The sequence below is a fragment of the Leifsonia shinshuensis genome, assembly GCF_013410375.1.
GTDB classification, from domain to species: Bacteria; Actinomycetota; Actinomycetes; order Actinomycetales; family Microbacteriaceae; genus Leifsonia; species Leifsonia shinshuensis.
The window spans coordinates 3827554-3884469 of sequence record NZ_JACCFL010000001.1 but is presented as its reverse complement, the minus strand read 5'-3'; the positions used below and the strand labels follow the sequence as shown (position 1 = coordinate 3884469).

Sequence of the window (56916 nt, the reverse complement as noted above, 5' to 3'; positions counted from 1 at the left end):
AGTCGAACAGGGAGTCGGCGTAGGCGATGTAGTTCTTCTCCGCGAACTGGAACGCCTGCGTGCCGGCGCCGCTGCTGACCGCCGGCCCGGTGTTCGAGGCGAGGGCGGACGCGAAGGTCGTCGTGAAGTTGGACCACTGCACGGCCTGGTAGCCGGCCGCCGGGAGACCGCTCGCGGGCTTGTAGGCGAGCGTGATCTTCTTGTCCAGCGGCGAGAAGGCGGTCCCTCCCCACGGCATGTTCCAGAACTTGAGGGTCGAGGTCGCGGTGCCGCCCGGCGAGCTGCAGGCGGCCAGGGCGGCGAGGACGGCGAGTCCTCCGGTGCCGGCGAGTAGTCCCCGCCGGGAGACGGTTCCCGAGAGCAGGCCGTTCGTCATGCGTGTCTTCTCCTCCATCGGCCGGAGCGTTTCCGGCGGCTTTCTTCGTCGAACACCTGGAGAGGTGGACCATCGCCTCCACTGATTTGCGCAATTTCTTGCTGCCGGAGGGATGATTCGGCCATGCTTGCAGCCCGAAAGCGTCATCCGCAAGACGTTCCGTCTACGAAAGTTTGCGCAAGCATCGACGGCTGGATAGGCTGCGGTCATGAGTGACGAGGGTCTCAGGCGGGAACGGCCGACCCTCTCCGACGTCGCGGGAATGGCGGGGACGAGCGTCCCCACCGTGTCGAAGGTCCTGCGGGGAGGGACCGACGTGTCCCCGGCGACCCGCGCCCGGGTCATGGACGCCGTCCACGCCGTCGGCTACGCGCGTAGCCCGCGGGCGACCGCGCCGCGGTCGAGCGCACCCGAGTCCGACGCCCCCGCGATGATCGATCTGGTCGTCGACCACGTGCACGGGACCTGGGCGAACGGCGTCCTCACCGGCGTGGAGAGCGCAGCGACCGCCGCGGGCGTCGATGTCGTCATCACCATCGCCCGGCCGGACGGCAACTGGGTGTCGCGGCTGCTGCGCCGGCCCTCGCGCGGCGCGGTCGTCGTGCTGGTCGACCCGGCTCCCGGCCACTTCGCCGCGCTGGAGGCCGCGCACATCCCCGTCGTCCTCGTCACGCCGATGAGCGAGCCGAGCGCCCCCGCGATGCGCGTCGGGGTCACGAACTGGGACGGCGGCCGCACGGCCGCCGAGCACCTGCTCGCCCTCGGGCACCAGCGCTTCGCCGTCGTCGGGGGGACCCGCGCGCACCTCTACAGCCGCGCCAGGATCGACGGGTTCCGCTCCGCGCTCGAGGTCGCCGGAGGGGCCGGGCCGACGGTCGTGCACGGCGACTGGGACCGGGCGCGCGCGGCCGAGGCCATCGCCCCCGTCCTCGCCGGCCCCGACCGTCCGACCGCGGTGTTCGCCTGCTCCGACCTCATGGCGATGGGGGTCTACGACGCGGCGAAAGCGGCCGGCCTCCGCGTCCCCGACGACCTCAGCGTGGTCGGCTTCGACGACGTGCCCGAGGCGAGCTGGGGCGCGCCTCCGCTCACGACGATCCGCCAGCCCATCGCCGAGATGGGCGAGGTCGCCGTGCGGCTGCTGCTCGCGGCGTCCGATCCGGCCGCGGCGCCGGAGGCGGAACTCGCCCGGGTGGACCTGTCGACCAGCCTGGTCGTCCGTTCCTCCACGGCGCGGCCCGCGGACTGAACCGGAACGGCGAGCCGCGCCCTAGCCGCGCAGCGCCGCCAGCAGCCCCGCGTAGTCGTCCCCGCACGCCGCGCACCGCGACAGGTGGAGGGCGACCCCCGGGTAGCGCGCGGCGGCGTCCCTGCCCGCCAGCACGAGCTCGGCGAAGACATGCATGAGCGACATCGTCTCCGCGCAGCCCGCGTCGCGCCGGTCCGTGTCCAGGAATTCCCCGATCCGGGATCGAGCGCTCATGTCACCTCCTCGTCGCCGTCGTCCAGATAGTGATTAGTGACAAGGTAGCTCCGTAACTTCCTTCTCGCGTCGAAGAGGACCTTGTAGAGCGCTCCGCGCGACGTCCTCCGCGCCACCGCGAGCGCCTCCAGCGGGACCTCCTCGACCACCACCGCCAGCAGGACCTCGCGCTGCCGGCGGGTGAGCACGGTGTCGATGGCGTGCCGGAGGGCGGCGAGCAGCTCGGCCGCGGCCCCGGCCTCCTCCGGCGTGATGCCGAGCCGGTCGGGGAGGCGGTCCCAGCCGGTCGCGTCGAGGGAGAGCGTCCTGCGCTGCCAGAAGTGCCGGCCGATCTTGGTCGAGACCTCGAAGATCGCGAAGGTGTACGCCCAGGTCGCGAACCGGCTCTCCCCGCGGAACTCGTGCAGCCGGCGCAACACGCCGACCACAGCGTCGGCCGCGGCCTGATGGGCGATGTCGTCGAGCTCCGGACCGGCGAACGGCAGCGACGCCGACCGGCGGCGGACCTCGCCGCGGGCCACGCGGAGGAGCAGGTCGTAGAGCCGCGTCTCCGCGGCGCGCTGCGCGGCGCCGCCCGCGGTCAGGGAGCGGCGCCACTCGTCCGTCTCCCGGAGGTCGTCGTCCGACGGGCGCCACCGCTCCGGCTCCGCGTCACCGACTCCCATGGCTCGATCGTAGGACCTCGCGGAAAAGATCCGCGGAGCAGGTAAGCATCCCCCCGCGCGCGACACTCACCCCTCGAGCGCGCCGTGAGCGCCGCTCGGCCCAGGGCGCCCCGGGCGCCGAACGGATGGATCGAAGGAGCATCATGAGAACACCACTTCGTCTCGCCCTCGCGTCGGCGGCCGCCGTCGCCGCGACGGCCCTCTTCGCGGCGCCGGCGCTCGCCGCGCCCTCCGCGGCCGACGCCGCCCCGGACGCGGCACGCACCGGGTCGGCGGTCTTCGTGCAGACCGACGGGCTCGCGGGCAATGCCGTAGTCGCCTACGACCGCGCGCCGGACGGCTCGCTGCACCAGGCCGGGACCTACCCGACCGGCGGCCTCGGCGGTGCGCTCACCGGTGCGGTCGTGGACCACCTCGCGTCGCAGGGCTCGCTGGTGCTCGACCGCGGGCTTCTGTACGCGGTCAACGCCGGCAGCGACACGGTGACGGTCTTCGCCGTGCACGGCGACCAGCTCGTCCGGCGGGAGGTCATCGGTTCCGGCGGGAGCTTCCCGGTCAGCGTGACGGCGCACGGCGGCCTGGTCTACGTGCTGAACGCGCGCGCCGGAGGGACGGTGCAGGGCTTCGTCCGGGTGGGCGGCTTCCTCGTCCGCATCCCGTTCTCGAACCGCCCGCTCGGTCTCGACCCGACGCTCACGCCGGAGTTCACGCACACGCCGGGGCAGGTCGCCTTCACTCCTGACGGGTCGCAGGTCGTCGTCACCACCAAGGGCAACGGCAGCGCGATCGACGTGTTCGGCGTCGACCGGCTGGGCGGCCTGTCGCAGCATCCCGTGACCAACGTGGAGCCGGGCGCGGTGCCGTTCGCGGTGTCCTTCGACGCGGGCGGCCACCTGGTGGTGGCCGAGGCGGGCGCGAACGCCGTCGCGACCTTCGCCCTCGCGCCGAGCGGCGCCGTCACCCCGATCGCGGCCGCGGCGACAGGACAGGCGGCGACCTGCTGGATCGCGCGCGACGGCTCGGCCTTCTACGCGTCGAACGCCGGCAGCGGATCGCTCTCCGGCTACCTCGACGCGGGTGCGGGCGGCCTGACGGCGCTCGGGAACACCGCGACCGGTGCGGGGACGGTGGACGCCTCGGCGACCTCCGACGGCCGGTTCCTCTACGTCCAGACCGGTAAGGACGGGGCCGTCGACGGGTTCCGGGTGGACGCCGGCGGCGGACTGACGAGCGTCGGGTCCGTGCTGGTGCCGGGCGCCGCGGGCGGAGAGGGGATCGCGGCGGAGTGACACGCGGCCGCTGCTGCTCCGGCTACGGCCGCGGCAGCAGCGGCGACAGCATCTCCACCACGAGCTGCGCCGAGGTGTTGAAGCGGTCGGTCGGGTCGTGCTCGAGCTCGCTGAGCTGGAGGCCGATCACGCGCTCGGCGGCGAGCGTGCGGGCCGTGGCCACGACGGTGTCGATGGTCAGGCCGTTCGCCACCTGGTAGTCGGTGAGGACGATGCCGGGCTGCAGGACGTCGGCGGAGAAGTGCACGAACACCTCGCGGCCGGCGATCGTCGCGGCCAGCTCCTCCTGCATCCGCGGGCCGGTCGGGATGTTGCGGATGGGGGAGTTCGCGATGATGTGCTTCTCGGCCTGGTCGAGGTCGCGGGCGCCGACCAGCACCACGTTGGACAGCGCGAACTCGCCGCCGTGCCCGGACTGCCAGAGCCCGGTCGCGGCGCCGAGCGCCATGCCGCTGAGGTCGCCGGTGCGGGTGGTGGTGGGGGTGTGCAGGCAGGGGTGCGCGCCCAGCCACACGACCGCGGCGTCCGGGTGGGCGCGGGCGACGGCGGGGAGGGTGGCGAGGGCGGCCGCGTTCCTGGTCAGGCAGAACGCGCTGAAGGTGGCGGTCCGCAGGGAGTGCTCCGTCGTCTCGGCCAGCGCGTCCAGCTCCTGCCGTGCCTGGTGGAGGGCGGCCCGCCAGCCGAGGCTCCGCCCCTGCGACGCGCCCTCACCAATCACGCCGACCTTCGCCTCGATCCGCCGGCCCAGCGCCTTCGCGAGGTCGATGGTGGCCCGGCGCGCGCGGTCGTTGTGGCCGGACACGCCGTCGACGAACGCGGTGACGGTGGGGCGGCCGGGGTCGGACCCGCCGCACGCCGGCGATGCCTGCGGGAGAGGGCAGGCCGGATCCTGGTCGACCACGGTGCTCATTGTTCAGACGCCCTTCGGGTGAAGCGTGTGAGTGCGGTGAGGACACGATAGCAACAATCACTTGCTGAACAGCAAGCACATTGGACCGAGTCGAGAAATAGCCTGCGCCGAGCGGCGGACGGGTGCTCAGGAAGCGGTGCTGGTGAGGGCGGGGAGGACGGTGTTCGCGGCGTAGCGGCCGGCCCGTTCAACGGACGTTCACTTGCCTTTTGCGCTCCCGGGCGGACAATCGCGGCATGACGAGCGAACACGACAAGCGCCCCCAGGGTGCGGGGCTCCAGGACGAGGCCGTGGCACTCGAGCACGCCGCCGAGCGGCTCAGCGACCGGTTCCCCGAGGTGCCGAAGGAGGAGATCGACCAGCTGGTGGAGGAGCACTACGAGCAGTACGAGGACGCACCCGTGCGCGACTTCGTGCCGGTGCTGGTCGAGCACGAGGTCCGCGCGGAGCTGGACGGCGAGACCGGCGAAGCCGAGTAGCGGTCAGGTCTTGCCGCGCGCGGTGAGGGAGTCTCAGGATGGCGGCGTTCGACTCACTCACTGACACGAAGGAAGAGTCATGGCCGCACAACGCACGATCGTCCTCGTCCACGGCGCGTTCGCCGACGCGTCTGGCTTCGCCGGCCTGATCGGCGATCTGGAGGGATCCGGCCACACGGTGGTCGCACCGCCGAACCCGCTCCGCAGCCTCCTCACCGACTCCGACACGATCGCCAGGGTCGTCGGCGCGATCGACGGACCGGTCGTCCTGGTCGGCCACTCCTACGGCGGCGCCGTGATCACGCAGGCGTCGGCCGGGCTGAGCAACGTGGAGGCCCTCGTCTACCTGGCCGCGTTCGGCCTCGACGTCGGGGAGAGCTGCGTGAGCGCGCAGGAGCCGTTCCCGGCCCCGCTGCTCGCGACCGAGAACCAGCCGACCCCGTACGACGCGGTCGGATCGCCCGGCGGCCCGGAGGTCTACGTGAAGAAGGAGCGCTTCCGCGAGGTCTTCTGCGGCGACTCCTCGGAGGAGGCGGCCGCGGTGATGTACGCCACCCAGCGCCCGCTCGCCGTCGCCTCCCTCACCCAGGAGGCGACCGCCGCGGGCTGGAAGAACATCCCGAGCTGGTTCGTGGTCTCCGACCAGGACAACGCGATCTCGCCGAAGGCCGAGGAGTTCTACGCCCAGCGGATGGGGGCGACGACCTCCCACGTCGACGGCTCGCACACGGCGTTCATCCCGAGGCACGCGGAGATCGCGGAGGTGATCCGGGCGGCGGCGGGGAGCTGAGCGCCGCGCTCAGATCTCGACGTCGCTCCCCATCGTGACCGTCCGCAGCGCCGGCAGCCCGAACCGGGCTGCCGGGTTCGCGGCGTTGTGGGCGAGCGCGACGAACAGCGACCGGCGCCAGGGCACCATGGTGTCCTTCCGGGTGATGCGGATCGCGCCGCGGGAGATGAAGTACGACGCCTGCTTGAAGTTCGCGGAGTCGAGCGGGAGGACGCCCTCGCGCACGGCGGCGCGGAGCGCGCGCGGGATGTCGGGCTCGTCCGAGAATCCGAACGTGATGTGGAGGAACTCGATCCCGTCGTCGGCGTAGCCGAGGGGGTCGTAGTCGAAGGCGTCCTCGGCCGGCACGTGCGGCACCTGCGCTGTGCTGACCCCCACGATGATGACGTGCTCGTGCAGGACGTGGTTGTGCTTGACGTTGGCGCGGAGCGCCAGCGGGGTCGTCGCCTTGTTCGGGTGCGGGAAGATCGCGATGCCCGGCACCCTCGCCAGGTTCTTCGTGCGGATCTCCTCGATGAAGTCCGCCATCGAGCCTTCCTTCTTGAGGCGGTCGGCCTGCACGAGCTGACGGCCGCGCCGCCAGGTGGTCATCACCAGGATGACGACGGCGGCGATCAGCAGCGGCACCCAGCCGCCGTTGACGATCTTGGAGAGGTTGCCGGCCAGGAAGGTGAGCTCCAGTCCGCCGAACGCGACGGCCGCGAGCACGATCTTCCACGGCGCCCAGTTCCAGAGCGGCCGGGCGACCAGCAGGAGCAGCACAGTGTCGACCACCAGCGCGCCGGTCACCGAGATGCCGTACGCCGTGGAGAGCCGGTCGGAGGAGCCGAACGACAGCATGACCGCCATGACGCCGATGAACAGCAGCAGGTTGACGGCCGGGAGGTAGACCTGGCCGCCCTCGTGCTGCGAGGTCTGCCGGACGGTCAGCGGCGGCAGCAGCCCGAGCTGCACGGCCTGGCGGGAGAGCGAGTAGGCGCCGGAGATGACCGCCTGGCTCGCGATCACGGTGGCGGCCGTGGCGAGGATCACCACGGGGAGCCTGCCCCACTCGGGGATCAGGAGGAAGAACGGGTTCGCCCGTGCGGCCGGGTCGTGCAGCACGAGAGCGGCCTGGCCGAGGTAATTGAGCGTCAGCGCGGGGAAGACCAGGAAGAACCAGGCCCGGCTGATGGGGGACCGGCCGAAGTGTCCCATGTCGGCGTACAGGGCCTCCGCGCCCGTGATGACCAGGACGACCGCGCCGAGCGCGACGAACGCGACCAGCGGCTTGCTGACCAGGAAGGCGATGGCGTAGGTCGGCGACAGGCCGAGCAGGACAGCCGGGTACTGGACCACCATCGCCAGCCCTGCGGCGCCGATGACGACGAACCACAGCACCATGACCGGCCCGAACAGCACCCCGACCCTGCCCGTGCCGTAGCGCTGCACCGCGAACAGGGCGATCAGGATGACGGCGGCGATCGGGATGACGAGGTGCGAGACGGCCGGGACGGTGACGTGCAGGCCCTCCACGGCGGACAGCACGGAGATCGCGGGGGTGATGATCGAGTCGCCGTAGAAGAGGGCGACGCCGACGATCCCGATGACGAGGAGCGTGCCCGCCTTGCCTGCTTTCGACGCGTACAGCCGCTGGGCGAGCGCGGCCAGCGCCATCACGCCGCCCTCGCCGTCGTTGTCGGCGCGCATCAGGATCCCGATGTACTTGATCGAGACGATGATCGTGACGCTCCAGAAGATGAGCGAGATCACGCCGAAGACGTCGTCCTCCTGGGCCCTGACCACGCCGTTGTCGAGCAGGAAGACCGTCTTCAGCGCGTAGAGCGGGCTCGTCCCGATGTCGCCGAAGACGACGCCGAGCGCGGCGAGGGCCGCCGCGTACACCAGCCGCTGCCGATGGTCGGGCCTCCGCGGGGAGGGACTCCGCTCGGCCACCGTCTGCGTCGACTGCTTGTGGTTCTGGTGCACGCCGGTCACGCTACCCCCGTTGCCGCGCGTCGTGAGTCGCCGACTCGCTGAGCGTTCCGGTTGCCTTCGGGGGTTTTCTGTGAGGGTCCGCAGAGAGCGTTCACCGACCGGTCGGCGGCGGTTCACCGCGGCGACGTCCGCTGCTTCGAGGCTCGCACCTGTCCGGGGGTCGACTCACCAGTCTCAGGAGGATCTCGATGCGTTCCAGAACCCGCAAGCTCTCGTTGATCGCCGTCGGCGTCGTCGCCGCGACGTTCCTCGGTACGGCCGCGGCCGTCGCCGCGCCCGCCATCGACAACGGCTGGCCGTACGCCTCGGCGGCCAAAGCTCACGACGACAAGGCCTACACGCTCGCCGCGGTCGGCGACATCGCCTGCGAGCCGAACGACAGCGACAACGCCGGCAACCCGGCCGCGCTGAAGTGCGGCAGCCCGAGCCTCGGCGGCTACGCCGCGGAGTTCGCCACGGCTAAGCAGGCGGACGCGATGAAGCCCGACGCCGTCGCCCTCCTCGGCGACGAGCAGTACCAGGTGGGCAAGCTGAGCGACTTCGAGGGCTCGTTCGAGCAGGCCTGGGGCGGCCTCAAGTTCCTCGAGAAGCCGGCGCCCGGCAACCACGAGTACTACTCGTACACGAAGAAGGGCGACAACGAGGCCGGCCAGAACGGCACGGGCTACTTCGCCTACTTCAACGGCCACGACCAGTCCGGCGCCCCGAACACCTCGGGCCAGGCCGGCGACGACACCAGCGCGAACCAGGGCTGGTACTCGTACAACCTCGGAAACTGGCACATCATCTCGCTGAACGTGGAGTGCAACTCGGCCGCGTTCAACAACGACTGCTCCACCACGGACAACGGCCTCCTGGCGCAGGAGACGACCTGGCTCGCGAGCGACCTGAAGAGCAACCGGCAGGAGTGCACGATCGCCTACTGGCACCAGCCGACCTTCAGCGCCACCACCGCCGCCACCAGCACCGTCGCCGCGTCGGCGCCGGGCGCGGGCGGCCAGGAGGGCCAGGTCGCGGACGCCTGGTGGAAGCTGCTCTACGCCGACCACGCCACGCTCGTCCTCAACGGCCACGAGCACGCCTACGCGCACCTCAAGCCGATGAACCCGGACGGGCAGTACGACCCGAAGCACGGCATCCCCGAGTTCATCATCGGCACCGGAGGCGAGGCGCTCGACACCCTGGCGAAGAACGCGGACGGCAGCTTCGCCAACAGCAACGTCGTCACCGGCTACGACCAGGGCTACGGCACGATGAAGCTCACGCTCAAGGAGCACAGCTACTCGTACTCCTACACGCCGGCCCTCGCGGGAGCGGGTCAGCCGGCCTCGGCGCTGAACTACTCGGACAGCGGGTCGGGGGAGTGCAAGTAGTGCGGGGGTAGCCTCCCGACGTGACGGCGCGCGCAGCGCGTGAGAACGGCCCCGGCGTCCTCGTGGACCGCCGGGGCCGTTCCGCGCGGGCTCCCGCGCCTATACCACCGCGGCCGCACGAGGTGAACGGCCTTCCGCCGGAATGCGGCCCGCCGTACGGTCAGCACGCATTCGTAGAGCCGGCCGCACACGACGCGCGCCGCACACGACCCCGGCGCTGCACGCGCCGGAGAGGGAGTCCACGATGAACGACGACAGCGCAGCCGAAGTCCAGCCCGCCTCCACGGAGGCGCCGCTCTCCGCCGAAGAGCTCGCGGCGGAGTCCGCCACACCCCTCCCCGACAAGGAGGTGGCGTCGATCCTCGACCTCAACGCCGACCTGAACCTGGGACTGGGGCTCGTCGCCCCGGTGGACCTCGGCGTCGCGGCGAACGCCAACGTCGCGGCCCCGATCGAGGCCTCCGCCGGCGCCAATGTGCTGTCGGCCGGCTCCACGGCCGTCGCGGGCGCGGACCAGGCCGCCGGCATCCACCAGGGCATCGCGGCGGACGCCGTCGCCAACTCCCACCAGGTGAGCAACATGGCACCCGCCGCCGACACGACGACGGCCCCGCCGCAGTCGACGGCCACGCCCGGCACGATCACCGACGGGAACCTCCTGAACGTCAACATCAACGCCGCCGCGGACGCGCACATCGCCGCCCCGATCAACGGCGCGGTCGCCGCGAACGCCAACGTCGCTGCGCCGATCGACGCGAGCGTGGCGGCCAACATCGGCTCGATCGACAGCCAGGCGGCCGCGGTCTCGCACCAGGACGCGGCGATCGACCAGAACATCACCGGCTCGGCCGACGCGACCGCCGGGCAGCAGTCGACCATCGGACAGCCGCCCGCGCAGAAGTAACGCCGCACCACTGTGACGATCGCATCGAAGCCGCCGGCCGAGCAGGACGGGCCGGCGGAGCAGGCTGCTGGGCCGACGGAGCAGCTGGCCGGGCCGGCGCAGCGCGTCGCTGCGCCGGCCGGCGTCGACCGCTCCACGGAGGTGCTCGCCCGCGCCCACGGCGTCCAGCTGATCGGCGCCATGCGCGGTTCGGGGTACCGGGAGCCGCCGTCGCTCGCCCGCCGCGGCGACGGCCAGGTCCTCCAGCTCACTCCGCTGCTCTTCGCCATCCTCGACGAGGTCGACGGCACGCGCGACATCGCGGGGATCGCGGAGCGCGTCAGTGCGCGCGTGGGCCGGGCGATCCGGCCGGAGGACGTCGCTCACCTGGTCGACTCCTCGCTGCGCCCGCTGGGCCTGCTCACGCGGGCGGACGGCGGCGAGCCGGAGGTCAAGCGGTCGTCCCCGCTGCTCGGGCTGCGGCTGCGCAAGGAGATCACCGATCCCGACCGCACCCGGCGGCTCACCGCGCCGTTCGCGCGGCTGTTCCATCCGCTCGTCGTCGTGCCGGTGATCTGCCTGTTCGTCGCGGCGTGCTGGTGGCTGCTGATGGTGCAGGGCCTGGCCGCGGCGACCTACCACGCGTTCCAGGACCCGGGTGTCCTGCTGCTGATCGTCGCCGTGACCGTCCTGTCGGCGGGCTTCCACGAGTTCGGCCACGCGGCGGCGGCGCGCTACGGCGGCGCCACGCCCGGCCGGATGGGGATGGGGCTCTACCTGTTCTGGCCGGCGTTCTTCACCGATGTCACCGACTCGTACCGGCTCGGCCGGGTCGGCCGCGTCCGCACCGACCTCGGCGGCCTCTACTTCAACGCGATCGTCGCGGTCGCGATCGTCGGCGTCTGGCTCGCGACGCGCTGGGACGCACTGCTGCTCGTGGTGCTGACCCAGCTCCTGCAGATGGTCCACCAGCTGCTCCCGACCGTGCGGTTCGACGGGTACCACGTGCTGGCGGACCTGACCGGTGTGCCCGACCTCTTCCAGCGCATCGGCCCGACCCTGCTCGGCCTGCTGCCGTGGCGCTGGCGGCGTCCGGAGTCCCGGACGCTCCGGCCGTGGGCGCGCGCCGTCGTCAGCGTCTGGGTGCTCGTCGTCGTCCCGATGCTGCTGTTCTCGCTGGTGGCGATGGTGCTGACGCTTCCGCGCGTGATCGCCACGGCCTGGGCGGCGCTGGCGGAGCGCGGCCACACGCTCGCGCTGGAGTTCGGCCGCGGCGACGTGGCCGCCGGGGCCGCGCAGCTCGTCCTCATTCTCGCGACCGCGATTCCGATCCTGGGCACTCTCTACATCCTGGTCCGGCTGGGCAGGACCGGCCTCGTCCGGCTCTGGACGGGGACGCGCGGGAGGCCGGTGCGCCGCGGCGTCGCGGCCGCGCTCGTGCTGGCGCTGATCGGCGGCCTCGCCTTCGCCTGGTGGCCGGCGCCGCAGACGTACCGGCCCATCCAGCCCTACGAGCGCGGCACGCTCAGCGACATCCTCGCGCCGGCGTCCCTCGAGTCCGGCCGGCTCTCCGCCGGGTCGACGGGTGCCGTGCAGACGATCTGGCCGGGCACCGGCCCGCGACCGACCGCCGACCATCCGCAGCTCGCCATGGTCCTGGTCCCGCGGGACGGCCGGTCGCCGTCCTGGGTCTTCCCGTTCAACAAGCCGGCCCCGCCCCGGCCGGGCGACAACCAGGCGCTCGCGGTGAACACGACGAACGGGTCGACGCTGTACGACGTCGCCTTCGCTCTGGTCTGGGTGACGGGCGGCCAGTCGGCCCTGAACACCAACTCCGCGTACGCCTTCGCGCACTGCTCCGGCTGCACGACCGTCGCCGTGGCCTTCCAGGTGGTGATCGTCGTCGGGGAGACGCACGTCGTCGTCCCGCAGAACCTGTCGGCGGCCGCGAACTACGGGTGCGTCGACTGCGTGACCGCCGCCCTCGCGAACCAGCTGGTGCTGACGGTGAGCGGGCCGCCCGACGCCGCGACGATGAGCAGGATCGCAGCGCTGTGGGCGAAGATCATGGCCTTCTCCCACAACCTCCAGGGACTGGGGCTGTCGGAGGTGCAGGCGCAACTCCTGGTCTACGAGCAGGAGCTGAAGGACATCATCGCCCGCGATCCCGCCGCCATCCATGTGCCAGGCAGCGGACCGACGTTCGCGCCCGCGCCCGCCCCCGCTCCGTCACCGGCGCCGACCGGCCCGAACGCGCCGGGCAGCACGCCGGGCCCGACGATGAACCCGGCGCCCGCGCCGGCTCCTGCTCCGGCGCAGACGGGGACGCCCGCGCCCCAGCCCACTGGCACTCCGGCGCCGGCGGCGACGCCGACACCGGTTCCGACCGCCACGCCGTGAGGCGTGCGGTCCGCGGCGCCGGCGGGTCCGGATCGCTCGCGTCCGTCAGCATGCGGGTATTCACAGAATCGATCCGTAGCCTGTCCGTATAAATGTGACTGATTCCTCGCATCAGACAATCGCAGGTAACGACAGGGTGCCGTCATGAATACGGTGAAGCCCAGTCCGGCGCACTGGCGCGCCGGCGATGGGAGGTCATCGATGATCCACGGCACGCGACGTCGGACGAGAGTCGGCGTCATCGGACGAGTCCCGGCGAGGGCGATCGGCGTCGGCGCCGCCGTTCTCGTCGCCCTCGCGACCGCCGGCACCGGCGGGGCGGCCTACGCGGCGGGCGGAGGTGAAGGAAGCCGAGGGGGAACCTTCACGCAGACCGCGGTCATCCCGATCCCGACGCAGGGCGGGCCGCTGTTCGCCGACATCGTTTTCGGCGATCAACGCACCGGCCGCGTCTATCTCAGCGACCTGGCGAACTCGACACTCGACGTCATCGACGGCCGCACAGCGAAGCTGCTGGCCCAGGTGCCCGGCTTCACCGGAGGGCCGGCCGGCGTCCTCGCGGACGACCTCGGCCAGGTCTGGGCCGGGGACGGCGCGGGCGCCGTCAAGGTGCTGTCGGCGAAGGCGCCCTACCGGATCGTCGACTCCGTGCCGGTCGGGGCGCCGACAGCGGACGAGATCGGCTACGACCCGGTCGACCAGGTGATCGCGGTATCCAGCCCGGACGCCACGTCCTCCACCGGAGCCGCCACGCCGTGGGTGACGCTGATCAGCGCCCGGCCCGGCGCGGACGGGACGCACCGGGTGCTCGGCCACGTCGTCATCCCGGGTGCGGGCGCCGACGCGATCGAGCAGCCGCAGTGGGATCCCGCGACGCGGTCGTTCGTGGAGGCGGTGCGCTCCACCACCGACCTGCCGGACGGCGCGGTCGTCCACATCGACCCGGTGCGCGTCCGGCTGGAGAGCCTGATGCCGGTCGACGAGACCTGCCACCCGGGCGGGCTCGCCGTCGGATTGCGGGGCGAGCTCCTGCTCGGCTGCAACGACGGCGCCCCGGTGCTGATCGACTCCGCGACGGGCCGTATCCTCCAGAGCTACGCGGGCCACAACGCCGGGGGAGCGGACGAGGTCTGGTTCAACAGCGCTGACGACCGTTTCTACGCGGCGGAGGCCGGTGCGGCGGGACCGCCGCCACTGCCGCAGCTCTACCCGCCCGCGGTGATGGTGATCGACGCCAGGAGCGACCGGTTCGTGACGAACATCTCGCTGGGTCAGGGCGCGCTCGGCTTCCATCAGGTCACGGCGATCGGGAGCCCGGCGCGGGTCTTCGTCCCGGAGTCCGACGGTGTGCACGTCTTCACCGCCGCGGACGGGCGCTGACGCGATCGCAGATTCGTGCCGAATGTCGCCTTTCGCGTAACGAGAGTCGACATTCGGCACGAATCGCGGCGCGATTCTTAGGTTGAAAAATGACGTAAGTCTGTCTTAGACTGACCATGACGTCGGGGCCCTGCGCCCGTTCCTCCCCGTAAAGCCGCGGGCGAGGGCACAAACCGTCGCGTCGATCACCCGATCGTTCGGGTCTCGCGTATGCCGCTCTCGCCACTGAGGTTCCGCCTCCTCGTCACCTCCCTCCTCGCCGTCTCGTTCCTCGGGGCGCTCGACAACACCGTCGTGAGCACCGCGATCGCGACGGTCGCCGGCCGGCTCGGGGCGCTCGAGCACATGAGCTGGATCGTGGTCGGCTACACGCTCGCCAGCACCGTCCTGCTGCCGATCCTGGGCAAGCTGGGCGACCGGATCGGGCCGCGAGCCGTCTTCCTCAGCTCGGTGACGGTGTTCGTGCTCGCGTCCGTGGCCTGCGGCTTCGCGAACGGCATCGTCTGGCTGATCGTCGCGCGCGTCGTCCAGGGGATGAGCTCCGCCGGCCTCCAGCTCATGTCGCAGACGATCATCGCGGAGACCACCACACCGCGGCAGCGGCCCAAGTTCCTGGCGATCATCGGCGCGGCCTTCCCGATCGCGATCCTGATCGGCCCGGTCCTCGGCGGGATCATCACCGACACCTGGGGCTGGCCGTGGGTGTTCTGGATCAACGCCCCGGTCGGCGTCGCCGCACTGGCTCTCGCGATCGTCGCCGTCCCGCATCTCGAGCCCGGCCGGCGCGGCGGTTTCGACGTCGCCGGGTCGATCGCGCTCACCGTCGGGCTGGTGGCGCTCGTGCTCGCGGTCGCCTGGGTGGGCGATCCGGCGCAGGCGGCGTCCGCGTTCGTCGCGTTCGTCGTGGCGGCCGCCGCGCTCGCCGTGTTCTTCGTCGTGGAGCTCCGGGTCACCGAACCGCTCGTGGACCTCTCCCACTTCGCCGACCGCACGGTCGCGACCGGCACCGTCATCTCGGCGATCGTCGGCATCGGGCTATTCTCGATCACCTCCTACCTGCCCACCTACTTCCAGATGGCGTACCGGACGAGCGCGACCGTCTCCGGGCTGGTTCCGATCGCGACGGTGTTCGGGATGCTGGTCAGCAACCTCGCGACCGGCTGGCTGGTCAGCCGCACCGGCCACTACCGCCTCTACCCGCTGGCCGGCACGGTCCTCGGGGCCGCCGGCCTCGGCGCGATGGCGCTGCTGCCCGCGGGCGCCCCGCTCTGGGCGCCGACGCTCGCGATGGCCGTCGTCGGCCTCGGGACGGGCGCCTTCATGAGCCTGATCGTCGCGGTCGTGCAGAGCGCGGTTCCGCGCGCGGAGACGGGCTCGATCACGGCGAGCGTCAACCTGGTGCGCCAGGTCGGCGCGACCGTCGCCACGGCGCTGATCGGCGGTCTGATCGGCGCGGGCGTCGCCGCGCTGCTCCCGGCCGGGCTCGACGCCGCGACCCTGACACCTGCCATCGCCCACGCGCAGACCCCCGCGCTCCAGCAGGAGATCGCCCGGGTCTACCAGGGCGTCTTCGTCCCGATCTTCGTCGCGCTCGCGGCGACCTACCTCGTCGGGGTCGTCGCGTCGATCCTGCTGCCGAACCGCCGGCTGTCCGACGAGCCGGGCGCGCTGCGCGGCGCCACCACCGAGTCCATCCCCGCCTGACCCACCTGAGAGACCGCAGGAGAGCACCATGAACCCGTCCCCGACGAACACCGCCCGCACCGTCGCCGTCGTCGGCAGCGGACCGATCGGCTCCGCGTACGCGCGCCTGCTGCTCGAAGCCGTCCCCGACGCGCGCGTCGTGATGTTCGAGGCCGGCCCGCAGCTCACCGCGATCGCCGGCGAGAACGTCCGCAACATCCCCCACCCCGCCGAGAAGGAGCGCGCCCGCGAGCTGTCCCAGGGACCGCAGGCGGGCGCGTTCCGCGAGTCGCTGGGCATCCCGTCGTCGGTCGTCGTGGAGGGCATGTTCACTGCGCGCGGCGGGACGCACCTGCTCGACTTCGGCGGCGAGGGCTCAGCTCACGCGGCGACCTTCCCGGCCGCCGCGGCCTCCACCAACGTCGGCGGGATGGGCGCGCACTGGACCTGCGCGACGCCGAGCCCGTCGTTCAGCGAGCGCATCCCGTTCATCTCCGACGCCGAGTGGGAGGAGCTGATCGCGGAGGCCGCGCGGCTGCTGCACGTGCAGACCGCGGCGTTCGCCGACTCGGAGATCGGCGCCGCCATCCGCTCGCTGCTGACCGAGGAGTTCGGCAGCGAGCTGCCCGAGGGCTACGGCCCGAGCACCCTCCCGGTCTCCGGCGACCCGCAGCCCGACGGCACGATGCGCTGGGCCGGAGCCGATGTCGTGCTCGGCCCGCTCCTCGACCCGGAGGGCGGCCTCGCCGACCGGTTCGAGCTGCGCGACCTCTCGCTCGTGCGCCGCGTCGACCACGAGGACGGCCGCGTCACCGGCGTCACGGTCGAGGACCTGCGCAGTCACGAGGTCTACGCGGTGGCGGCCGACCTCGTGGTCGTCGCGGCCGACGCGTTCCGTTCGCCGCAGTTGCTCTGGGCGTCCGGCATCCGCCCGCGCGCCCTCGGTCACTACCTGACCGAGCACCCGGTGGTGATCTCGACCGTCGCCCTCGACCCCGAGGGGATGTCCCGGTACGCGTCCGAGGAAGACCTCGACCGCGAGCTCGCCCGCCGCGCGCTCAACGCCGCCGACCCGGTCGCCGCGGTGAACCGCATCCCGTTCTCCGAGCCGGGCCACCCGTTCTCGCTGCAGGTGATGTACGCGGAGAACCCGCCGTTCCAGCTCGACCCGGACCACCCCGCCGCGGGCAACCGCTGGGGCTACGTGAACATGGGCTACGGGATGCGCAAGCAGCCGCGGTTCGAGGACGCCGTGACGTTCGACGACGCCGAGCCCGACTACCGCGGCTTCCCCAACCTGACCATCGAGTACGCGCTCACCGACAGCGAGCAGGCCGAGATCGCGGAGGCCACCGAGCGCCTCCGCCGCGCCGGAAACGCGCTGGGCACGTTCGTCGCCGAGCCGCGGCTGCTGCCCAACGGCTCCAGCCTGCACTACCAGGGCACGATGCGGATGGGCGCGGAGGACGACGGCACCTCGGTCGCCGACCCGTACTCCCGCGTGTGGGGGTACGAGAACCTCGTCGTCGGCGGCAACGCGCTCATCCCCACCGCCACCACCATGAACCCCACGCTGATGAGCGTCGCCATCGCCGTCCGCGGCGCCCGGGAGGCCGCGGCGCGGCTCACCGCGGAGGCGTCCGCCGAGGCGCGGAACTGACCCGGACCAGCACCACCGAAACGAGGATCGAATGCTCGAAGAACAGTTGATACAGACCTCCGGCTTCCGCAATGTCGGGCCGGAGGGCGCGCGCACCGGATTCCAGCTGCGCGTCCGCAGCCCCTACTACCGCGGGCTCTGGGCGAACCTGATCGAGAAGCCGACCGTGACCGTCGACGGCGAGCGATTCGACGGCGACGACATCCGCTGGACGCTGCCGACCGGCCACGACACCGCGGCGGAGTTCTCGTTCGCCGAGCTCCAGGAGTCCACGGACGCGCGCTGGCCCCTCGGGCACGCCGCGGTGCTGACCGTGCCGCGTGCCGGCGGACTCTCCCGCGGCATCCACGACGTCACGCTGGAGCTGCGCTTGCGGATGTCGTACATCCCCGAGGAGCTGCAGCCCTCGATCTGGACGGCGTCGCGGAAGGCGGTGATCGTGCTGTGACCACCGATCTTCTGGGGACCACCACCGATCTGCCCTTCGGCCTCGGCGTCTCGCTGTACTCGTACACCGACGACATCGGCGTGACCATGACCGTCGAGGAGTGCATCGAGGACGTCGCCGACCTCGGCGCGACCGGCATCGAGCTCCTCGGCGAGGGCCACGTCGAGGACTACCCGAACCCGTCCACCGCCTGGATCGACGCCTGGTTCGCCCGCAACGAGCGCCTGGGGCTCACGCCGACGCTCTACGGCTCGTGGCTCGACACCCGGCGCTTCCCGGGCCGCGGCATGACCGTCCAGGAGGGCGCGGCGCAGCTGGAGCTCGACCTCCGACTGGCCTCCACCCTCGGCTTCTCGTTCGTGCGGCCGAAGATCGGCGTCATCTCCGAGGACCTGCGCGTCGACCCGATCTGGCAGGAGGCCGTCGAGCGCAACCTGCAGCTCGCCGCCGACCTGGACATCGTGATCTGCCCCGAGATCCACTGGCCGACGATCATCAAGTCCCCGGTGGTGGAGGAGTACATCGACTTCAAGGAGCGCACCGGCTCCGAGCACTTCGGCCTCCTGATCGACACCGGCGTGTTCGAGCTGTCGCCGTACCCGCGCCGGGGCGGCAGCGCCTCGTTCCGGATGGGCGACGGGTCGGCCCGGCCGCCGGTGGTGCCGTTCGTGCCGGTCTCCGACCTGGCCGACGTGATGGAGCACACGGTCTACTTCCAGGCCAAGTTCTACGAGGTGGACGACGACCTGGTCGACCACTACATCCCCTGGCGGGAGATCCTCGACGTGGTCGTGGACTCCGGCTACACCGGCTGGCTGTCCAGCGAGTACGAGGGCCACCACGAGCCCTACCGCGCGCCCGACCAGCTGCGCCGACAGCACGCCCTCCTCCGCACCATCGCCGCTGAACGCGCGGCCGCCGACCGCGCCGCCGACCCGGCGCTCGCAGACAGGAACTGACCATGCCCAACGGACTCATCGACGACGCGAGCCTGCGCGTCCACCCCGACGGTCTCGCGCTCGCGCTCACCATCCCCTGGTACCGCAGCCTGTGGCTCTCCTCGGTCAGCACCCTCCGGCTGACGCTCGACGGCGTGGCGGTGCCGGAGGAGGACCTGACCTTCGAGCTGGACGGCGTGCGCTACGCGATCGCCGACCTCCCGCAGCAGAGCGACGTGCTCTGGTACCTGCAGTCGCACCCGCTGCTGATCGTGCGGCGGGACCCGGCCGTCGCGCTCGGCGAGACGCACGAGGTCGAGCTGCACGGCGAGCTGCGCTTGCCGTACATGCAGATCGCTCCCGGTCAGGACGGCGGCCCGGGCCTCTACGTGCCCAACGTCGTCCACCAGCGGCTGACGCTCACCGCGACCGATCACGATGCCGCGCCGCCCGCGCTCGTCACCGACGTGCCGCCCGCGCCGGAGGCGACCGACGCCGACCCGTTCAAGCTAGGCCTCACCTTGTACTCTGCGAGCGCCGAGTTCCGAGCCGGCTGGTTCGACTTCGACGGCCTGCTCGACCGGGTGGCCGAGCTCGGGATCGGGCCGGGAATCGAGATCGTGGCCTCCCAGGTGCTGCCGACCTACCCGGTGGTGTCCGACGTGTTCGTCGCCACCTGGCGGGAGGCCTTCGACCGGCACGGCTTCGACGCCAGCTCGTTCGGCGCGAACCTCGATATGGGCAAGCGGCGCGACCGCGACATGACGCCCGACGAGGAGTTCGAATTCAGCGACCTGCTGTTCCGCGGCGCGAAGAAGCTCGGCTTCCCGCTGGTGCGCATCCAGTCGGCGAAGCCGGACCTGCTGCGCCGCCTGCTGCCCGTCGCCGAAGAGCTGGAGCTGAAGCTGGCCTACGAGATCCACGCTCCGCTGGGCCCGAACTCCCCGGAGATCGTGAAGGTGCGCGACGTCTACGCCGAGCTCGACTCGCCGCTGCTCGGCTTCGTCGCCGACTTCTCGTCGACCATGCACAGCATGTCGCCCACGCTGCTGCGCGCCGTGCGGCGGGCGGGTCTCGGCGGCGAGGAGGTGCTGCGCCTGCAGGAGATCTGGGCGACGGATGCCTCGATGCGCGACCGCCAGCAGGAGTTCATCGGCTACCTGAACAGCCGCGGCTTCGACCCCGGCCGGCTCGGCGCGTTCGCCCACCTGGCCTTCAACATGCACGGCCACGTCGACCCGCGCGAGTGGGCGGACATCATGCCGCAGATCCTGCACGTGCACGCCAAGTTCTACGACATCGACGAGCACGGCCAGGAGCCGGCGATCGACTACCCCGAACTGGTGAAGGTGTTCGTGGAGGGCGGCTACCGCGGCTACTGGTCGAGCGAGTGGGAGGGCCACGCGTTCGCCGAGCTCGGGGAGGTCGACCCGCTGCTGCTCGTGCGCAAGCAGCACGACCTGATCCGGGCGAGCATGCGATCGCTTCAGCCCGCGGCCGGATAGGGTGTGCCCGGATGACCGACACTGAGCCGGACCTCCGCACCCTGCCGCTGCCGGAGGCGCTCGCCTGGCTGCGTGAGCACGGCGAGCCCGCCGACCCCCGGCCGGACATCGACACGGCGTCGCTGAAGCGGCGGTTCCCGCGCCTCGCGCACGTGCGGACGCGCGACCTCGTTGTGGCGGCCCCGAGCGGCCCGCAGCCGGCGCGCCTCTACCGCGACGACACCGCGGCGCACGCGGGCGCCGCGCTCGTCTGGGTGCACGGCGGCGCCTTCATCGGCGGGCACCTCGACATGCCGGAGTCGAACTGGGTCGCGCTGGAGCTCGCCGCCCGCGGCATCCCGGTGCTCGCGGTCGACTACGTGAAGTGCCTCGGCGACGTGCACTTCCCGGCGCCGTCGGACGACGTGCTCGCCGCCTGGCGATTCGCCCGAGAGCGCAGCGCCGAGCTGTTCGGCGTCGAGCCGGGCGCGCTGCTGCTCGGCGGCGCGAGCGCGGGAGGCAACCTCACCGCGGGCGCGGCGGCACGGCTGCGCGACGCGGGGGAGCGCCTCCCGGCCGGCCTGGTGCTGGTCTACCCGGCGCTCGACCCGGACGGCGCGCATCCCGGAGCGGTCCCCGATCCGTCGTCGCCGACCGCGCAGCTCTCGCTCAACTTCGCGGGCTCGGAGGCGCGGCTGCACGACCCGCACGCCTTCCCCGGCCTCGGCTCGGTCGGCGGCTTCCCGCCGTCGCTCGTCGTCGTCTGCGAGCACGACGGGCTCCGGCCGTCCGGCGAGGCGTTCGCCGCGCGGCTCGCGAACGCGGGCAGGGACGCGACCCTCCACGTCGAGCCGGACGCCGACCACGCCCACATCAACGAGCCGTCGCACCCCGGAGCGGCGCGCACCCTCGACGCCATCGCGGGGTGGATCGCCGGCCGCTGGTGATACCGGCTCCCAGAACCGTGCCGCGCGGCCTCAGGAGTGCGCGCCCGCCCCGACGATGCGCCCGGCATCCTCGAACAGCGACCGCATCCAGGTGTGCTCCGGGTCGTGGCTGTGCACGGGGTGGTACCACAGCGCGTTGACGATCGGCGTCGGCTCGAACGGCAGCCCGACCACGCGCACGGCCGCCGCGCGCTTCGCCAGCGGGACCAGGGCCGAGTGGATGATGCCGACCCGGCGCGTGCCCGCGATGAACTGCGGGATGGCCAGGAAGCTCTCCACCACGACCTCCACGTTCGGCTCCACGCCGAGCTGCTGCACCTGCCGCTCCGCCGAGGTGAACGCCGAGCGGGACTGGTAGTTCATCACCCACGGCAGCTTCGACATCTCCTCGCGGGAGAGCGCGTCGCCGACCTCGTCGTTGGCTTCGGCCACGATGGCGACCCAGTCGTCCTGCCACAGGTCGACGAACGGCAGCTCGGTGAGGAAGCCGTGCGGGATGACCATGCCGTCCACCGAGCGGAGCCGGTTGGTCGCGTCCTCGACGACCGTCGGGTTGTGCAGCATGAACCGGAAGTGCACGCCTGGCGCCTGCGCGGCGGCGAGCTCGGAGACGACCCGGCCGATGGTCGTGAAGCCGTAGTCGGAGCCGTAGATCGAGAACTGCCGGACCGACTCCGACGGGTCCCAGGTGGCCTGGCTCTCGAAGACCCGGCGGGCGGCGTCGAGCGCGATCGTGGTGTGGTCGGCCAGCCGCAGGGCCAGCGGGGTGAGCTCGTAGGTGTTGCCGCGGCGGGCGAGGATCGGGTCGTTGAAGTGGATGCGCAGCCGCGCCAGCGAGGCGCTGAGCGCCGGCTGGCTGAGCCTCAGCCGCTCGGCCGCCCGGGTCACGCTCCGCTCGGTGAGGAGGGCGTCCAGCGCGATCAGCAGGTTGAGGTCGAGCCGCGACATCAACGGGTAATCGGTCACGACGATGTGATCCTTTCCTACGCGGAGGCGGGCGATTTCACTATAACCACGCGGCCATCGGGCGGGGTCGCGGCCGGTGTCTCGATCGCGTATCGACCCAGCTTATGTCTGGGATAAGCAGAACTACCGTTGTTTATCTGCTTTAGCGCTGCGAGACTCGAAAACGCCCCCGAGGCCGGCGACGCAGCCGCCGCCTCCCCGACAAAGAAGTCTTAGAAGAGGTCAATCCGATGAAGCAATCACGCAGGAGCCGCGCTTCGCGGCTCGCCTGGCTCGCCATCCCTGTCACCGCGGGCCTCCTGCTCGCCGGCTGCTCCTCCAGCGGCACCTCGTCCGCCAAGGAGCCGCAGACGATCACCTTCGCCTTCGGCGCGACGAACGACCAGGACAAGGCCGCGTACACCGGCCTCGCCAACGCGTTCATGGCCGAGAACAAGGGCGTCACCGTCACCACCGAGAACCTCCCCACCCAGAGCTACGGCACGACGATCGCCACCCGCGTCCAGGGCGGCAACGCGCCGGACACCTTCTACGCCGAGGGCGGCACCGGGCAGGCCCAGTCGGTCATCCCGTTCGCCAAGTCCGGGCTGGTGCTCGAGCTCGACGACCCGGGGCTCACCTCCAAGATCCCGGAGGCCGCCAAGAGCCTGTGGACCTACAACGGCAAGACCTATGGCGTCCCGCTCGGCACCCAGCTCAACGGCGTCATCTACAACGACGAGCTCGCGAAGTCGATCGGCGTCAACATCGACGCCACGACCAGCCTCGACGACATCATCGCCCAGTGCGGCAAGGCCCGTGCGGCCGGCAAGACCGTCTACGGCCTCGCCGGGTCGACGTTCCAGAACAACGGCATCCTCGCCGTCGCGCTGGCCACCTCGACGGTCTACGGCCCGAACAAGAACTGGAACGCCGACCGCGCCAAGAACAAGGTCACCTTCGCCGGCACCAAGGGCTGGACGACCGCCCTCGAGTCGATCAAGAAGATGTACGACGCGGGCTGCTTCCAGGACGGCGCGACCAGCGCCGGATTCGACGCGCTCACCAACGGAGCGTCGTCGGGCAAGATCCTCGGCTTCTTCGCCCCGAGCGCCGCGGCCGAGCAGATCATGCAGGCGGCCGGCGGCCACGTGAAGCTCGTCACCCTCCCGATCGGCGCGCCGCAGGGCACCAAGACCTACCTGTCGCTGAGCGAGGACCAGGGCGTCACGGCCAGCGCCAAGACCAAGAGCCCGAAGCTGGCCGAGAACTTCCTGAAGTTCATCATCTCGGACAAGGGCCAGGAGGCGTACTCCAAGCTCGTCGGGACGATCCCCGCGAACGCGAGCAAGACCTCCGCCCTGCTGCCGCAGTACGCCGGCATCCAGGACCAGCTCGCCAAGGACGACGTCCGCGGCTACGCCCCCACCGAGTGGCCGAACGCGAAGATCTACACCGACCTCGGCAACGGGGTGCAGGGCATCCTGACCGGTCAGATGACCGTCAAGCAGGTGCTGCAGCAGATGGACACCGACTGGGGTTGATCCGGTGACGCGGGCGGCCGACCCTGCAGAGGGCCGGCCGCCCGAATCCGGGTGGAAGGAACGAATCGATGACGACGCAGTCAGAGGTGCGGAGAATGACCAGAACACAGCCCAAGGCGCAGGCCGATGCGCAGAGCCCGGCCGAGGCGCAGAGCCCGGCCGAGGTGCAGGCTCCGCGCCGTGTCCCCGGCAGGAAGCCGTACCGGGTGAAGCTCGGCAGCTGGTGGTGGGCGCTCCCGGCCCTCGTGCTGATGATCGTCGTGATCTACCTGACCACGATCGCCGGCGGCTTCTTCGCCTTCACGAACTGGTCGGGCCTCGGCCCGTTCGACTTCGTCGGCCTCCAGAACTTCGTCAAGATCTTCCAGACCCCCGAGCTGATCGGCTCGTTGTGGAACACACTGTTCCTGGCCTTCGGCTTCCTGGTCCTCACCAACATCTTCGGACTGCTCTTCGCCCTGGCCCTCAACCGGACGCTGAAGTCGCGGTACGTGCTGCGGACGCTGATCTTCATGCCGGTGGTCGTCAGCCCGATCGCGGTCTCCTACATCTGGAAGTTCATCTTCGACTACAACGGCCCGCTCAACCAGGCGATGGCCGCGGTCGGCCTGCCCAAGCAGAACTGGCTGGCCAGCCCGACCCTGGCCATCTGGTGCGTGCTGATCGTCATGGTCTGGCAGAACATCGGCTTCGTCATGGTGATCTACCTGGCCGGCCTCGCAACGGTGCCGATCGAGATGGAGGAGGCGGCCGCGCTCGACGGCGCCAGCACCTTCAAGCGGTTCCGGTACGTCGTCCTCCCGCAGATCCAGCCGTCCGTCGCCATCGCGACGACGCTGACGCTGATCCAGGGACTGCGGGTCTTCGACCAGGTCGTCGCCCTCACCGGCGGCGGACCGGCCGGCGCCACCCAGACCCTGGCGCTGGAGGTCTACCAGCAGGCGTTCACCTATCAGGAGTTCGGCTTCGGCGCCGCGCTGGCGCTCGTGCTGAGCCTTCTCATCCTCATCTTCTCCATCGCACAGCAGTGGGCGACCCGCGACCGCTCCGCCAAGGAGGCGTGAACCGTGTTCCGTTACACCAAGAAGACGCTCACCATCGAGATCATCACGCTGATCGCCGCGGCCATCATGCTGCTCCCGTTCTGGATCCTGCTGGTCGGGTCGCTGAAGACCCTCCCGCAGATCCTGGACACGGCCGCGGTCGCGCCGCCGACGAGCCCGACGTTCGACAACTTCATCCAGCTGCTCTCGCCTGCGTCGTCCTCCTCGGGGAACATCTGGGCCGGTCTGTTCTCGAGCGTCATCATCACCGCGGGCTCCATCGTGCTGCTGGTCGCCCTCGGCTCGGTCGCCGCCTACGGCATCGCCCGGTCGACCAGCAAGTGGAGCCGGCGCTCCTTCTATCTGTTCCTGGTGGCGATCATCCTGCCCACCCAGCTCGGCACCCTGCCGCTCTACATCGGCGCCCGGACCGTCGGCCTGGTCGGCAACCCGTGGGGCATGGTGCTCATCTATACGGGGATGCTGCTGCCGCTGTCGGTCTTCCTGTACGCGAACTTCTTCCGCAACCTGACGCCGGAGTACGAGGAGGCCGCGATCATCGACGGCGCCAACAGGTACCAGGTGTTCCGCAGGGTCGTCTTCCCGCTGATGTCGCCGGCCACCGGAACCGTGGCGATCCTCGCCGGGCTGATCGTCTGGAACGACTTCTTCACCTCGCTGATCTTCCTCAACGGCACTCCCTGGCAGACGCTCCCGGTCGTCATGTACAGCTACGTGGGCTCCTTGGTGTCGCAGTGGAACCTGATCTTCGCTGTGGTCATCGTCTCGATGATCCCGATCCTCGCGTTCTACGCCTTCGCGCAGAAGAAGTTCATCCAGGGCTACGCCGGCGGGCTCAAGGGCTGACGATGACCGACGCTCCGCCGTCCGCTCCCGACCTCGAGGACCGGACCCTCCCCAACCCCGTGCTGCCCGGCGTTGACATGGAGCTGATCGAGCGCATGACCTGGGAGCAGAAGCTGCTCCAACTGCAGATCGTGTGGCGGCCCGACGCCGCCGAGCGCGAGGCGCTGATCCGGCGCGGCATCGGCTCGACGTTCTGGCCGCCGAGTGCGGAGGAGACCGACGCCGCCCAGCGGATCGCGGTGGAGGAGACCGAGCTGGGCATCCCGCTGCTGGTCGGCCTCGACGTCATCCACGGACAGTTCACGATCTTCCCCACACCGCTGGCGCAGGCCGCGAGCTTCGACCCGGCGGTCGCCGAGCTCGACGCCCGGGTCTCCGCGACCGAGGCGCGCTCGGCGGGGGTGAACTGGACCTTCTCGCCGATGGCCGACGTGACGCGGGACCCGCGCTGGGGACGGGTGGTCGAAGGCTTCGGCGAAGACCCGTACCTGTCCTCCGTCTTCACCGCCGCGAAGGTCGCCGGCTACCAGGGCCGGGACCTCTCGGCCGGGGATGCGCTCGCGGCCTGCCTCAAGCACTTCGTCGCGTACGGGGCGGCGGAGGCCGGCCGGGACTACAACACGACCGACGTCTCCGCCCGTCGTCTGCGCGAGACCTACCTCGAGACCTTCCGGGCGGGCGTGGAGGCCGGCGCCGCAACCGTGATGGCCGCCTTCAATGCGCTCAACGGCATCCCGATGCACGCGAACCGGGAGCTGCTGACCGGCGTGCTCAAGGAGGAGTGGGGCTTCGAGGGCGTCGTCGTCGGCGACGCCGACGGGGTCGCCCAGCTCGTGAACCACGGCATCGCCGCCGACGAGCGCGGCGCCGTGATCGCCGCGATCGAGGCCGGGGTCGACATCGTCATGGGCGGGTCCCTGCTGGTGGACGCCGACGGCGCGGCGCTCGTCGCCCCCGATGAGCTGTCGGCCGCGCGGGTGGACGACGCGGTGCGCCGCGTGCTCCGCCTCAAGCAGCGGCTCGGCCTGTTCGAGCACCCGTACATCGCAGCCTCCGGCGGCGCTGCGACCGAGCGCTACCGTGACCTCGCACGTCAGGCGGCCGAGCGCTGCGCCGTGCTGCTGACCAACGGCGGAGCCCTCCCGCTCCCGGCGTCGGGCCGGGTCCTGCTCGCCGGACCCTACGCGCGCAGCCTCGACCACCTCGGCGCGTGGGTGCAGCACTTCGCGTCGCCGGTGCGGGAGACGCTGGCCGACGCGCTCGCCGCGGAGCTGCCCGGCGTCGACTGGGAGGTCGTCGACGGTTGCGGCTTCTTCGACGCGACCGAGGCCTCCCTCGCGGAGGCCGTGGAGCGCGCCGCCGACGCCGACCTGGTCGTCCTCGCCGTCGGCGAGCCGAGCCGGATCTCGGGCGAGGCCAGCTCGCGCTCCGACATCACCCTCCCGGAGGGGCAGCGTCGGCTGATCCATGCCCTCGCCGACGCCGGCGCGCGCGTCGTGGTCGTGCTGGCGACCGGGCGCCCGCTCGTCGTCGAGGACTGGGTCGAGCGTGTGGACGCGCTCCTCTGCGTCTGGCACCTCGGCTCGGAGGCGCCCGCCGCGATCGCCGCGACCCTCTCGGGACGCGTGAACCCCGGAGGGCGCGTGCCGATGACCTTCCCGCGCGCGGTCGGTCAGGTGCCGATCCACTACGACCATGAGCGCACCGGCCGGCCGCCCCGGACCGGGGGCGCGCTGCTCGCTGGCGGACCGATGACCGAGATCACGGGGCCGAACAACACCGACGACTACTACACCTCCAAGTTCCTCGACCTCCCGCTCGGGCCGCGCTTCGACTTCGGGCACGGCCTCAGCTACACGAGCTTCGAGCTCGACGGGCTCGCGCTGTCCCGCGACGTCGTCGGCGCCGCCGAGCTGGAGGCCGGGATCGAGGCGAGCGTCACCGTGCGCAACACCGGCGACCGCGCCGGGGACGACGTCGTGATGCTGTTCGTCACCGACGAGGTCGCGTCCGTCACCCAGCCCGTCCGTCGCCTGCGCGGCTTCACCCGTGTGACGCTCCAGCCGGGGGAGTCCACCCGGGTCGGCTTCCGGATCGACGGCGACGACCTGCGCTTCTGGGACGACGGCGACCGCCGCGTCCTGGAGCCCGGCGACTTCACGATCACTGTCGGCGACGGCAGTGCCGAGCAGCGGCTGAGCCTGCGATTGGAGCACACCGCATGACCATCGACCGACTCCGCGACGTCGTGACCGGCGCCGTCCCGAACGCGATCATGCCGCTGTTCTGGCAGAAGGGCGGCCCCGTGGAGGTCGTGCGCGAGGAGATGGAGCGGATCGGCGACGCCGGGATCGGCGCCGTCATCCTGGAGGCGCGCCCGCATCCGGAGTTCCTCGGCGACGGCTGGTGGCGCGACGTCGACGCCGTGCTGGAGATCGCCCGACGCCGCGGGATGAAGGTGTGGTTCTTCGACGACGACACCTTCCCGACCGGGCACGCCGGCGGTGCGGTGGAGGACGCCCCGGCCCGGCTGCGCCGCAGGTTCCTGACCGAGCGGCACACCGACGCCGTCGGTCCCGCGCGTGGCGCGTCGTTCATCGTCGACCGGCGGAAGTTCTGGGGGCCCGAGGCCGCGCAGGACCCCGGGCAGCTGCTCCGGGTCGTCGCCTACGAGCGCGCCGAGGACAGCGGCGAGCTGATCGGCGACGGGGTGGACCTCACCGGCCGCATCGTCGACGGGGTGCTGCACTGGGACGTCCCGGACGGCTGGTGGCGCGTGTTCTTCCTCTCCGTCTCCGGCGACGGGGGCAGCGAGCCTCACGCCCGCCACATCGACTACCTCGACGCCGCCTCCACCCAGCTGCTCATCGACTCCGTCTACGAGCGCATCCACGCCCGCTACGCGGACGAGTTCGGCAGCACGATCGCCGGCTTCTTCAGCGACGAGCCGGGGCTCTACAACGATCCGGACACCTTCGACTTCGGCTCGCAGCTCGGCAAGCCGGTGCCGCTGTCCTGGAACGACGAGGTCGCCGCCCGGCTGGACGCACGGCTCGGTGCGGACGCCGGCCTGCAGCTGCCGCTGCTCTGGTCGCCCGCGGGAGGCCGCGAGCGCGAGGTCCGCTACGCCTACATGGACGTCGTCACCGCCCTCTACTCGGAGAACTTCGGGCGCAGGCTCGGCGACTGGTGCCGCGCACACGGCGTGGAGTACATCGGCCACGTCATCGAGGACAACGGCGCGCACGCGCGCCTCGGCCCGGGCGCCGGCCACTACTTCCGCGCGATGGCCGGGCAGGACCTGGCCGGAGTCGATATCATCGGCGGCCAGGTCGTCCCCGGGTTCTCGCGCGGCCCGTTCGGCAACCTGACCGGAGCGGCGGACGGCGAGTTCTTCCACTTCGGGCTCGCCAAGCTGGCCTCGTCGGCCGGGCACCTCGACCCGCTGAAGCGCGGGCGCTCGCTGTGCGAGACGATCGGCGCCTACGGCTGGTACGCCGGCCTCCGGCTGTTCACCTGGCTGACCGACCACCTGCTGGTCCGCGGCGTGACCCACGTGGTCCCGCACGCCTTCTCGCCCGCTCCGTTCCCCGACTTGGACTGCCCACCGCACTTCTACGCGCACGGCAACAACCCGCAGTACCCCTACCAGGCCGAGCTCAGCGCGTACACGAACCGGCTCAGCCACCTGCTGCAGGGCGGCACGCACGTCGCGCCCTTCGCGGTGCTCTACCACGCGGACGCGGAGTGGCTCGGCGACGCGATGCCGAGCGAGCGCCCGCTCCGGCTGCTGATGGAGGCCCAGCTCGACGCCGACATCGTCCCGGCCGACGCCCTTCCGGCGGCCGCGGTGGACGGCACCCGGCTGACGATCGGCGTGGAGCAGTACGACGCGCTGATCGTGCCGGGCAGCGCCTACCTGCCCGCGCACGTCGCGCGGGAGCTGCTGCGGCTCGACGACGCCGGAGCGCCCGTGGTCTTCGTCGGCTCGGTGCCGGAAGTGTCCGGTGCCGGAGTGGAGGCCACCGCGCTCAAGGTCCGCTTCCGGCCGGTGTCGCAGAAGCGGTTCGTCGACTCCGTGTCCGCGATGACCGACCGCGCGGTGCGGCTCGACCGGGCAGCGCCGTCGCTGCGCGTGCTGCGTCGCGACCTGGGCGAGGCGGACGTGCTGATGCTCGTCAACGAGTCCGTGCGGGACACCGTCCGGACCACGGCGACGGTCCCGCGTGCGGGAGAGGTTGTCGCTGTCGACGGGTTCACCGGGCGCCTGACGGCTGTTCCGAGCGCGAGCGACGGCCGGGCGACGCGCGTCGGGATCGACCTCGCGCCGGGGACCGCCGTCGTGCTCGTGGCCGGCGCGCCGGCCGCGTGGGACGGCCTCCCGGTCGCGCCGGCCGTCGAGCGCGGGACCGCCGCTCCGATCGAGCCGGCCTGGTCGGTCGCCATCGCGACGGCGGGCGAGGCCGCGTTCACCCCGTGGCGCGAGCTCTCCGGACTCCGGCCGCTCAGCGACCCGGACCTGCTGCCGCGCTTCGCCGGCACCGCCCGGTACACCGCGACCTTCGGCGCGGAACCCGACGGCCTCCCGCACGCGCTCGACCTCGGCGCGGTGTTCGAGCTCGCGGCGGTCCGGCTCAACGGGGTCGACCTCGGCCGCCGCATCGCGCCGCCGTACGTCTTCGAGGTGCCGGAGGGCGTCCTCGGAACGACGAACACCCTCCAGATCGACGTCACCAACACCCTGGCCAAGGCCCAGCCGGACTTCTTCTCCGCGTTCGCGCAGCAGGAGCCGAGCGGGCTGCTCGGGCCGGTCACGATCGCGCCGCTGCTCCCGGTCGGGCGGGACGCGGCAGAGCGGGGCGCCGCATGACCGGCCGGCGCGCCGACTTCGAGCGCTTCTGCGACCTCTTCTACACGCGCAAGCGCGTCGCTGACGCCTTCGCCTTCCTGGTCTCCGACGAGTACCGGCAGCACAACCCGAACATCCCGGACGGCCCCGCTGCCGCGGTGGCGGCGCTGACGCCGAAGTTCGACGGCAGCCCGGACGCGCGCTTCGAGATCCAGCGCATCCTCGTCGACGGCGACCTCGCGATGGTGCACGTCAAGGCATCCCGACCCGGCGCACCGGACGCCGCGGTCGCGGACATCTACCGATTCGAGGACGGCCGGATCGTCGAGCACTGGGACGTGCTGCAGCAGGTCCCCGCGCATGCCGCCCACGACCACCCGATGTTCTGAACAGGAGAAGCATGTACCAGCTCGCACCCAACATCGAACTGCTCTTCACCGAGGCCGGCGACTACCACGACCGCGTGCGCGCGGCCGCGGCGGCGGGCTTCACCGCCGTGGAGATGTGGGGCCCGACCGGCGTGGACGCGCCGGCGACGCCCAAGAACCTCCCCGCGCTCAAGGCCGCCCTGGAGGAGACCGGCACGGCGCTCACCGCCCAGCTCTCGGAGCCGCGCACCCAGTTCATGATCCCGCCGTGGGACCACTCGGAGTTCTACCGCAAGCTCGACGAGGGCGTCGCCATCGCGCAGGACCTCGGCTGCCCGCGCATCGTCGTCGGCAGCGGCACGGGCTTCGGGGGCTGGAAACGTCAGGTCCAGCTGGACAAGCTGATCGAGATCTACCAGAAGGCGATCGCGCAGATCGACGGGTCCGGCATCACGCTGGCGCTGGAGCCGGTGAACGTCCGGGTCGACCACCCGGGCTCCCTGCTCGACCGCACCGCGGAGGCCGTCTACGTCGCCCGCGGCGTCGACTCCCCGTTCTTCGGCGTGCTCTACGACATCTATCACTCGGCCGTCGAGGGCGAGGACATGGAGGCCGAGCTCGCGAACGCGGGCGACCTGATCGCCTACGTGCAGCTCGCCGACGCCCCCGGCCGCGGCGAGCCGGGCTCGGGCGACCTCGACTGGGCGGAGCGGCTCGGCATCCTGCGCGCCTCCGGCTACGAGGGCCCGATCGGGCTCGAGTACTACCCGACCCGGGAGTCGGCGGCCTCCGTCGCGCTCATCCGCGAACTGGCGGCGGCGGCATGAGCCGGTATCCCGAGGCGGTCGACGTCGCGATCGTCGGCAGCGGCCCGACCGGCGCGGCCTACGCGCGCATCCTGAGCGAGGAGGCGCCCGGCGCGACGATCGCGCTGTTCGAGGTCGGCCCGACCGTCTCCGACCCGCCGGGCGCGCACGTCAAGAACATCGAGGACCCCGCGGCCCGCGCCGACGCGCAGGAGCGCTCGGAGGGTCCGGGCGCCGGCGCCGACACCGTGAGCTCGCCGGGCGCTGTGAAGGCCGGCCAGCGCCGCGCCCGGCCGGGCACCTACCTGCTGGAGGAGGGCTTCCAGGAGCCGGGCGAGGACGGCATGCCCGTCGTCGCCTTCTCCAGCAACGTCGGCGGGATGGGCGCACACTGGACCGGCGCCTGCCCGCGGCCGGGCGACAGCGAGCGGATCGCCTTCCTGCCCGACCTGGATGCGCTTCTCGACGAGGCCGACCGGCTGCTCGGCGTCACCACCGACGCCTTCGACGGTGCGCCCTTCACCGCGCTGGTGCGCGAACGCCTCGCGGCGGCCGTGGACGACGGGAGGCCGGCCGCCCGGCGCGTGCAGCGGATGCCGCTCGCGGTGCACCGCCGCGACGACGGCAGGCTGGTGTGGTCGGGGTCGGACGTGGTGTTCGGCGACGCGACCCGCGCCAACGAGCGGTTCACGCTGTACGACGACTCGCTCGTCACCCGGGTGCTGCTGGAGGACGGCCGCGCGGCGGGAGTCGAGGTCCGCGACCGGCGGACCGGCGAGGTCCACACGATCCGGGCGCGCTTCGTTGTCGTTGCGGCCGACGCGCTGCGCACCCCGCAGGTGCTGTGGGCCAGCGGCATCCGCCCGGCCGCGCTCGGCCGGATGCTCAACGACCAGACGCAGATCGTCTACGCGACGCGCATCCGGGACGCCGCTGCGGTGGCCGCGGCTGCGTCGGAGGCCACGACCGCCGGAGGCTTCGGCGCCGACGAGATCGGCGCCGACGAGATCGGCGCCGACGAGGTGATCGACGGCCCGATCAGCGAGCGGAGCGGCGTCAGCTGGGTGCCGTTCACCGACGCGGTGCCGTTCCACGGCCAGGTCATGCAGCTCGACGCGTCGCCGATCCCGCTCGCGGACGACGACCCGGTGGTGCCGGGCTCGATCGTCGGCCTCGGCCTGTTCTGCGCCAAGGACCTGCAGTGGGACGACCGCGTGGAGTTCCGCGACGACGAGCGCGACTGGTACGGGATGCCCGCGATGCGCATCCACTACCGGCTCACCGACCGCGACCGCGCGGCGATCGAACGCGCGCAGGACGAGATCGTGGCGCTCGCGAAGGCCGTCGGCGACCCGATCGGCGACCGGCCGTTCACCATGCCGCTCGGCGCCTCCCTGCACTACCAGGGCAGCGTGCGGATGGGGGAGACCGACGACGGTCGCAGCGTGTGCGGACCGGACAGCGAGGTGTGGGAGGCGCCCGGCGTCTTCGTGGCGGGCAACGGGGTCATCCCGACGGCCACCGCCTGCAACCCGACGCTGACCTCCGTGGCGCTCGCGGTGAAGGGCGCCCGCCGGATCGCGCGCGAACTCGCCGCCAGCGGTGACGAGGTCTTGTCTTTTGCAGCAAACCAACATTAGTGTGTAGAAACACGGAATAAGTAGTCAAGGAGGACTTCGTGATCCCCGATCGCATCATCGAGCAGGGAACGCTCAGGACCACCGGCACGCGTGCCGCGGTCGACGTGCGCATCCCCTGGTACCGTGCGCTCCCGGCGTCCTGCATCGCAGGCGCCTCGCTGTCCATCGACGGCGTGCCCGCTCCGGCCGAGACCCTCCGCTGGGAGCTCAACGGTCAGGAGCGCACCTTCGACGAGATGAGGGACGACACCGAGTCGTGGTGGTTCCCGCTCGACTCGGCCGTGCTCTCCGGCGACCTGCCGGTGGCGGCGGACGGCCGCGAGCACGAGGTCTCCGTCGACCTCACCGTGTACATCCCGTACATCGTCATCGGCGACGACGAGGTGCTCCACATCGAGGAGCACGACACCAAGACCATGAAGGCGGTGACGGCATGAACGACGCAGCGACCACCCTCGGATCGCCGATCCAGGGAGTGACCCTCTACAGCTTCACGCGCGCCTTCCACGGCCGCGAGTACGACCTCGAGGGCCTGATCCGCAAGGTCGCCGCCGAGGGCTACGGCCCGGGCCTGGAGATCATCGGCTTCTCGAGCTTCCGCGGCTTCCCCGCGATCGATGACGCCTTCGCCGGCCGGTTCCGCGACCTGGTCGACGAGCTCGGGTTGGTGACGACCTCCCTCGCGATCAACGCCGACATCGGCATCCACCGCGACCGCCTGCTGAACCAGGACGAGCTGATCGAGTACATGCGCCGCCAGATCGAGGCGGCCGCGAAGCTCGGCTTCCCGATCGCCCGCGTGCAGATCTCGATCACGCCCGACTCGATGGCCGCGCTCGCTCCGATCGCCGAGCAGTACGGGGTCACGCTCGCGCTGGAGGTGCACGCCGACCAGTACGCGTCGCACCCGCGCATCCTCGCCCTCCGCGACCGCTACGAGGAGGTCGGCTCGCCGTTCCTCGGCTTCACCGCCGACTGGGGCGCGACGACCGTCGGCTTCGCGCCCTCGCTGCTGGAGGCCTACCGCCGCCGCGGCGCCACCGACGAGCTGCTGGGCAAGGTGGTCGACCTGTGGAACGAGTTCTACGAGGCCGGACCGCCCGCCGACCAGGCCGACCACGGGCAGCGCTTCGGCCGCTTCATCGGCCTCGCCGCGCAGAACGGCCGCCCGGACCTCGGCATCGACTTCGGCATCAACGGCACCGGCCTGTTCGGTCCGGCGCGGGTGGACGACTGGCTGGAGATCATGCCCTGGATCAAGCACGTCCACGGCAAGTTCTTCGGCATCGACGAGAACGGCGAGGAGCCATCGGTGCCGGTGCGCGACCTGATCGCCCTGCTGGTGCGCAACGGCTACAACGGCGCGATCTCCAGCGAGTACGAGGGCTGGCACTGGAACTACTGGGAGTCGCCGTTCGACATCATCCGCGACGAGCAGGCCGTGCAGCGCTCGGCCGCGCAGAACGCCGGCAGCCGCATGGTCACCGACGCCGCGGAGGCACGCACACAGCTGAAGAACTGGCTGCCCACCACCGAAGGAGCGAAGGCATGAGCGACACGACCAACGACGGCATCGCCGACACCGGCATCGAACTGGGCACCACGCTCTACTCGATGACCAGCGAGTTCGCCGCCGGCGTCTACACCCCCGAGACGCTGATCGCGGCCGTCGCCGAGAACGGGATCGGCCCGGGCGTGGAGTTCAACATCGCCCAGCTGCTGCGCACCTATCCGGACGTCGACGCCGAGTTCGTGAAGCTCTGGTTCGACTCCCTGGAGAAGTACGGCCTGGAGCCGAGCGCGGTCGGGACCAACCTCGACATGGGCCGCCGCAAGGACCGCGACATGACGCCGGACGAGGAGCACGACTTCCTCGCCCGCCAGCTGAAGACCGCGCACACGCTCGGCTTCAAGCGGGTCGTCATCCGCTCGGCCGGCCGCGAGCTGCTGCGCAGCCTCCTGCCGCTCGCCGAGAAGTACGACCAGCGGCTCGGCTACGAGATCCACGCGCCCCAGGGCCCGAACGACCCCAAGGTGGTGGGCATCCGCGAGCTGTACGAGGAGCTCGGCAGCGACCGGCTCGGCTTCACCGCCGACTTCTCCTCGACCATGCACAGCCTGTCGCCGACCCTGCTGGCGCAGCTCGCGAAGATGGGGATGGACGAGAAGCACTTCGCGGTCATGGACGAGATCTGGCACGAGCCCACGCCCATGCACGTGCGCAATCAGAAGTTCGAGGACTACCTCACCGGCGAGGGCGTCGACCCGGTCGGCTTCGGCCCTTTCACCCGGCTGGCGTTCAACATGCACGGGCTGGTGCCGCCGGAGGAGTGGCTGGACATCATGCCGCAGATCTTCCACGTCCACGCGAAGTTCTACGACATCGATGCCGAGGGGCAGGAGCCCGCGATGGACATCCCGCGCATCGTGCGCCAGTTCGTCCAGGGCGGCTACCGCGGGTTCCTCTCCAGCGAGTGGGAGGGCCACGCCTTCCAGGACCTGGGGGAGGCCGACCCGATCGACCTCGTGAAGAAGCAGCACGCGCTCATGCGGCGCACGATCGAGGACGCCGTCGCCGGCGTCCCCGCCTGACCGAAGGAGCTCAGCGCCATGTCAGAGACAGTCGCCGAGGGAACCCTCTCGGAGCTCGCCGCCGAGGTCGCGCGCCTGCGCGAGGAGGTCGCGGCTGCTCACGGCCTCGCCCGCCGCGCCGCCGACCGCGGCGAGATCGAGAACCTGTTCAACCGCTACATGTTCCTGCACAACGCCTTCCAGGACGAGCGGATCATCCCGCTCTGGGTGAAGGAGGGCACGGAGGGCATCCGCGCCCGGTACACCAACGCCGGGCAGTACACGACCTGGGAGAGCGTCACCCGCTACCACCGCGGCCGGCCGTCGCCCGAGGGCAAGCTCATCCTGCACGCCACCACCACGCCCGTGATCGAGGTCGCGGGCGACGGCGAGACGGCCAAGGGCGTCTGGATCATGGCCGGCACCGAGTCGGGCCTGACCGACCCGGAGGTCGCCAAGGGCAGCCCCGACTTCATGTACTCGCCCGGCGAGGTGCAGGGCAAGAAGGTCTGGGCGCACTGGGTCTGGTGCAAGTACGCCATCGACTTCCTGCGCCAGGACGGCGAGTGGCGGATCTGGAAGTTCCGCTGCTACGAGCTCGCCCGGGCCCCGTTCGAGGAGAACTGGGTGAGCTTCGGCGAGAAGAACCAGGCCGCCTTCGACCTCGACCTGATGTACTTCGGCGACGACGGCAAGCCGGTGTTCATGCCGCCGGCCGACGAGCCCGTGCCGAGCGAGAACCACCCGTACAGTCCGTCGACCGTGCAGAAGCTGGAGCCCGAGCCTCCGGCGCCGCACGACACCTTCGTCGACACGTTCAAGTAGGAGGACCCGATGGCCACTCACAATTCCCTGTTCTCCGAGAAGGACGTCCGCCGCACCGACGACGGCATCGCGGTCTCGGTGCAGCTGCCCTGGTACCGCAGCCTCTGGCTGTCGGCGGTGGATGACGTCGCCGCCACGGTGAACGGCGTCGCCATCCCGCGCGATGACCTCCGGTTCGTGCTCAACGGCCGCAGCTACCGCGTCGAGGAGCTGCCCGAGCAGTCCGAGACGCTCTGGTTCGTGGCGGACCGCCCGGACGTCGTGATCCCGCTGGGCCACGCGCCCGCGGCGGGCGAGAAGCTGACCGTGGAGGTCGTGCTCACAATGCGCCTGCTCTACATGCAGATCATGCCGGGCGTCGACGGCGGCCCCGGCCGCTACGTGACCAACCGGGTGCCCGTCGAGCGCGAGCTGGTGCTGGCATGACGCAGTCCTCTGGGCGGCCGCTGCGGGTGGCCATGATCGGCTACGGCTTCATGGGTGCGGCGCACTCGGTCGGCTGGCGGCAGGCGCCGCGGGTGTTCGACCTCCCCGAGGCCGTGGAGCTCGCCGTGGTCGTCGGCCGGAACGAGCAGGCGGTCGCTCGCGCTGCCGCCAAGTGGGGCTGGGCCGAGCACGCGACGGACTGGCGCGAGGTGATCGCGCGCGACGACATCGACCTGGTCGACATCGTGACGCCCGGCGACTCGCACGCCGAGATCGCCATCGCCGCGCTGGACGCGGGCAAGCACGTGCTGTGCGAGAAGCCGCTCGCCAACTCGGTCGAGGAGGCCGAGGCGATGGCCGCCGCCGCCGAGCGCGCGGCCGAGCGCGGTGTGCGCGCGATGGTCGGTTTCACCTACCGCCGCGTCCCCGCGGTGTCGCTGCTGCAGGACCTGATCGCGCGCGGGACCATCGGCGAGGTGCGGCAGGTCCGTGCCGCGTACCGCCAGGACTGGCTGGTCGACCCGTCCGTGCCGCTCGGCTGGCGCCTCCAGAAGGAGCACGCCGGCTCGGGCGCGCTCGGCGACATCGGCGCGCACATCGTGGACCTGACCCAGTTCGTGACCGGCGAGCGCGTGACGCGCGTGTCGGGGACGGTCGAGACGATCATCCGGCAGCGTCCGGTCCTGGGCGAGCGGTCCGGCTTCACCGGCAGCGCTACCGGCGAGCTGGGCGAGGTGACCGTGGACGACGCGGCGATCTTCACCGGCCGGCTCGACGGCGGCGCGCTCGTCTCGTTCGAGGCCACCCGGTTCGCGACCGGCCGCAAGAACGCCCTCACCATCGAGGTGTCCGGCACGGACGGCGCGCTCGCGTTCGACCTGGAACGGCTCAACGAGCTGCGCTACTACGACCGCACCGCGCCCGCCGAGCTGCAGGGCTTCACGACCATCCTGGTCACCGAGCCGGAGCATCCCTACGTGTCGGCCTGGTGGCCGCCGGGGCACATGCTCGGCTACGAGCACGGCTTCTCGCACCAGGTGGTGGACTTCGTGACCGCCATCGCGCACGGCACCGAGCTCGACCCGACCTTCGCCGACGGCCTGGCCGTGCAGCGTGTTCTCGCCGCCGTGGAGGAGAGCGCGGCGAAGGACTCGGCCTGGGTCGCTGTTGATGCTCCGGTCGCGGTCGAGTCCGCGATTCCCGCGAACGTGTAGAGGAGACCACCATGACCCGACCGATCACCCTGTTCACCGGCCAGTGGGCCGACCTGCCGTTCGAGGAGGTGGCCCGGCTCGCCGGCGAGTGGGGCTACGACGGCCTGGAGATCGCCTGCTGGGGCGACCACCTGGACGTCTCCCGCTGGGACGACGCCGCGTACGTGCAGTCCCGGAAGGAGATCCTGGAGCGCAACGGCCTGAAGGTGTGGACGATCGCCAACCACCTCGCCGGCCAGGCCGTCTGCGACGACCCGATCGACGAGCGGCACCGCGACATCCTGAACGACCGGGTGTGGGGCGACGGCGACCCCGAGGGCGTGCGGCAGCGCGCCGCCGAGGAGCTGAAGCTGACCGCCCGGATGGCCGCCGCGCTCGGCGTGAGGACCGTCACCGGCTTCACGGGCTCCTCCATCTGGAAGGCGGTGGCGATGTTCCCGCCGGCCTCCGACGAGTGGATCGCCGCCGGCTACCGGGACTTCGCCGACCGCTTCCACCCCATCCTCGACGTGTTCGAGGAGGTCGGCGTGCGGTTCGCCCTGGAGGTGCACCCGTCCGAGATCGCCTACGACTACTGGACGGTGAAGGCCACGCTGGAGGCGATCGGCCACCGGAAGAGCTTCGGCATCAACTTCGACCCGTCGCACTTCATGTGGCAGCAGCTGGACCCGGTGGCGTTCGTGCTCGACTTCGCCGACCACATCTTCCACGTCCACGTGAAGGAGTCGATCACCAACCTCGACGGCCGCAACGGCGTCCTCGGCTCGCACCTGCCCTGGGCGAACCCGCGCCGCGGCTGGACGTTCGTGTCCACCGCTCACGGCGAGGTCCCGTGGGAGCCGATCTTCCGCGCCCTCAACTTCATCGGCTACACCGGCCCGACCTCGGTCGAGTGGGAGGACGCCGGCATGGACCGCCTCCAGGGCGCGCCGGAGGCCATCGCGTTCGTGCGCGAGCTCAACGCGATCACCCCGCCCGCCGCGGCGTTCGACGCGGCGTTCTCGACCAAGGCGGACTGACGCCGCACGCGCTGATCCCCCGCCCGCAGATTCGGCACGAATCGCTGCTCTGTCGCGGTTATTCGCGCGATTCGGCACGAATCGCTGGGCCTACGCGCCCCCCTTCACCCCCTCGATCGTCGGCCGCCCGTCCGCGAACCACCGCGGGAACGTCACCTCGAACAGCTCCTCGATCGCCAGCTCCGCGCCGCCGCGCAGCGGCTCCCGCTCATCGCCGATCGAGCGGACGATCGACAGGTCCCGCGTTGCCAGGGGCAGCGACAGCTCGTACACGCGCTGCCGCACCTCCGCGAGGAAGATCTCACCGGCCGACGACACCGCGCCGCCGACCACGATCACCCCCGGGTTGAACATGTTGACCAGCGCCGCGATCGACTCGCCGATCAGGCGGGCCGAGCGCTGCACCAGGGAGATCGCCAGTGCGTCGCCGTCTTGGGCCGCGATCGCGATGGCCTCCGGGGTGATCGCCTCGCCGCGCTCGACCACGCCCGCGAGGATGCCGCCTGCGCCTTCGTCCAGCGCCAGCTGCGCGTCGCGCATGATCGCCCAGCCGGACGCCTCCGCCTCCAGGCAGCCGACCTTGCCGCAGCGGCACACCGCGGTGGAGTCGCGCACCCGGACATGGCCGATGTCGCCGGCGGCGCCGTTCGCTCCGCGGTGGATGCGGCCGTGCGAGACCAGGCCCGCCCCGATGCCGCTGCCGACCTTGCAGTAGATCAGGTCCACGTTGTCGTCGCGGCGGTGGCTGCGCTCGGTCAGGGCCAGCAGGTTCACGTCGTTGTCCACCCACACCGGCGCCTCGAAGCGCTGCTCGAAGCGGCGGCGCACGTCGAAACCGTTCCAGCCCGGCATGATTGGCGGGGCGACGGGTGAGCCGGTCTCGAAGTCCACCGGCCCCGGCACGCCGACCGCGACCGCCCAGATCGGGCGCGGCTCCTCCGCGGCCAGCAGCTCGTCGATCATCCCGAGCGCCCGGTCGATCGTCTCCGCGGGCCCGCGGCCGATGTCCCACGCGCAGTGCGCCTCGGCGTGGACGGCGCCGTCGAGGGAGGCCAGGCCGACCCGGATGTGGAGGGCACCGAGCGCGCAGATCACGATGGTGCCCTGGTCGGAGCGGAAGCGCAGCGTGCGCGGCGCGCGGCCTCCCGACGACGGGCCGTAGTCGCCGTCCTCCAGGAAGCCCATCTCGATCGCCGCCTCGACCCGCTGTGCCACGACGCCGCGGCCGAGCCCGGTCAGCCGGCCGATCTCGGGGCGGGTGTCGGCCTCCCCGGTGCGGACGAGGTTCACGACGCGCAGCAGGCTCATGACCTCGTCGGTCTGCGCGCCGAATCGGAGTGCGGAATCCCTAGCCATGCTTGATTCTGACACAACCTCAGCGCGCAACGGGTAGAACGGGACGCTACTTGGGCAGTTGAGACCCGGACCTTGGGTCGCACAACGACCGAAGAAAGAGCGATGCCGACCTAGGAAATCAGTTTCATCGATTCCCGGCATAGCCGATACGCGGTTCCCTGATGCCGACGCGATCTCGATAGTAGAGACCGGGCAATCACATTCGCCCTGTCTGGAAAGGATCAAGGATGATCAAGCTTCTCTCCCACCTGTCCTATGTGGAGATCACGTCCCCGGATGTCGAGGCGTCCGTGAAGTTCTACGAGGAGCACGTCGGGCTCACCGTCGTCGACCGCATCGACGGCTCCGTGTACCTGCGCTGCTGGGGCGACTACTACGCCTACTCGCTCGTCGTCTCGCCCGGCCCGCAGCCGTCCCTGGTGACGATGGCCTGGCGCACCTCCAGCCCGGAGGCGCTCGAGGAGGCCGCGGCCCGGGTTGAGGCCGCCGGCGTGCAGGGCGAGTGGATCGAGGACCTGCACGCGATCGGGCGGGCCTACCGGTTCACCGGCCCGTGGGGGCACTCGATGACCCTGCACTGGAACGTCACCCGTCACCAGGCGCCCGGCCACGTCGCGTCGATCTACCCGGACCGTCCGGAGAAGCGCAGCAAGGTCGCCGGCGCCCCGCGCCAGCTCGACCACGTGACGATCGCGACCAGCGACGTGGATGCCTTCGCGCAGTGGTACAACGACGTGCTCGGCTTCCGCATCATGGCCCGCACCGTGCTGGACGAGGCGCCGATCTCGATCTTCTCCGTGCTCACCACCAACGAGAAGTCGCACGACCTGGGCGTCGTCCTCGACGGCTCCACCGCCGCGGGCCGGGTCAACCACTACGCGTTCTGGGTCGACACCTACGAGGAGCTGCTGATCGCGGCGGACACCCTGATGGAGAACGGCGTCCCGATCGAGTACGGCCCCTCCATCCACGGCATCGGCGAGCAGACCTTCCTCTACTACCGCGAGCCCTCCACGCTCCGGATCGAGCTGAACACCGGCGGCTACCGCAACTACGTGCCGGACTGGCAGCCCAACACCTGGAAGCCGTCGCTCGGATCGAACAACTTCTACCGCAACGGCGCCATGCCGATGTCGATGACGGAGTCCTTCCCGCCCGCCGACGGCCCGAGTGCGACGGAGGAGGGCGTGCCGGACGAGATCAAGGAGGCGCTGTTCAACCCGTACGCCGTGCAGGGGCGCGGCTGACCATGGCCGCACCGATCGAGGCCGCGCCGAGCACGGCCGCGCCGAGCGCGGCCGGACAGAGCAAGGGCGCCCCGAGCGAGAACCCGGCCGACCTGGACCGTCAGAATCCGGAGGCGGAGATCGCCGCGCGCGCCGAGGCCTACCGCAACTGGGGACGCTGGGGCGAGGACGACGTGCTGGGCACGCTCAACTTCATCGACGCGTCCGCGCGGGCGAGGGCGGCCGCTCTCGTCCGCGAGGGCGTCGCCGTGTCGCTGTCGCAACCGTTCGACATGAACGGGCCGCAGAAGGGCTGGCGCCGCCGCACCAACCCGGTGCACACGATGCTGGACACCGGCACCGACGCCGAGCGCGCCAACCAGGGCTTCCCGCACGGCATCGGGGGCGCGGACGACGTGATCGCGATGCCGCTGCAGTGCTCCACCCAGTGGGACGGCCTCGGCCACATCTTCGACCACGGCTACGCCTGGAACGGCCGCCGCGCGGGCGATGTCGTGACGAGCGACGGCGACCTGGTGACCGGCATCGAGCACGCCGCGGACGTCATCGTGTCGCGGGGCGTGCTGCTCGACATCGGCCGGCACCTGCGCCCGGAGTCCGGGGAGCTGGAGGACGGCTACGCGATCACGGCCGACGACCTCCGCTCGTGCGCCGAGGCGCAGGGCGAGACAAGCGCGGTGCGCACCGGAGACATCGTCCTGGTGCGCACCGGCCAGTACGCCCGCGCCCGCCGCGACGGCTGGGGCGAGTACGCGGGCGGCCCGGCACCCGGGCTCTCGCTGACCACCGCCGGCTGGCTGCACGACACCGAGATCGCCGCCATCGCCACCGACACCTGGGGCTTCGAGGTCCGCCCGAACGAGTTCGACGTCCCGGCCTTCCAGCCGCTGCACCAGGTCGTCATCCCGAACCTGGGCCTCACCATCGGCGAGATGTGGGACCTGGAGGAGCTGGCGGATCACTGCCTGCGGCTCGGGCGCTACGAGTTCCTCCTCTCGGCGCCGCCCCTCCCGATCACGGGGGCCGTCGGCTCGCCGGTCAACCCCATCGCGCTGCTGTAGCGTCGCGCGCAGCACGCATCGCGCAGCACCTATCCGCAGAACAGAGAGGTTCTCCCACATGACCGCCGTCAGCAAGGTCGCGATCGCCGGAAGCGGCGTCGCGGGTCTGGCCACCGCCATCCAGCTCGCCAAGGCCGGAGTCCAGGTCGACGTCTTCGAGTCCAAGCCGGAGCTGAGCGCGCTCGGCTCGGGCATCACGCTGCAGGGCAACGCCCTCCGCGCCTTCGGGACGCTCGGCGTCTGGGACGACGTGCAGGCGAAGGGCTACTTCTTCGAGGGCCTGACGCTCCGGGCGCCCGGACCGGACGCCCCGGTCGTCGCCGAGCTGCCCGAGGTGAAGACCGGCGGCCCGGACTACCCGGCGACCGGCGGCATGTACCGTCCCGACCTCGCGCGCATCCTGCTCGACCACGCCGAGGCCGCGGGCGCGACGGTGCGCTTCGGCGCGAAGGTCACCGGCGTCTCGGAGACCGTCGATGGCGTCGCCGTGGAGGTCGATGGCAGCCCCGCCGGGACCTACGACCTCCTGGTGGGCGCCGACGGCCTCAACTCGGCCGTGCGCGAGCTGATCGGAATCGAGACCAAGCCGCAGCCGACCGGGATGGGGATCTGGCGCTCGTTCGTCTCCCGGCCGGCGTCGGTCGAGCGCAGCGAGCTCTACTACGGCGGCCCGGTGTACATCGCGGGCTACACGCCCACCGGCGAGAACACCATGTACGCCTTCCTGGTCGAGCCCGCGCAGGAGCGCGTCGGGCTCACCGACGAGGAGGCCGTCGCGATCATGCTGGAGGAGTCGCAGGCCTACGGCGGCCCGTGGAACGACATCCGCGCCGACCTCCAGGCCGGCGCCCACGTCAACTACACCTGGTTCACCCAGCACGTCGTCCCCGCGCCATGGAACCGCGGCCGCTCTGTCGTGATCGGCGACGCCGCGCACAGCTGCCCTCCGACGATCGCGCAGGGCGCGGCGCAGGCACTGGAGGACGCCCTCGTGCTGACCGAGCTGCTGGTCGCCGCCGACGCCGTCGACGACGACCTGTGGGACGCCTTCCACGCCCGCCGCGTCGCCCGTGCTCAGGCCGTGGTGGACGCCTCCGTGCAGCTCGGCCAGTGGCAGATCGACCACGACCGGGAGGCGGACGCCCCCGGGCTCATCTTCGGGATCGCGCACCGGATGGCGGAGCCGGCATGAGGATCGCCCGGTGGAGCACGCCGCAGGGAGTCGGCGAGGGATTCGTCATCGGGGAGCGGGTCGTCCCGTACCCCGACGGGCTGACCGTCGCCGACGTGCTCGCACGCGGGCTGGACGAGGCGCATCGCCTCTCCGCTGCCGTTCACGACGACGACGGGACGGCGCTCGCCGACGTGCGCCTGCTCGCGCCGATCGTCCCCGCGGCGATCCGGGACTTCGTGGCCTTCGAGGAGCATGTGGAGGGCGTCAGCGCGTCGGTCGACGGCAAGAGCGAGGTGGTCCCCGAGTGGTACCAGGCGCCGACGTTCTACTTCACCAACCCGCACACCGTGCTCGGCCCCGGGGAGGCCGTGCGGCCTCCCGTCACCGCCCGGCTCGACTTCGAGCTGGAGGTCGCCGCGGTCGTCGGCGGCCCGGGCGGTGCGAACCTCACCCCCGCGGACGCCGCTGCCGCGATCTTCGGGTACACGATCATGAACGACTGGTCGGCCCGCGACCTCCAGTCGCGCGAGATGAAGGTGCGCCTCGGCCCGGCGAAGGGCAAGGACTTCGGCACCAGCCTCGGCCCCTGGATCGTGACCGCCGACGAGCTGGAGCCGTACCTCGACGGCGACGGCTTCCTCGCCGTCCGCGCCGAGGTCTTCGTGAACGACGAGCGGATCGGGCACGACCTGGTCTCGAACATGGGCTGGCCGTTCCCCGAGCTGATCGCCTACGCCTCCCGCAACTCGCGGGTCGTGGCGGGCGACGTCCTCGGCTCGGGGACGACCGGGAACGGCGGCTGCCTGGCCGAGCTGTGGGGCCGCCGCGGCGAGCTCACCCCACCGCCGCTGACCGAGGGCGACACTGTGCGGATGGTCGTCGAGGGCATCGGCGAACTGGTCGGCCCGGTCGGCGCCGCCGTCGCCGCGCCCGAGCTGCCGGCCGCGCGGGTGCGCTCGCGCGCGCGGACGCGGGACGAGCGGGTCGCGCTGTGAGCTCCGCCGCGGGATGGGGTGCGGGCCTCGACGGGACGACGGTCGTCGTCACCGGCGCGGCCCGCGGTCAGGGCGCGGCGGAGGCCGACCTGCTGGCCGGGCTCGGCGCGACCGTCGTCGCGACCGATGTGGTCGACCCCGACGGACCGCTCGCCGCCGGGATCGAGTTCCGCCGCCTCGACGTGACCGACGAGGACGCGTGGTCCGCGCTCGCCGCCGACCTCGCGACGGCGCTCGCGGGAGCACCCCTGCGCGGCCTCATCAACAACGCCGGCGTCACCCACCGCGCGGGAATCGCCGCCACCGAGCGCGCCGACTGGGACCGGGTCCTCGCCGTCAACCTGACCGGCCCGATGCTGGGGATGCGCGCCCTCGCGCCGCTGATGGGCGCCGGATCGGCCATCGTCAACGTCGGCTCGATCGCCGGGCTGACCGGGCACTACACCGCCGCCTACACCGCCTCCAAGTGGGGTCTGCGCGGGCTCTCCCGGGTCGCGGCGACCGAGTTCGGGCCGCGCGGCATCCGGGTGAACACCATCCATCCTGGTTTCATCGAGACGGCGATGACGGCGAACGCGCCGGCCGCGATGCGCGAGGCACAGCTCGACCTGACCCCGCTCGAACGCCTTGGCCGGCCTTCCGACGTCGCCGGCGTCGCCGTGTTCCTGCTCTCGGACGCGGCCGCTTACCTGACCGGCGTCGACCTCCCCGTTGACGGAGGGTTCGCCTCCTCCGCCGGAGCCAAGCACCTCGCCGACCGCATCGCCGGCGGCGCCACGATCCCGACGACGTAAGGAGTCCTCCCGTGTTCATGTACTTCCCGACCAACTACGTCTGGAGCCTCGCCGTCGTCGCGACGCTCAACAACGGCGGCTTCATCGACGAGGTCGACCGGGCGTGCAAGCCGGTGCTGCTCGCGTCGCAGAACGGCGACGACGCCGGAACGGCCGAGCTCTACGCGGCCTGGGCGGCCGTCGCGGACCGGCTGGTCGCCAAGGCAGCCGACGACGAAGCCGCCGGCCGCCGGATCGGCGCGGGGGAGACCTACTACCGGGCGTCGCTCTACACGTCGCAGGCCGAGCGCCTGCAGTCGCCGAGCTGGGAGGGCCGCAACGCCGCCTACCAGAAGTCGATCGACCTCCTGCTGAAGCACGTCGAACTGAGCCGCATCCCGCTCACCCGCGTGGAGGTCCCGTACGAGGGCTCCTCCCTGCCCGGCTACTTCTACCGCGCCCCCGGCGACGGGCCGCATCCGGTGGTCATCCAGTGGAACGGCCTCGACTCGACCAAGGAGATGATGTACTACTCCGGCTTCCCGCGGATGCTCGCGGAGCGCGGGATCTCGACGCTGATGATCGACACCCCCGGCTCCGGCGAGGCCCTCCGCCTGCGCGGCCTCACCGCCCGGCACGACACCGAGGTGTGGGCCGCGGCGATCGTGGATTGGATCGAGGAGCACGCCGACGAGCTCGGCGCCGACCCCGACCGCGTCGGCATCGTCGGCTGGTCGCTCGGCGGCTACTACGCCCCGCGCGCCGCGGCCTTCGAGAAGCGGCTGAAGCTCGCCGTCGCCTGGGGCGCCAACCACGACTGGGCCGCCGTGCAGGAGGCCCGCCGGAACCGCGAGGGCGAGAACCCGGTGCCGCACTACTGGGACCACGTCTTCTGGGTCTGGGGCGTGGACTCCATGGAGGCCTTCATCGAGAAGACCGCCGGCATGCACCTGAACGGCGTGGCCGAGAAGATCACCGTCCCCCTGCTCATCACGCACGGCGCGGGCGACCGGCAGATCCCGGTCCGCTACGCCCACGAGACGTACGAGCAGGCGGTGAACAGCCCGCGCCGCGAGCTGCGGATCTTCGACGACCCGGAGGGCGGCACCGAGCACATCTCCATCGACAACATGCCCTACGTCGCGGGGATCATCGCCGACTGGATCGGGGAGACGTTCGCCTCCCTGGACGGCTCGCAGGTGTCAGGTCCTGCAGCGGCTGTGCAGCCGTTGGAAAGGTCGGTCCGCTAGCGTCCTGACGTGCCCAGCAAGACGCTCACCGAGCCGCAGCCCTCGACCACGCGCGCGCGGGTGGAGACCGCCGTCATCGGGGTGGCGTTCGGCCTCTACCTGGTGTTCCTGCTGAAGCTGCTGCTGTTCTCCCGGGTGCCGGGCTCGGAGCGGTCCCTCAACCTGATCCCGTTCGCGAGCATCGCGAACTACCTGGTCGGCCCGGCGAACGTGCAGCGGTTCGCGTTCGCCAACATCGCGGGCAACATCCTCGCCTTCGTCCCGCTGGGCGCCTACGTGCTCTACCTGAGGCGCCGCGCCCGGATCGGCTCGACCATGCTGATCGTCGCGGCCGCGAGCGTGACGGTCGAGATCCTCCAGTGGGTCTTCGCGGTGGGGACGTCGGATGTCGACGACGTGATCCTGAACTGCGTGGGCGGCCTGCTCGGGGTGCTCGCGGTCGCCGGGCTGCGGAGGGGGCTGCGGCCGGAGGCCGTGCGCACGGTGATCGCGGTCGTGTCGGTGGTCGCGGTGCCGGTGTGGCTGTTCCTGGGGTTCGTCGTGCGGTTGCGGATGTGAGCAGGGCCGGCGCCTCCGGCTCGCCGGCCCGCGATAGTGACCGCCCGCGGAAGACTTGGTGAACGGGCTCACTCTTCGGCCCTCCCCGCCCCGGTTCGGCGTGCGGAGCCTGCCCCATCCCTGCCACCCTGTGACAGCGGTGCGATCCGCAGCGGTGCGATCCGCATCCGTGCGAGGGAAGGGAACGAACGTGGCAGGACCCCGCGACTGGTCGCCGCAGGAGACCTACGTCTTCAGCCGCGAGCCGGAGCCCCGGTACCGGCCCAATGGGCTGTGGGGACTGCTCGGCATCCTGCTCGGCGCGTTCTCGGTCGTCCTGCCGCTGGGCATCGCGGGGTCGGCGACCGGCGGCGGCGGTTGGGCGCTCACCACGGCCGGGATCAGCGCCGTCTCGATCGCGGTCTGGTACCGGCGCGCCGGCGGGGGAGCGGTCGTCCCGGCGCTGGCCGGAACGCTCGGGTTCATCGGCACGGTGCTGTGCAGCTGGAGCCTGGCGGCCGCGTACTTCCCGACGGTCGTTCCCGCTTTCCCGCAGCTCGGCTCGCCGTTCAGCGTGTCCGCCCCGGCGGACCCGACGACCCCGCAGGTCGACGTCCTCCCCGACGGCGACGCGGCGGCCGCGGCCCCGGACACCGTCGCGGCCGGCGCGGTGGACGGCCCGGGCACACGGGTCGTCCCGCCGTTCGAGCAGGCGGCCGTCGTGGCGCCGAGCCACCAGCTCATGCAGAACCTGGAGTACGTGGCGCAGACCCTCGAGACGAAGCTCGAGGGGTACGTGCGCACGGGGACCCTGCCCGACACCCTCACGGTCGGGAAGGACCATTCGGTCAGCGCTGGTCAGGCGGTGCTCGCCCATCTCGCGCCGTACATGACACTAACCTACTCGCGCTCGGGCAACGGCTATACCTTCACGGTGAAGGACCCGGAGAGCGGCGCCAGCGACCGGGTGAAGCTGGGCTGAGCGCGCCGGCGGGTCAGGCCGTCCGCCCCGGTCCCCGCTCGCCGGCGGGGACGCCGAATCTCGCCACCCAGTCGGCGTAGGTGTGGTCCTCGCCGATCGGGCAGTCGCACCCGATCCGCACCCACTCGCCGGACGTCGGGGCCATCATGCGCTCGACGTGGCGCACCCGGCCTGCCCCGGCTTCGTCGTGCGTCATCGTCTCTCCTGCCTGCGGGCGTCGGTCGGCGTCCGGTCGGGAAACGCGGACACGGGGGAGACCGCGGCGGCCGGCGAACGTGACGCGACGCCGCGCGCGCCGCGGAGTAGTGTCCGACCTGGACGAGGACGGAGGCCGGCCATGACGTTCCGCGACCTGCACTACGGCGACCAGCCGCTCCTGCTGCCGAACGCGTGGGACGCCGGCTCGGCGCTCGCCTTCGCCGCCGCGGGTTTCCCCGCCGTCGGGACGACCAGCTTCGGCGTGAACGCGTCGGCGGGACGTCCCGACGCGGGCAGCGCCAGCCGGGACGCGACGGTCGCGCTGATCCGCCGCGTCGCCTCGCTCGACGTGCATCTCAGCGCCGACATCGAGGACGGCTACAGCGACGACCCGGGCGAGGTCGCCGCTTTCGTCGCGGGCCTCGCCGCGGACGGCGCGGCCGGCGTGAACCTGGAGGACTCGGCCGCCGGACGCCTGGTCGACCCGGCCGTCCCCGCAGCGAAGATCGCGGCGGTCAAACGGGAGGCGCCGGACGTGTTCGTCAACGCCCGGGTCGACTCGTACTGGTTCCACGAGGACGACACGGTCGCCGCCGTCGCCGACCGGGCGCGCGCCTACGCCGACGCCGGAGCCGACGGCATCTTCGTCCCCGGCGTCACCGACCCGGCCACCATCGAGCAACTCGCCGCGGCCATCCCGCTCCCGCTCAATGTCCTCATCGTGCCTGGGCTCGGCCTGGACGATCTCCAGGTGCTCGGCGTGCGACGCGTCAGCACCGGCTCACTGCCGTACCGGGTCGCGATCGACGCGGCCGTGGACGTGGCCGCTGCGGTGCGCGACGGCCGTGACGTGCCGGTCGCGACCTCGTATGCCGAGGCGCAGCAGCGGCTCGTGACGTTCGCTCAGCGCGCGGACCGGCCCCCCGGCGCGGCGCCGTAGCGGAGGGACCGTGGGCGCCCGCCCAGCGCCGGAGCAGGATCACCGGGCTCGGGAGGGTCCAGCAGTCCGCCCGCCTCGCCACCCGCCGCCCCCTCACCCCCTCCGGTACCGGGTCAGGCTCGCCGGCCCCACCTGCTCCGACGACGTCAGCGTCAGCACTGCGCCGTCCGGGAACAGCCGCCGGCCCGCGCCGACCGCGGTGGGGAACGTGAGCAGCCGGTACTCGTCCACCCGGTCGGCGGCGGCCAGCGGGCCGAGCAGCGAGCCGCTGCCGATCACGACCACGTCGCGGGCCGGGAGCGTCTCGTCCAGCCAGTCCTCCAGCGGCCCGCTCACCCGCCGTGAGTTCGACCAGCGCCCGACCTCGACCGGGCTGCCGCTCACGACCGCCTTCGCCGCGCGGTTCATCGACTGCGAGAAGTCGTCGTCGCGCGCCGGCCAGAGCGTGCTGAAGTGCTCCCAGGTGCGTCGCCCGAACAGCAGCACCCCGGTCTCGAGGATCGTGCCCAGCCGGAACTTATCGCCGGCCACGCCCTGCGGTCCGAAGCGCATCGCCCAGCCGCCGAACGGCGTTCCGTCGCTGGCGTCCGGGTCCTCCACCACGCCGTCCAGCGTGATGAACTGCACGACGATCAGCTCTCCCATGATGGTCCTCCTCCTGGCACCGCGGATCGGTGTCATCAGGGGATACGAACGGGAGGCCGGAAACTCATCGCGGGGCGGCAGCGGACTCCTCGAACAGCGCGAACAGGCGCGGATGCTGATACACGAGCACGTGCCCGATCGCGCCCTCCGCGTCGCCGTCGAAGAGCTGGACGGTGTGCGGCTCGCGTGCCTCCCCCGCGCCGCGGTAGAGCAGGAAACCGGCCAGGCCGCCTGCCGTGATCGGCGTGGTCGACCAGTCGCGGCCGCGCCAGGCGAAGAGGTGCTCCATGAACGCCAGGTACGGCGCCGCCCCGGCCGACCAGTCCGGCACCGGGGGCATCTCGAACACCAGGTCGTCGGCGACCAGGGCGGCCAGCGCGCCGACGTCGGCGTGCTCGATCGCCCGCGCGTACCGTTCGACGGCGCCCGGCGCGGGCGGCTGCGCGCGCTCGACCCCGGCTCCGATGGCGGTGCGCGCCCGCTGCAGCGCGGAGTTCGCGGACGCCACCGAGACCTCCAGGACGGCGGCCGTCTCCGCGGCGGTGAGCCCGATCACGTCGCGCAGGACGAACGCGCCGCGCTGCAGCGGGGACAGGTACTGCAGCATCGCCGTCACCGCCAGCCGCACCTCTTCGCGCCGCTCGGCACGGCCCTCCACCTCGGAACCGCCGGCCCAGCCGGCGGGGGCGGGCAGCAGCCAGGGCACGTCGAGCGCGGGGACCAGGGGAGCGGTCGCCTCCAGCCCCGGGTCGCGAAGGTCGCGCGGCAGCGGTCGCCGCTGGGTCTCGCGCAGCCGGTCGACGCAGACGTTCCTGGCGATCCGGTAGCACCAGGTCGACAGCGACCCCTTGACCGGGTCGAACGAGTCGCGGGCGCGCCAGCTGCGCTCCAGCGCGTCCTGCACCGCGTCCTCCGCCTCGAACGGCGACCCGAGCAGCTGATAGCAGAACACCGTGAGCCCGCGCCGGAGGCCGGCGAGCTCGGCCTCGTCGAATGCGGTCATGCGCCGATCCTAGGACCGCGCGAGGGACCGGTCACGATGACCCCCGTACTGGGGTAGAGGGAAAACCGGCCAGATGGTTTTGACTGAGCGGGATGCCCGCCCACCAGAGCGGGCCATACCCGAAAGTGAGCCGCCGTTGCGTGATCACGCCGCCGCCGCAGTCCCTGTCCACGACCACTTCACGACTGCGCCGCCGCGGAGGCTCAGGCGCACCCTCGCGGGCGCCGCCGTCGCGGCCCTCGCCGTCACCGGCGTCGTCGCCGCCGGGATGCCCGCGTCGGCCAACCCGGGTACGGGTGGCTACACGAACGCCTTCACCGCCTCTGTCGGCGGGACGGTGACCGACGTCGCCGTCGACTCCTACACCGCCCAGGCGTTCGCCGCCCGTAGCGGCGGCGTGGACATCGTGGACGAGAACTCGGGCGCGCGGACCGCGACGGTCCCGCTCCCCGGCGCGACCAGCCCTGTGCTCGACGCCGACGCGACGCGCGCCTACGTCTGGGCGCTGGACGCAGCGAACAACAAGCTCTACCGCATCGACGAGCGGACGAACTCGGCCACCCCGGTCTCCATCGCGGGCGACCTCCGGGACGTCGCGGTGGATCACACCACCGGCAAGGTCTTCGTGACCACCGGCTCCACGGGCACGGTCGTCCCGGTCGACGAGGTGACCCTCGCCGTCGGAACGCCCATCCCGGTCAGCGGCACCCTCACCCGGATCGGCGTGGACTCCGCTGCAGGCGTCCTCTACGTGGTCGACTCGGCCGGACTGAAGGTGTCGGTCGTGGCCGAGGCCGCCGGGACGGTGTCCGGAAGCGTCACGGTCACGGCGAACATGACCGCGATCACGGTCGACAGCGCGCACCACAAGGCCTACCTCGGGTCCGCCGCGCTGAACAACACGGTCGCGGTCATCGACGGTTCGGCCCTCACCGGCTCCTCCGTGGACGTCTCCACTCCTGGCTACAGCGGCGGTGTCACGTCGCTCGGCATCGACCCGTCCACGCAGACGGTGATCGGACGCAACGGCGGCCAGATCTTCCGCATCGACACCACGACGGGATCCTCACGGTTCTGGAACCCGATGGGCAGCTCCGTCACCGCGGGCGACATCGCTGTGGACGTCTACACGAACACCGCGCTCTACGCGGCGGCCAACACGGTCCTCGCTCAGTGGGAGCCGATCTCGATCCTCGGCAGCATCTCCGGAGTGGTGCCCGCCGGCGCTCCGTACTCGCAGGTCCTCAACGGCTACGCGGACCCCGGATCGCCCGTCTTCAGCATCAGCGGCGGCGCGCTCCCGACGGGCCTCGCGCTGAACGGCGACACCATCTCGGGAACCGCCACCACCCCGGGTACCTACACGTTCAACGTGACCGCCACCAACGCCGGCTACGGCGACTCCGTCACCCAGACCTACAGCCTCCACGTCGTCACCGTCGACCGCACCGCGGGCGCCGACCGGTTCGCCACGTCGGTGGAGGTCTCGAAGGCGTCGTACCCGGCCGCGTTGAGCTCCACGGCCACCCTCTACATCGCCAACGGCGTCTCGTTCCCCGACGCGCTGTCCGGCGGTCCGGCCGCCACGCAGGGCTCGGGTCCGCTGCTGCTGACCGCTCCCGGCTACCTGCCCACGTCGGTGTCGGACGAGATCAAGCGCCTGAAGCCGCAGCACGTCGTGGTCGTCGGCGGCCCGGCCGTGGTGAGCGAGGACGTCGTCACCGCGCTCAAGCAGCTCTCGCCGGACGTCCAGCGCGTCTACGGCGGCGACCGGTTCGGGACCTCGCAGGCCGTCATCCAGCACGCCTTCACGTCGGCGCCGCTCGTCTATGTGACGACCGGCCTGAACTTCCCCGACTCGCTCAGCGCCGGCGGCGCGGCGGGCAGCCTGCACGCTCCGCTGCTGCTGGTGAACGGCGGCGCGACCTCGGTCGACACGGCCACGGCCAATCTGCTGTCCTCGATGCACACGACCAAGATCGTCGTCATCGGCGGCTCCGCCGTCATGTCGCCGTCGCTGGTCGCGGACTTCGCCCGCTTCGGCACGGTCACGCACCTCGCGGGCGTCGACCGATTCGATTCGTCGCAGCAGATCGTGGAGACCGCATTCGGGCACAGCAGCCGGGTCCTCCTGGCCAACGGCCTGAACTTCCCGGACGCCCTCGGCGCCTCCGCCTGGTCGGGCTCGACGGCCTCGCCGCTGTTCATCACCCTCGGCGGCTGCGTGCCGCAGCGGACCCTGGACGACATCTACTTCCTGGGGGCCACCGAGGTCACCCTGGTGGGTGGGACGTCCGTGCTGAACGCGGACGCGGCGGCGCTGACGAGCTGCGGCGGCTGGTCGGTCATCGCGCCGACCTACCCGGCGCTCGCACCGGCCGCGGCCAAGACGGGAGGATCGGCGGGCTCCGGCCTCGTCTACGACCACCCGGTCGCCCCGTCCCTCCCGGTGAACCCGCGCACGCACCACTGAGCGCGACCGCCTGAACCACGTCGATCCCCGTCCGGAAGGGCGGGGATCGACGTGTTCCGTGGAGACACTGCGTGCGTTGGGGCTCAGCCCGCCCCGACCGCCGTCGGCGTGGCCGCGGAGGCCCGCGCGGCCGCCGTCCGCCGGATGCGCCGGACGACGAGCAGCCAGGTCAGCCCGCTGCCGAGCACGAACACGAGCGAGAGCAGCAGCACGATGATCCCGCTCGCCGCGCCGAAGACGCGGGCGGTCGCCGCCCACTGGAGGACGTCGAACAGGCCGTGCGCGGCGGCGAGGCCGAGGTAGGCGAGGACCATGCCGATCGTCAGCCGGAACCGGCCGCCGCGCGCCGCCCCGAACACCGCGGCGCCGAGCAGCGCGGAGAACACCGGGTGCAGGAAGGGCCCGCTGAGCTCGCGCCCCGCCGTGGTGGTGAGGAAGAGGCCGATCCCCGCGCCGGTCGAGTGCCCGAGGACGTACGACTGCTGGAGGTAGCCCAGGTTCTCGACGAAGCTGAAGCCGAGACCCACCGCACCGCCGACGAACAGTCCGATCCGGGCGTTCTTGACCGGGAGCCGCAGGCACAGCAGGACCGCGCAGAGCATCTTCACCAGCTCCTCCACCAGCCCGGCGGAGGCCAGCACGGCGAAGCTGGGATGCTCGAACGTCCCGCCGGCGGCGATGTCGATGAGCCCCTCGATGGGCAGGACGAGCAGCGTCGCGGCGGAGCCGCCGATCAGTGCGACGGCGACCAGGCGCGGGACGCTGAGCCGGTCCTCCGGGCGGAGCTTGTAGGCCATCGTGTAGAAGATCGCGGCGGCCGCGGTCCCGCTCCCCGTCACCAGCAGGTACGGCGAGAGCACGGCGGGGGCGCCGGCGCCCGCGTTCGGGTCGAGCGCCTCGAACAGGAGGCTGAGGCCGAACAGCCAGAGCCACACGGCCGCGCTTCCGGCGACGATCAGCCAGCCGCCCCACCGGCCGATCCACTTGGTGCGGCGGCGCGGGCGCGTAGCGGCCTCGCCGGGGAGCTGGGCGTACCCACCCTGGGCGTAGGAACCCTGGGCGTAGGAACCCTGGGCGTAAGAGCCCTGCGCGACGCCACCCTGTCCGCCCGCGGCCTGTGCGCCGCCCGGCCACGTGTACGCCGTCCACGACCCGCCGCTCCACCAGCGGTACGACGGCGTGGGGTTCGGGTCGGGATACCAGCCGGGAGGCGGCGGCGGAGGCAGGACGCTCATCCGATCAGGATAGGTACTCGCGTGGCCGCCGCCCCCTCGCCGGCCGTGGCGCGCCGCAGCCGCCGGGGCACGGGAAGGCGCTGAACCTGGACTCGGTCGAAAATAGTTCGTCCCGCGCGTAACCTTCCGGGCCCGTCCGACGATCACCAGTACGAGGGCCTCGGCCCTGTCGTTCGTCCCCGGAGTCAGGAAAGGCCATCGATGCCCCTCACGACCCCCGCCCCCGACGCCGTCTTCGTCGCCCCCGCGAAGACGGAACGCGGGACGGGTGCCATCGCGGCGAGCTGTGCGACTTCGGTCGTCCCCGTGAAGTCCGCCGCCCAGCGTCCTCGCACCACCGTCCCGTCCGGCGCCCCCTTCGCGGGAGTCGCGGCCGGGCCGGCGGGATCTGCCACGCCGACCCCCCGGGGCGCGCGGATCCCGACCGGCCCCGCCGCGGGGCCGGCCGGCCGGCGGAAGGCGTAGACGATGGACCACTGCCTGCCGCGGGCTCGGGTTCTCGCGGCGGGCGGTGGTGATGGTGGGCTCGCCCTGCACGGGGTCGGTCTCCTCCCGGCGGACTGGCGGATCCCGCTAGAGTGGCCGCGGGAGGCCCCGCCCGTGAAAGACCACGCTCAGCGCGACAGCACCGCCGTGCTGTTCACGGACGCCTACCGCACCCACGCGGCCTCCGTGCTGGCGTATCTGCGGTCGCAGGGCGTCGACGATCCGGAGGCCGTGACGCAGGACGTCTTCCTCGCCCTCTACCCGCGGCTCGACGCGCTCGCCGGCGGACGGGACGGCCTGCGCGCGCTGCTCTTCACCATCGCGCACGCGCGCGTGGTGGACCACCACCGGCGCCGCTCCCGCGTCCCCGCCTCGATCGCGTACGACCCGCTCACGGACACCCGAAGCACCCCGTCGGCCGAGGACCACGTGGTGCACGGCGACACCGGGGTCGCGGAGCTGCTGAGCCGGCTGACCCCCGAGTACCGCGACGTCATCGCGCTGCGCATCCTGGCCGAGCTGACGATCGACGAGGTCGCCGGGATCATGGGCCGCAGCTCCGGCGCGATCAAGCAGCTGCAGCGCCGGGCCCTCATCGCGCTCCGCCGGGAGGTCGCGGACGACCAGACCGTGCCGGTCGGCGGCGTGCCGGTCGGCGCTGTGCCGGCTTTCGCCCACGGCCGGGAGGAGGCGCGATGACCGCAGGGAACCCCTCCGACGACGCGGTCCTGCGCCTCCTGGACGAGGCGGGGCTGGCCGACGATGCCGCGCTCGCCGCACTGCTCGGCGAGCTCAAGGCCACCACCCCCGCGGAGCCGCCCGCGCCCTCGCGCGACGTCGCACGGCTGATGTCCGGCCGGCGTCCGGCGCGCTCCTGGCTCGCCCGGCGCGGCACCCGGACCACGACGGTGGTCCTGCTGGCCGCCGCGCTGGCCGGTGGCGCGTCGGCCGCGGCCGCGGAGAGCCCCGCCTTCCACACCGTCGTCGGCGACGCCCTCTCCACCCTGGCGACGCTGGCCGGACCGCACAGCCGCCCGACGCCCGCGGCCCCCTCCGGCCCCACCCCGGAGCAGGAGGCCCAGGGGACGGGCGCCCCGACGCCCGGCACGGCAGGCGGCCGCCCGGGACGCGGCACCTCCACCGGTCCGGGTCGCGACTCCGCCGGAGCCCAGCCGGCCCCCGGCGCGCAGGTGACCCTCGGGAACCGGGGGCCGTCCGGCGGCGAGGGCACGGACGGCAGCGGGGACACCGACGGCACGGACACCCACTCGGCGCAGGA

General features: G+C 71.8%; 53 protein-coding genes (2 of these 53 cut by a window edge). 42 read left to right on the top strand and 11 right to left on the bottom strand.

From position 1 onward, the window contains the following. A protein-coding gene (locus HNR13_RS18670) for an ABC transporter substrate-binding protein (RefSeq protein ID WP_179608171.1) crosses the window boundary here: on the bottom strand, positions 1-376 show its beginning. The gene continues 932 nt to the left of window position 1, outside the view; the window shows 376 of its 1308 coding nt (coding positions 1-376); its start codon is at positions 374-376; the stop codon falls past the left edge of the window. 208 nt (positions 377-584) lie between these two features. On the opposite strand from HNR13_RS18670, the gene HNR13_RS18665 reads away from it, so the two are divergent. Further along, positions 585-1625 carry a LacI family DNA-binding transcriptional regulator gene (locus tag HNR13_RS18665; protein ID WP_179608169.1) on the top strand — a complete coding sequence of 347 codons (1041 nt, stop codon included), beginning with the start codon at positions 585-587 and terminating at the stop codon, positions 1623-1625. A gap of 21 nt (positions 1626-1646) precedes the next feature. Here the strand turns inward: HNR13_RS18665 and HNR13_RS18660 are convergent, their stop codons facing one another. Both HNR13_RS18660 and HNR13_RS18655 read right to left on the bottom strand, forming a co-directional pair. Next, positions 1647-1859, bottom strand: a complete 213-nt coding sequence (locus tag HNR13_RS18660; RefSeq protein ID WP_179608168.1) for a hypothetical protein — start codon at positions 1857-1859, stop codon at positions 1647-1649. Continuing rightward, positions 1856-2524 carry a sigma-70 family RNA polymerase sigma factor gene (locus HNR13_RS18655; protein ID WP_179608166.1) on the bottom strand — a complete coding sequence of 223 codons (669 nt, stop codon included), beginning with the start codon at positions 2522-2524 and terminating at the stop codon, positions 1856-1858. The genes HNR13_RS18660 and HNR13_RS18655 overlap by 4 nt, the downstream gene beginning before the upstream one ends. A gap of 143 nt (positions 2525-2667) precedes the next feature. On the opposite strand from HNR13_RS18655, the gene HNR13_RS18650 reads away from it, so the two are divergent. Then, positions 2668-3813: a lactonase family protein gene (locus HNR13_RS18650; protein ID WP_179608165.1), complete on the top strand. Its 1146-nt coding sequence runs from the start codon at positions 2668-2670 to the stop codon at positions 3811-3813. A gap of 22 nt (positions 3814-3835) precedes the next feature. On the opposite strand, the gene HNR13_RS18645 is transcribed toward HNR13_RS18650, so the two are convergent. Next, positions 3836-4723, bottom strand: coding sequence for an arginase family protein (locus HNR13_RS18645; protein WP_179608164.1), 888 nt, complete (start codon positions 4721-4723; stop codon positions 3836-3838). Positions 4724-4959: 236 nt separating this feature from the next. Between HNR13_RS18645 and HNR13_RS18640 the strand changes: the two genes are divergently transcribed. Continuing rightward, entirely contained in the window at positions 4960-5202 is a 243-nt protein-coding gene (locus HNR13_RS18640; protein WP_179608162.1) for a three-helix bundle dimerization domain-containing protein, read from the top strand. Between the two features lie 79 nt (positions 5203-5281). Beyond that, positions 5282-5992 carry an alpha/beta hydrolase gene (locus HNR13_RS18635; RefSeq protein ID WP_179608160.1) on the top strand — a complete coding sequence of 237 codons (711 nt, stop codon included), beginning with the start codon at positions 5282-5284 and terminating at the stop codon, positions 5990-5992. A 9-nt stretch (positions 5993-6001) separates the two neighbouring features. Here HNR13_RS18635 and HNR13_RS18630 read toward each other — a convergent pair whose 3' ends face one another. Continuing rightward, positions 6002-7960 (bottom strand): potassium transporter Kup, encoded by a 1959-nt coding sequence (locus HNR13_RS18630; RefSeq protein ID WP_343063615.1) that lies wholly within the window; start codon positions 7958-7960, stop codon positions 6002-6004. A 197-nt stretch (positions 7961-8157) separates the two neighbouring features. On the opposite strand from HNR13_RS18630, the gene HNR13_RS18625 reads away from it, so the two are divergent. From HNR13_RS18625 to HNR13_RS18585, 10 genes are all read left to right on the top strand, one after another. Beyond that, positions 8158-9342, top strand: coding sequence for a metallophosphoesterase family protein (locus HNR13_RS18625; protein WP_179608158.1), 1185 nt, complete (start codon positions 8158-8160; stop codon positions 9340-9342). A gap of 244 nt (positions 9343-9586) precedes the next feature. Further along, positions 9587-10246 carry a peptidoglycan-binding protein gene (locus HNR13_RS18620; RefSeq protein WP_179608156.1) on the top strand — a complete coding sequence of 220 codons (660 nt, stop codon included), beginning with the start codon at positions 9587-9589 and terminating at the stop codon, positions 10244-10246. A gap of 12 nt (positions 10247-10258) precedes the next feature. Next, a complete protein-coding gene (locus HNR13_RS18615) occupies positions 10259-12625 on the top strand; it encodes a hypothetical protein (RefSeq protein WP_179608154.1) in 2367 nt (788 codons plus the stop codon). A gap of 201 nt (positions 12626-12826) precedes the next feature. Continuing rightward, positions 12827-14005, top strand: coding sequence for a hypothetical protein (locus HNR13_RS18610; RefSeq protein ID WP_179608153.1), 1179 nt, complete (start codon positions 12827-12829; stop codon positions 14003-14005). 210 nt (positions 14006-14215) lie between these two features. Continuing rightward, positions 14216-15709: an MFS transporter gene (locus tag HNR13_RS18605; protein WP_179608151.1), complete on the top strand. Its 1494-nt coding sequence runs from the start codon at positions 14216-14218 to the stop codon at positions 15707-15709. Between the two features lie 28 nt (positions 15710-15737). Next, the gene (locus HNR13_RS18600; RefSeq protein WP_179608149.1) at positions 15738-17348 is read left to right on the top strand and encodes a GMC oxidoreductase; all 1611 of its coding nucleotides are present in this window, start codon (positions 15738-15740) and stop codon (positions 17346-17348) included. Between the two features lie 31 nt (positions 17349-17379). Continuing rightward, positions 17380-17796 (top strand): C-glycoside deglycosidase beta subunit domain-containing protein, encoded by a 417-nt coding sequence (locus HNR13_RS21715; RefSeq protein WP_246312810.1) that lies wholly within the window; start codon positions 17380-17382, stop codon positions 17794-17796. Then, the gene (locus tag HNR13_RS21710) at positions 17793-18755 is read left to right on the top strand and encodes a sugar phosphate isomerase/epimerase family protein (RefSeq protein WP_343063614.1); all 963 of its coding nucleotides are present in this window, start codon (positions 17793-17795) and stop codon (positions 18753-18755) included. The genes HNR13_RS21715 and HNR13_RS21710 overlap by 4 nt, the downstream gene beginning before the upstream one ends. Positions 18756-18757: 2 nt before the next feature. Further along, entirely contained in the window at positions 18758-20239 is a 1482-nt protein-coding gene (locus HNR13_RS18590) for a C-glycoside deglycosidase beta subunit domain-containing protein (protein WP_179608147.1), read from the top strand. Between the two features lie 11 nt (positions 20240-20250). After that, positions 20251-21165, top strand: a complete 915-nt coding sequence (locus HNR13_RS18585; RefSeq protein WP_179608146.1) for an alpha/beta hydrolase — start codon at positions 20251-20253, stop codon at positions 21163-21165. 30 nt (positions 21166-21195) lie between these two features. Here the strand turns inward: HNR13_RS18585 and HNR13_RS18580 are convergent, their stop codons facing one another. Further along, a complete protein-coding gene (locus HNR13_RS18580; RefSeq protein ID WP_179608144.1) occupies positions 21196-22131 on the bottom strand; it encodes a LysR family transcriptional regulator in 936 nt (311 codons plus the stop codon). A 230-nt stretch (positions 22132-22361) separates the two neighbouring features. On the opposite strand from HNR13_RS18580, the gene HNR13_RS18575 reads away from it, so the two are divergent. The 15 genes from HNR13_RS18575 (at position 22362) to HNR13_RS18505 (ending at position 39282) form a co-directional block, all read left to right on the top strand. Further along, on the top strand, positions 22362-23654 hold the full coding sequence (locus HNR13_RS18575) for an ABC transporter substrate-binding protein (RefSeq protein WP_179608142.1): 1293 nt from the start codon (positions 22362-22364) through the stop codon (positions 23652-23654). 95 nt (positions 23655-23749) lie between these two features. Beyond that, a complete protein-coding gene (locus HNR13_RS18570; protein ID WP_179608141.1) occupies positions 23750-24718 on the top strand; it encodes a carbohydrate ABC transporter permease in 969 nt (322 codons plus the stop codon). A gap of 3 nt (positions 24719-24721) precedes the next feature. Further along, a complete protein-coding gene (locus HNR13_RS18565) occupies positions 24722-25564 on the top strand; it encodes an ABC transporter permease subunit (protein ID WP_179608139.1) in 843 nt (280 codons plus the stop codon). A gap of 2 nt (positions 25565-25566) precedes the next feature. After that, the gene (locus tag HNR13_RS18560; protein WP_246312809.1) at positions 25567-27789 is read left to right on the top strand and encodes a glycoside hydrolase family 3 N-terminal domain-containing protein; all 2223 of its coding nucleotides are present in this window, start codon (positions 25567-25569) and stop codon (positions 27787-27789) included. Next, positions 27786-30434, top strand: coding sequence for a glycosyl transferase family 2 (locus HNR13_RS18555; RefSeq protein ID WP_179608138.1), 2649 nt, complete (start codon positions 27786-27788; stop codon positions 30432-30434). Before HNR13_RS18560 ends, HNR13_RS18555 begins: the two co-directional genes overlap by 4 nt. Beyond that, complete coding sequence (locus HNR13_RS18550) at positions 30431-30802, top strand: nuclear transport factor 2 family protein (RefSeq protein ID WP_179608136.1); 372 nt, start codon at positions 30431-30433, stop codon at positions 30800-30802. The genes HNR13_RS18555 and HNR13_RS18550 overlap by 4 nt, the downstream gene beginning before the upstream one ends. Before the next feature lie 11 nt (positions 30803-30813). Further along, positions 30814-31608, top strand: coding sequence for a TIM barrel protein (locus tag HNR13_RS18545; protein WP_179608134.1), 795 nt, complete (start codon positions 30814-30816; stop codon positions 31606-31608). Then, entirely contained in the window at positions 31605-33227 is a 1623-nt protein-coding gene (locus tag HNR13_RS18540) for a GMC oxidoreductase (protein ID WP_179608132.1), read from the top strand. The genes HNR13_RS18545 and HNR13_RS18540 overlap by 4 nt, the downstream gene beginning before the upstream one ends. Positions 33228-33265: 38 nt before the next feature. Then, positions 33266-33664 (top strand): C-glycoside deglycosidase beta subunit domain-containing protein, encoded by a 399-nt coding sequence (locus HNR13_RS18535; protein ID WP_179608131.1) that lies wholly within the window; start codon positions 33266-33268, stop codon positions 33662-33664. Then, entirely contained in the window at positions 33661-34779 is a 1119-nt protein-coding gene (locus HNR13_RS18530) for a sugar phosphate isomerase/epimerase family protein (protein WP_179608129.1), read from the top strand. The genes HNR13_RS18535 and HNR13_RS18530 overlap by 4 nt, the downstream gene beginning before the upstream one ends. Then, complete coding sequence (locus tag HNR13_RS18525) at positions 34776-35819, top strand: sugar phosphate isomerase/epimerase family protein (protein WP_179608127.1); 1044 nt, start codon at positions 34776-34778, stop codon at positions 35817-35819. The genes HNR13_RS18530 and HNR13_RS18525 overlap by 4 nt, the downstream gene beginning before the upstream one ends. Positions 35820-35837: 18 nt before the next feature. After that, a complete protein-coding gene (locus tag HNR13_RS18520) occupies positions 35838-36623 on the top strand; it encodes a nuclear transport factor 2 family protein (RefSeq protein ID WP_179608126.1) in 786 nt (261 codons plus the stop codon). Between the two features lie 9 nt (positions 36624-36632). Beyond that, positions 36633-37049 carry a C-glycoside deglycosidase beta subunit domain-containing protein gene (locus HNR13_RS18515; protein WP_179608124.1) on the top strand — a complete coding sequence of 139 codons (417 nt, stop codon included), beginning with the start codon at positions 36633-36635 and terminating at the stop codon, positions 37047-37049. After that, a complete protein-coding gene (locus HNR13_RS18510; RefSeq protein WP_246312808.1) occupies positions 37046-38263 on the top strand; it encodes a Gfo/Idh/MocA family protein in 1218 nt (405 codons plus the stop codon). Before HNR13_RS18515 ends, HNR13_RS18510 begins: the two co-directional genes overlap by 4 nt. 11 nt (positions 38264-38274) lie before the next feature. After that, positions 38275-39282: a sugar phosphate isomerase/epimerase family protein gene (locus HNR13_RS18505; RefSeq protein WP_179608122.1), complete on the top strand. Its 1008-nt coding sequence runs from the start codon at positions 38275-38277 to the stop codon at positions 39280-39282. A gap of 90 nt (positions 39283-39372) precedes the next feature. Here the strand turns inward: HNR13_RS18505 and HNR13_RS18500 are convergent, their stop codons facing one another. Continuing rightward, positions 39373-40638, bottom strand: coding sequence for an ROK family protein (locus HNR13_RS18500; protein WP_179608120.1), 1266 nt, complete (start codon positions 40636-40638; stop codon positions 39373-39375). A gap of 227 nt (positions 40639-40865) precedes the next feature. Here HNR13_RS18500 and HNR13_RS18495 point away from each other — a divergent pair, with 227 nt between their 5' ends. The 8 genes from HNR13_RS18495 to HNR13_RS18460 all read left to right on the top strand — a co-directional run bounded on the left by HNR13_RS18495 (position 40866) and on the right by HNR13_RS18460 (position 48657). Further along, positions 40866-41885, top strand: a complete 1020-nt coding sequence (locus tag HNR13_RS18495; protein WP_179608119.1) for a VOC family protein — start codon at positions 40866-40868, stop codon at positions 41883-41885. 2 nt (positions 41886-41887) lie between these two features. Continuing rightward, positions 41888-42946, top strand: a complete 1059-nt coding sequence (locus HNR13_RS18490; RefSeq protein ID WP_179608117.1) for a cyclase family protein — start codon at positions 41888-41890, stop codon at positions 42944-42946. 58 nt (positions 42947-43004) lie between these two features. Further along, positions 43005-44138, top strand: a complete 1134-nt coding sequence (locus HNR13_RS18485; protein ID WP_179608115.1) for an FAD-dependent monooxygenase — start codon at positions 43005-43007, stop codon at positions 44136-44138. Then, positions 44135-45115: a fumarylacetoacetate hydrolase family protein gene (locus tag HNR13_RS18480; RefSeq protein WP_179608114.1), complete on the top strand. Its 981-nt coding sequence runs from the start codon at positions 44135-44137 to the stop codon at positions 45113-45115. Before HNR13_RS18485 ends, HNR13_RS18480 begins: the two co-directional genes overlap by 4 nt. Further along, positions 45112-45909 carry an SDR family oxidoreductase gene (locus HNR13_RS18475; RefSeq protein ID WP_179608112.1) on the top strand — a complete coding sequence of 266 codons (798 nt, stop codon included), beginning with the start codon at positions 45112-45114 and terminating at the stop codon, positions 45907-45909. Before HNR13_RS18480 ends, HNR13_RS18475 begins: the two co-directional genes overlap by 4 nt. Positions 45910-45926: 17 nt before the next feature. Next, positions 45927-47138: an alpha/beta hydrolase family protein gene (locus HNR13_RS18470; protein ID WP_246313208.1), complete on the top strand. Its 1212-nt coding sequence runs from the start codon at positions 45927-45929 to the stop codon at positions 47136-47138. A 9-nt stretch (positions 47139-47147) separates the two neighbouring features. Continuing rightward, entirely contained in the window at positions 47148-47696 is a 549-nt protein-coding gene (locus HNR13_RS18465) for a VanZ family protein (RefSeq protein WP_179608109.1), read from the top strand. 190 nt (positions 47697-47886) lie between these two features. Further along, positions 47887-48657: a hypothetical protein gene (locus tag HNR13_RS18460; RefSeq protein WP_179608107.1), complete on the top strand. Its 771-nt coding sequence runs from the start codon at positions 47887-47889 to the stop codon at positions 48655-48657. A 13-nt stretch (positions 48658-48670) separates the two neighbouring features. Here HNR13_RS18460 and HNR13_RS18455 read toward each other — a convergent pair whose 3' ends face one another. Beyond that, positions 48671-48853, bottom strand: coding sequence for a hypothetical protein (locus HNR13_RS18455; RefSeq protein WP_179608106.1), 183 nt, complete (start codon positions 48851-48853; stop codon positions 48671-48673). 141 nt (positions 48854-48994) lie between these two features. Here HNR13_RS18455 and HNR13_RS18450 point away from each other — a divergent pair, with 141 nt between their 5' ends. After that, positions 48995-49795: an isocitrate lyase/PEP mutase family protein gene (locus HNR13_RS18450; protein WP_179608104.1), complete on the top strand. Its 801-nt coding sequence runs from the start codon at positions 48995-48997 to the stop codon at positions 49793-49795. Positions 49796-49888: 93 nt separating this feature from the next. Here the strand turns inward: HNR13_RS18450 and HNR13_RS18445 are convergent, their stop codons facing one another. Both HNR13_RS18445 and HNR13_RS18440 read right to left on the bottom strand, forming a co-directional pair. Next, complete coding sequence (locus tag HNR13_RS18445) at positions 49889-50440, bottom strand: dihydrofolate reductase family protein (protein ID WP_179608102.1); 552 nt, start codon at positions 50438-50440, stop codon at positions 49889-49891. Between the two features lie 64 nt (positions 50441-50504). Next, positions 50505-51443, bottom strand: coding sequence for an RNA polymerase subunit sigma-70 (locus tag HNR13_RS18440; RefSeq protein WP_179608101.1), 939 nt, complete (start codon positions 51441-51443; stop codon positions 50505-50507). A 136-nt stretch (positions 51444-51579) separates the two neighbouring features. On the opposite strand from HNR13_RS18440, the gene HNR13_RS18435 reads away from it, so the two are divergent. Beyond that, a complete protein-coding gene (locus HNR13_RS18435; protein WP_179608099.1) occupies positions 51580-53916 on the top strand; it encodes a cell wall-binding repeat-containing protein in 2337 nt (778 codons plus the stop codon). 83 nt (positions 53917-53999) lie between these two features. On the opposite strand, the gene HNR13_RS18430 is transcribed toward HNR13_RS18435, so the two are convergent. After that, positions 54000-55151, bottom strand: coding sequence for a PrsW family glutamic-type intramembrane protease (locus tag HNR13_RS18430; protein ID WP_179608097.1), 1152 nt, complete (start codon positions 55149-55151; stop codon positions 54000-54002). Between the two features lie 201 nt (positions 55152-55352). Between HNR13_RS18430 and HNR13_RS18425 the strand changes: the two genes are divergently transcribed. The 3 genes from HNR13_RS18425 to HNR13_RS18415 all read left to right on the top strand — a co-directional run. After that, positions 55353-55616 carry a hypothetical protein gene (locus HNR13_RS18425; protein ID WP_179608096.1) on the top strand — a complete coding sequence of 88 codons (264 nt, stop codon included), beginning with the start codon at positions 55353-55355 and terminating at the stop codon, positions 55614-55616. A 135-nt stretch (positions 55617-55751) separates the two neighbouring features. Continuing rightward, the gene (locus HNR13_RS18420) at positions 55752-56336 is read left to right on the top strand and encodes an RNA polymerase sigma factor (RefSeq protein ID WP_343063613.1); all 585 of its coding nucleotides are present in this window, start codon (positions 55752-55754) and stop codon (positions 56334-56336) included. Then, positions 56333-56916, top strand: partial view of a hypothetical protein gene (locus tag HNR13_RS18415; RefSeq protein ID WP_179608092.1) — the 5' portion only. 349 nt of this gene lie beyond the right edge of the window; the window shows 584 of its 933 coding nt (coding positions 1-584); its start codon is at positions 56333-56335; the stop codon falls past the right edge of the window. The genes HNR13_RS18420 and HNR13_RS18415 overlap by 4 nt, the downstream gene beginning before the upstream one ends.

Bases quoted from the DNA above. Each gene is read 5' to 3' on its own strand.
- HNR13_RS18545 (WP_179608134.1), top strand. From the start codon at position 30,814: ATGTACCAGCTCGCACCCAACATCGAACTGCTCTTCACCGAGGCCGGC.
- HNR13_RS18590 (WP_179608147.1), top strand. From the start codon at position 18,758: ATGCCCAACGGACTCATCGACGACGCGAGCCTGCGCGTCCACCCCGAC.
- HNR13_RS18500 (WP_179608120.1), bottom strand. From the start codon at position 40,638: ATGGCTAGGGATTCCGCACTCCGATTCGGCGCGCAGACCGACGAGGTC.
- HNR13_RS18530 (WP_179608129.1), top strand. From the start codon at position 33,661: ATGAACGACGCAGCGACCACCCTCGGATCGCCGATCCAGGGAGTGACC.
- HNR13_RS18625 (WP_179608158.1), top strand. From the start codon at position 8,158: ATGCGTTCCAGAACCCGCAAGCTCTCGTTGATCGCCGTCGGCGTCGTC.
- HNR13_RS18540 (WP_179608132.1), top strand. From the start codon at position 31,605: ATGAGCCGGTATCCCGAGGCGGTCGACGTCGCGATCGTCGGCAGCGGC.
- HNR13_RS18520 (WP_179608126.1), top strand. From the start codon at position 35,838: ATGTCAGAGACAGTCGCCGAGGGAACCCTCTCGGAGCTCGCCGCCGAG.
- HNR13_RS18470 (WP_246313208.1), top strand. From the start codon at position 45,927: ATGTACTTCCCGACCAACTACGTCTGGAGCCTCGCCGTCGTCGCGACG.
- HNR13_RS18620 (WP_179608156.1), top strand. From the start codon at position 9,587: ATGAACGACGACAGCGCAGCCGAAGTCCAGCCCGCCTCCACGGAGGCG.
- HNR13_RS18645 (WP_179608164.1), bottom strand. From the start codon at position 4,723: ATGAGCACCGTGGTCGACCAGGATCCGGCCTGCCCTCTCCCGCAGGCA.
- HNR13_RS18450 (WP_179608104.1), top strand. From the start codon at position 48,995: ATGACGTTCCGCGACCTGCACTACGGCGACCAGCCGCTCCTGCTGCCG.
- HNR13_RS18525 (WP_179608127.1), top strand. From the start codon at position 34,776: ATGAGCGACACGACCAACGACGGCATCGCCGACACCGGCATCGAACTG.
- HNR13_RS18575 (WP_179608142.1), top strand. From the start codon at position 22,362: ATGAAGCAATCACGCAGGAGCCGCGCTTCGCGGCTCGCCTGGCTCGCC.
- HNR13_RS18425 (WP_179608096.1), top strand. From the start codon at position 55,353: ATGCCCCTCACGACCCCCGCCCCCGACGCCGTCTTCGTCGCCCCCGCG.
- HNR13_RS18635 (WP_179608160.1), top strand. From the start codon at position 5,282: ATGGCCGCACAACGCACGATCGTCCTCGTCCACGGCGCGTTCGCCGAC.
- HNR13_RS18660 (WP_179608168.1), bottom strand. From the start codon at position 1,859: ATGAGCGCTCGATCCCGGATCGGGGAATTCCTGGACACGGACCGGCGC.
- HNR13_RS18455 (WP_179608106.1), bottom strand. From the start codon at position 48,853: ATGACGCACGACGAAGCCGGGGCAGGCCGGGTGCGCCACGTCGAGCGC.
- HNR13_RS18495 (WP_179608119.1), top strand. From the start codon at position 40,866: ATGATCAAGCTTCTCTCCCACCTGTCCTATGTGGAGATCACGTCCCCG.
- HNR13_RS18515 (WP_179608124.1), top strand. From the start codon at position 36,633: ATGGCCACTCACAATTCCCTGTTCTCCGAGAAGGACGTCCGCCGCACC.
- HNR13_RS18440 (WP_179608101.1), bottom strand. From the start codon at position 51,443: ATGACCGCATTCGACGAGGCCGAGCTCGCCGGCCTCCGGCGCGGGCTC.
- HNR13_RS18505 (WP_179608122.1), top strand. From the start codon at position 38,275: ATGACCCGACCGATCACCCTGTTCACCGGCCAGTGGGCCGACCTGCCG.
- HNR13_RS18485 (WP_179608115.1), top strand. From the start codon at position 43,005: ATGACCGCCGTCAGCAAGGTCGCGATCGCCGGAAGCGGCGTCGCGGGT.
- HNR13_RS18430 (WP_179608097.1), bottom strand. From the start codon at position 55,151: ATGAGCGTCCTGCCTCCGCCGCCGCCTCCCGGCTGGTATCCCGACCCG.
- HNR13_RS18655 (WP_179608166.1), bottom strand. From the start codon at position 2,524: ATGGGAGTCGGTGACGCGGAGCCGGAGCGGTGGCGCCCGTCGGACGAC.
- HNR13_RS18570 (WP_179608141.1), top strand. From the start codon at position 23,750: ATGACCAGAACACAGCCCAAGGCGCAGGCCGATGCGCAGAGCCCGGCC.
- HNR13_RS18665 (WP_179608169.1), top strand. From the start codon at position 585: ATGAGTGACGAGGGTCTCAGGCGGGAACGGCCGACCCTCTCCGACGTC.
- HNR13_RS21715 (WP_246312810.1), top strand. From the start codon at position 17,380: ATGCTCGAAGAACAGTTGATACAGACCTCCGGCTTCCGCAATGTCGGG.
- HNR13_RS18640 (WP_179608162.1), top strand. From the start codon at position 4,960: ATGACGAGCGAACACGACAAGCGCCCCCAGGGTGCGGGGCTCCAGGAC.
- HNR13_RS18510 (WP_246312808.1), top strand. From the start codon at position 37,046: ATGACGCAGTCCTCTGGGCGGCCGCTGCGGGTGGCCATGATCGGCTAC.
- HNR13_RS18490 (WP_179608117.1), top strand. From the start codon at position 41,888: ATGGCCGCACCGATCGAGGCCGCGCCGAGCACGGCCGCGCCGAGCGCG.
- HNR13_RS18605 (WP_179608151.1), top strand. From the start codon at position 14,216: ATGCCGCTCTCGCCACTGAGGTTCCGCCTCCTCGTCACCTCCCTCCTC.
- HNR13_RS18600 (WP_179608149.1), top strand. From the start codon at position 15,738: ATGAACCCGTCCCCGACGAACACCGCCCGCACCGTCGCCGTCGTCGGC.
- HNR13_RS18480 (WP_179608114.1), top strand. From the start codon at position 44,135: ATGAGGATCGCCCGGTGGAGCACGCCGCAGGGAGTCGGCGAGGGATTC.
- HNR13_RS18555 (WP_179608138.1), top strand. From the start codon at position 27,786: ATGACCATCGACCGACTCCGCGACGTCGTGACCGGCGCCGTCCCGAAC.
- HNR13_RS18550 (WP_179608136.1), top strand. From the start codon at position 30,431: ATGACCGGCCGGCGCGCCGACTTCGAGCGCTTCTGCGACCTCTTCTAC.
- HNR13_RS18445 (WP_179608102.1), bottom strand. From the start codon at position 50,440: ATGGGAGAGCTGATCGTCGTGCAGTTCATCACGCTGGACGGCGTGGTG.
- HNR13_RS18610 (WP_179608153.1), top strand. From the start codon at position 12,827: ATGATCCACGGCACGCGACGTCGGACGAGAGTCGGCGTCATCGGACGA.
- HNR13_RS18585 (WP_179608146.1), top strand. From the start codon at position 20,251: ATGACCGACACTGAGCCGGACCTCCGCACCCTGCCGCTGCCGGAGGCG.
- HNR13_RS18560 (WP_246312809.1), top strand. From the start codon at position 25,567: ATGACCGACGCTCCGCCGTCCGCTCCCGACCTCGAGGACCGGACCCTC.
- HNR13_RS18650 (WP_179608165.1), top strand. From the start codon at position 2,668: ATGAGAACACCACTTCGTCTCGCCCTCGCGTCGGCGGCCGCCGTCGCC.